This window comes from Enterococcus sp. DIV0175, from assembly GCF_050529075.1.
Lineage (GTDB): Bacteria > Bacillota > Bacilli > Lactobacillales > Enterococcaceae > Enterococcus_B > Enterococcus_B thailandicus.
Window position 1 is genome coordinate 2,191,517 of sequence record NZ_CP172880.1, and the last position, 57,671, is coordinate 2,249,187.

Below are 57,671 nucleotides of genomic sequence, written 5' to 3' on the forward strand. Positions count from 1 at the left end.
TCATTTTTTCTCTCCTTATGTGTCTTGACACATTGATGTTGTTTATTGTACTGATATTCCATGTATCTGTCAAGACACTTAAAGAAGTTGCCAACAATCTTCGACAAATTCTTTTTTTACTCACTTAGTTGGATCGTATAAATGTTTTTCAAATTGGATATGTCTGTCAGCTCATCAATTTTATTATAGAGCTATCAAGTCATTCTTCTTTTCCAATTAAAATAATTGTGTTGCTAACTTACTTCAAAAGCATCCTTTCGTCATTCGAAAGATGATTTAGAAAGTGACTTAGTTGTGCTGCTTTTTTCATCCTATCCCTATTATAAGTAGGCATTTTCCTCCAAATTTTATCCTACTTGATAAAAAAATCACAGAAAAACGCGAGCATCCTGCTCCGCTTTTCTGTGATAACTATTTTTTGAACAATACTTCTTACCCTTGTTTATTCGCCATCATCGCATTGCTTAATGCAGCAAATTCTTCTAATGACAGTGTTTCCCCACGACGTTTTGGATCAATTCCTGCATCAGCTAAACTTTGAGTCAACCACGCTTTGGTTGCTTCGTCTTTTCCATAAGCGTGTTGCAAATTGTTCCATAATGTTTTGCGACGCAATTGGAATGAGGCTTTCGTCAAACGGAAAAATTCTTTTTCATCCGTGACTTCAACAGCTGGTTCTTCTCTGCGTGTCAATTTTAAAATCGCTGAATCAACGTTTGGTTGTGGTACAAAAACTGTTTTAGGAACGATAAATGCTAAGGACGCATCCATATGATATTGCACGGCAATTGAAAGTGAGCCGTAAGCTTTGGTACCAGGCTTTGCAGAAATTCGATCTGCAACTTCTTTTTGCATCATAACAACCATTTCATCCACACGTACGTCCGATTCAAGAAAGTGCATCATGATTGGCGTTGTAATGTAATAGGGAAGATTTGCGACCACTTTTAATGGTAAATCTTCTGTAAAATATTCTTTGACAGCAGTAGCCAAGTCCGTTTTTAAAATATCTTGGTGAACAACCTTAACATTTTGATAACGGTGAAGTGTATCTGCTAATACTGGAATCAAACGATCATCGATTTCAAATGCGACGACTTGATTTCCATTCATGGCTAATTGTTCAGTCAGTGCGCCAATTCCTGGCCCTACTTCAATTACATTTGTTTCATGGTTGATCTCAGCTGTTTCAACGATTTTTCGTAGAATGTTAGGCTCTGTTAAAAAATTTTGTCCTAAACTTTTTTTAAATTGAAATCCATGTTCTTTCAAGATTTCTTTTGTTCGAGAGGGTGTTGCGATCTCACGATATTCAGTCATGTTTTGCCTCCACTTTTTTCATTGCTTGTGTCAATTCTTCTGGTGTAATGCGAAACATTTTCAAGCGTTTCGCTAATTGTTTGCCATTGGTGTAACCAATCCTAAGTTCATCCCCAAGTTTTTCTCTTTTTTCTTTGGCTTGTGCTCCCGCTATTAAACCATAGTCCAAAAGCATCTGTCTAGGGATTTCGTCAAACTCTTCCTCGCTAGGTGTCACAACTTTCTTCAATGCTTCAAGAATGGCTTCATTGCTTGCGTGTTCAACACCTAAGCTACCCTTTTTCTTTGGCTGAGCTTGCTTTCGAGGTAAGAAGGCATGTTTCGCTTGTGGTACGACTTCCATAATTGTTTTACGAATTTTTTCGCCTGAAAAATCTGGGTCTGTAAAAACAATCACCCCTCTTGTTTCTTGTGCATGCTCGATCTGCATCAAAATCGCTTCGTTAATTGCTGAACCAATTGTTTCAATCGTATCGACATTCACGACTTCTTGCAATCGTCTGGTATCGTCTTTTCCTTCAACGACTACAATTTCTTCAATAGTCAATTTACTCATTTTTCTGAAATCCCAAATAAGCGATGTGCATTGTGCCATGTGTGTGTAGCAATTTCTTCAAAAGGTACTTGGCGAAGTTCCGCAATTTTTTCAACCGTATAGCGAGTATACCCAGGTTCATTTCGCTTACCACGATAAGGTACCGGCGCAAGGTAAGGGGCATCCGTTTCTACCAACATCTTATCGAAAGGAACATTCGTTGCAGCTTCTTGGACGTCTAAAGCTTTTTTGAATGTCACAACACCACTAAAGGAAATATGCATACCCAGATCAAGAAAGCGCTGTGCCCACTCATAGTCACCACTAAAACTATGCATGATTCCACCAATATTGTGGACTTTTTCTTCTTTTAAAATCTGATACGTATCTTCTATCGCATCACGCGTATGGATGCTAATTGGTAAATTCATTTCTTTGGCAATCGCAATTTGACGACGAAAAATTTTTGCTTGAACTTCCTTTGGATCTTCCATCCAATAATAATCCAAACCAATTTCTCCTAATGCCACAACCTTAGGTAACGTCAATCGTTCTTGTAATTGTTGTTCAACTTCTTTGGTATAGCTACCAGCCTCAGTTGGATGCCAGCCAATGATACTATAAATATTTGGGTAGTCTTGACTAAGCTGTAAGGATTTTTCAATCGTTGGTTGATCAAAGCCAACCACAGCCATCTTTGTCACGCCCAGCTCTTTAGCACGCTCAATTGTTTCGGGAATGTCTTCATTAAATTGTTCCGCATTTAAGTGAGTATGAGAATCAAATATCATTCAAATCGCTCCTTTTCTTTCCTACTTTAGCACATAAACGGTTGAGACAGAAGTGGGACGGAAAAAAAGATTGTGAGAGTTTCAGAACTTCAAGTTTCTCATTCTAGCAAACAAGAAATTCTTTTTAGAAATCACTGCTTTTTATTTTATTTTTTCAGGAAACTACTTGATGAACAACAATTCATTTTCAAGTTATTTTGTTACGAATAAACTGAAGAAATGTGCTAAAAAAACCATCTTTAAGCTTAGCAATGCGTTAGACAAGTAAAAAAGAGATTGAGTAAGCCCCAATCTCTTTTTTATTTATTTCTTATTTTTATATAAGTAAACTGGGATTCCTAATAACGTCACACCAATCCCAATCATCGCAAGTGATGTCTGCGTTAAGATTGTCATTCCTAAGATAAAAATTGCGCCAATAATCGCAATTAGCGGAATCACCGGATAAAGCGGCACTTTGTAAGGACGATTCATCTCTGGCGCTTTCTTGCGTAAAACAAAAACAGCGATAAATATCAGTAAACTAAACAGCCACATCACAAAAATTAACATATCTGTCAGAAAATCAAATGAACCCATCGTCATCATGATACAGGCAATCACCAACTGAAACATTGCTGGCACGTAAGGAACTGTGAATTTCTTTGATAATTTTGTTAACTGATTACTGAATGGTAGTTCATTTTCTAAGGCCATCGCATAAGGAACACGAATTCCAGTCAACGTGTAGCCATTCAGCGCGCCATAAACAGAAATCAGAATACCAATCGTAACTAACTTTCCACCAAATGAACCAAAAATCACTGCTGAAGCATCCGATGCTGCGTTCAAGTTTCCAGCAATTCCTTCGATTGGTAAAGTCTTCAAGAAAACAAAGTTAATCAACAAATAGACCACTGTCACAAAACTTAATCCTAAAATAATTGCTTTAGGCAAATCTTTTTCTGGCTTTTTCATTTCACCAGCAATTGCGCCGACACCTAGCCAACCATCATACGCAAACAAAGTAGCCAGTAACGCACTACTCAATCCTTCCATAAAGGAAACATCTTTACCCGCTTCAATTGGAAAGAGCTGAACCGTACCAGATTCGGGAACCATTAACCCCCAAACAACAATTACTGCAATCGGGATCAATTTGATAATAAGTGTAGCAGATTGAACAGTTGCACCAACTTTTGTCCCCAATAAATTCAATCCAGTTACTGACAAAGCAGTCACAGCTGCAATCAATACCAGATAATCAGTGGATAACTGAAAGAGATTCGTCAACTGTGTTGCAAAAATAATTGAAAGAGCCGCAATGTTTGCTGGAAAATAAATCAGACTTTGCGCCCAACCTAATAAGAAACTTGGTAATTTTCCATACGCAGCCTCTATGTATTTAACTGCTCCACCTGTTTCTGGAATTGCTGTGGCTAATTCTGCAACAGTCAACCCGGCACAAATGGTCAAAAGGCCACCCAATAACCATACAAAAAGTGTTAAACTCGGTGATTGTGTGCTAGCAGTTACTGAAGCGGTCTTAAAAAAAACTCCTGCTCCAATAACAGTTCCCATAACTGTTGCTAATGCGCCAAACAAATTAATTTCACGTTTTAATTTATTTCCCATTCCTCATCCTCTTTCCTATTTTTATTAATATAATTGCTAGTATAACCGAGTTTTTTCCCCTTGGCTACGCACAAATCTAATAAAGGGTTTTCAAAAACATCCCCCTTAAGTCGGATGTTTTTTCTTTCCTTTTTGATTACAATTTAGCCAGTTTCTATTTAAAGGAGGTTTTGCTTTTGGACTTTCAACGTTCACATCCAAAATTAGCAAATTTTCTCACAGATCATGTTTCAGTTACACGAAAAGAACAACGACAGTCGCGCTGGCATTGGGCCACGCTGATTCTTTTTGGTCTTTTGACCATCGCTTCGTTTAGTCAACAGCTCCTTTTACTCACTGGTCTAGTAATTTTAGTCGCGTTATTCAGAGGACCCGGTTTGATTCTATGGAGCATCGTCTATTCTTTTTTAGTTAGTCTTTTCCCACCGCTAGGAATTATTTTATCTGCAATTTTCTTTTTGCTTAACATTGGAACCTTTACTAAAAATTGGCGTGTCACCTTGGTTGGCATCTATTTTTACCTTTATCCTGTTTTTGTCATGAGCTTACGTTATTTCAAATGGGATAATCAATGGTTTCTCGCCGGTTCGTTAATTATTGGTTTGTGCTTACTTCACTTGATGTTAAGGAGCCTCTACCAACGATATGGCATTGGACGAACAATTTCTTGGTACATCTTTGCGATTCCTTTCACCGTTTTAAGTGCGTTGCTACCTACTCGCTTGAAAAAACGATTGAAAAGATTTCCTTCATTAAAGTGATACAAAATCATTTATATGTAAATAAAAAGGAATCCAATCATTACGATTGGATTCCTTTTTTATTTACGCAATTTCTGAACCATTTGGCATGCCTTTTGGCGCTTCAACTACTTGCAATGAGCCATCCGGTGCTTCTGCTGAGAGAATCATTCCTTGGCTGATTTGACCACGCATCTTACGTGGTTTTAAGTTTGCCACGATCACAAGCTTTTTGCCGATTAACTCACTTGGATCAGGATAATATTCTGCGATTCCAGATAAAATTTGACGGTCCTGACTATCCCCTGCGGCTAAACGGAATTGCAGTAATTTATCTGCACCTTCCACTTTTTGACAGCTGATTACTTCAGCAACTTTTAATTCAACTTTATCGAATACATCAAATTTGATTTGTTTTTCTTTTGAAGAAACAAATTCTGTTTCTTCTGGGTCCCACTTCACTGTGTCCTCTGTACTTTGGGTTCCTTCAGACATTTTCATTTGGATATAAGCAACTTCTTCGTCCATATCTAAACGTGGGAAAATTGGTGTACCTTTAGCAATAACTTTTGTTCCAGAAGGAAACTCACCAAAGTGTAAGCCTTCCAAGTTCATGGATTCCGCATCCAATCCCAATTGTTTGAAGATTTTGACTGGTGTTTCAGTCATGATTGGTTGCAACAGAATGGCTGCAATTCGTAATGTTTCAGCTAAATGAACCATTACGCTATCCAATTCATTTTTCTTTTCTTCGTCTTTTGCTAATACCCAAGGTTCTGTTTCATCAATGTATTTATTCGCACGAGAAATCAATACCCAAACCTCAGCTAAAGCTGTATTAAATTCCATTTTTTCCATGGCATCATGGTAACGTCCAACTACGTTTGCAGCAGTTGTTGACAGTTCACTATCAAAAGGCGTTACTAATGAAGCATAATCAGGAACAACACCCTCACAATATTTGTTGATCATCGCAACAGTGCGGTTCAATAGATTACCTAAGTCATTGGCTAAATCGTAATTTACACGAGAAATAAAATCTTCTGGTGTGAAGACACCATCAGAGCCAAATGGAACTGCACGCAATAAGTAATAACGTAATGCGTCTAAGCCATAACGTTCAACTAACATTTCAGGATAAACAACGTTTCCTTTTGATTTGGACATTTTGCCGTCTTTCATCAATAACCAACCATGTCCAAAAACTTTTTTAGGTAATGGCAAGTCTAGCGCCATTAACATAATTGGCCAATAAATTGTGTGGAAACGAACGATTTCTTTCCCAACCATATGGACATCAGCAGGCCAATATTTTTCAAACAAACTATCATCATCTGAACCATAACCTAACGCTGTAATATAGTTTGATAATGCATCAATCCAAACATATACAACGTGCTTTGGATCACGTGTCACAGGGATTCCCCAGCTAAATGTCGTTCTTGAAACAGCCAAGTCTTCTAAACCAGGTTTGATAAAGTTGTTAATCATTTCTTTCTTGCGTGATTCTGGTTGGATAAATTCAGGATGTGCTTCATAGTACTCAAGCAAACGATCCGCGTATTTACTCATGCGGAAGAAATAAGATTCTTCTTTGACTAATTCAACTTCATGTCCGCTTGGGGCTTTCCCACCAATCACGTTGCCTTCATCGTCTTTGTAAACTTCAGCTAGTTGTGTTTCTGTAAAGAATTCTTCATCAGAAACTGAATACCAGCCTTCGTATTCACCTAAATAAATATCGCCTTGTTCTAGTAAACGATCAAAGATTTTTTGAACAGCTACTTTGTGATAATCATCCGTTGTTCGAATAAATTTATCGTAACTGATATCAAGTGTTTTCCATAATTTTTTCACGTCTGCAGCCATTTTATCCACATATTCCTGTGGTTCAACACCTAGTTCTGCTGCTTTTGTTTCGATTTTTTGACCGTGCTCATCCACTCCAGTAAGATAAAACACATCAAAGCCCATCAACCGTTTGTAACGTGCAACAGCATCGCAGGCAATCGTTGTGTACGAGTTACCGATGTGCAGTTTGCCACTTGGATAATAGATTGGCGTAGTAATATAAAAAGTTTCCTTTTCTGCCACGGGGCTCCTCCTCCTTTATCGCATGATGCGAATTCGTTTCCTTGCTAGTATACCACAAAATAATCTTAATGTTAGCGAATTTTTGAAAAGGGAATTCGGTAGGATTACTCGTCTTCCTAGTTGAAAAAAAGGAAAAACTTAGAATTCTTTGTACGTTTATTAAGTTACGTTTTTTGGGAAAATTTTCCCCGCTATTTTTCCAAAAATGAATCATGTATAATAGAAGGGGAAAAACCAATGAACAAAGGTAGGAATGATTATGCAGAAAAAACACACGATTTTTATGATTAGTATCGCAGTACTGACAATTGCTCACTTATTTTTTAGTTATTTTTATATAAGGATGTATGGTTACTTTAACTTAAATGGTAACTTGAATAGTTTCCTTCTTGTTTCGAATCTCTTTCGTATCGCATTCGATTTATTTATCATTATTTGCGGGTTCTTTGCACTTCGTGAAGAAAAAATGAAGTTTTTACCTTTTTATCTACTGTTCTTTTTAGTCAATTTAGTTTTACCATTCATTTTTCATCTTTGATAACCACGAAATTTTGCGGGAAGTCCTTGGTTTTTTCCAAGAGTCTGCTACAATAAAGTAAAATGTACTTTTATCGGCAGTGGAGGTGTCAGAATGAAAGAATTTGCTTCTAAAGAAGAAGAAAAACTATATTATGAACAAGAAGCCAGCGAAGAAGATTTTTTAACTTGGTATCAAGCACAAGAACGCCCTGAATACGACAAACCTTCTTTGACTGTCGACATCGTTTTGATGTGTTACAACAAAGAAGAAGATCAGTTAAAAATTCTTTTGATTCAAAGAAAAGGGCATCCTTATCGAAACTCTTGGGCATTGCCTGGTGGCTTTGTCCAACGAGATGAGTCAACTGGTGAAAGTGTCTTACGCGAAACACAAGAAGAAACTGGAGTTATTATTTCTAAGGAAAATATCGAACAGCTTCATACATTCAGCACACCTGATCGTGATCCACGTGGCTGGGTCGTGACGGTCAGCTATCTTGCCTTTATTGGTGAAGAACCTTTGATTGCCGGAGATGACGCCAAAGAGGTTCGCTGGTTCACTTTAGAACGACAAATGAATCAAATCCACTTGACCAGTGGCGATGTCTCAATCGCACTTGATTTAGCAACTGGCCAATCAACTGGAAAAGATAAGTTAGCATTTGACCACAGTTTCATCGTGTTAAAAGCCTTTAACCGTATCGTCAATAAAATGGAACATGAGCCACAAGTCCTTCAAGTATTAGGCAAGGATTTTACAATTACTGAAGCTCGCAAAGTGTTTGCAAAATTTTTAGGAATTGATTTTAAAACAATCGACCACTCAAATTTTAAAAAGGCAATGTTGCAATATTTTGACGAAATCGGTGAACGCCCCGTTGGAATCGGTCGTCCATCAAAAATCTATCAATTAAAACCTGAACACCATCCAAAAATGGAAAATTAATCGGTAAAAACCAAGGACTGTAACACAAAATCATTGCTGATTTATGTTACAGTCCTTGGTTTTTGGTTTCTCATAATTAGTGAGCTTTCTCTTTAAGCGAAAAGAAAATTCCTAGAAACAAAAGTTTTAAAAACTTTTTATTAGCAAGGCGAACTCTGGCGCTCCTACCAGTTTAGACATCAAAAAGTAATTGTTTCCCAATTCGTTCCAACAGCCGACTCTTTTCTTGTGCAGAATGACTGTGGATATCTTGTGTATTAATCAAAATAAAAGTTTTTTGATACCATTCTGCTTTATACCTCAATTTGGTCAACAGTTTGTGCCAGTCTTGCACTGAAAAATCAGAAGCAAGCTTTTCATCTGGTAATGATTCAATAAACAAATAATCAAATTTATTCACCAGAATAGCAGAAAGCTGTTCTAAGTAGTCTTCCCGTTGATATTTTTGTTTTTGATACAGATTCAGCACTTTTCTTTTTTGTTTTTGATAATTTTTTGCTCGTTCTAAAGCCTTTTTTCGTTGTTGAGCTGCTTTTGCTCGAATACTCAATTTTCTTTCTGCTACAGCGATTTTTTGATTTGTCACCAAAAGTTTAGGTGCAACAACCTCAATTTTCTGCGAAGTTTCGACTAAGCCTTTGGGGCAATACGCGATTCCCACCCATTCATTGGTTTTCTGTCTTTTATTCAGCGGAACTTCACATAAAAATGAAACATAAAACTCTTCATTATATCGTGAAGAAATCGTAGCTGAACGAATTGTTCCTTCGATTGGCCGGTGGACATGCACGTTGAACAACTTTTTTTGCTTTGGTAATTTTAATTGATTTCCTTCTAAATAAATGGTGTGTCCTTGGTTATTTGTGGTATAAGATTGCCACATACTCTTCTTACTTTTCAACTTTGGAAAGCTGGCTCGTCCTTTAAAATAATTGCGAAACGCACGATCCAAATTCAACTGAGCATTGGCTAATGCCAAACTATCCGCCTCTTTTAAAAACGAATAACGTTTTTTCAAAGCAGCTGGTGTCAACGAATAATCAATCACACCTAGTTGCTTGTAAGTTTCTTGTCGTGAAAGTAATAAATGATTATAGGTGAACCGAACACAACCAAAATTTTGAATTAACCACTTTTTTTGTTCATCGGTGGGATACATCCGGAATTTAAAGGCTTTGAGCATTAGCACTTACCCCCTAGTTTGCTACGAGTAAGTTTTCTTTTTTTCGTTGCAATTTTTTCGCATAGTAGGCAACTTCTTGTTCTGTTGCGTACACAAAATGTTCTGGTGCAATTTCTCTTAATGTACGTACTTGATTATCATCTGGTTCTGGCTGGTATTTGATTCGACGGCGCTGTCTCTCATGGTCTGGATCTGGTAATGGAATAGCAGACAACAAACTTTCGGTGTATGGATGAACACCAAAGTTATAAATTTCGTCACTTGTTCCCATCTCTAACAACAAGCCATTGTGCATAACGCCAATGCGATCGCTAATGTGTTTCACCATTGATAAATCATGGGCAATAAATAAGTAAGTTAAATTCTGTTCTTCTTGTAAGTCTTGTAATAAATTTACTACTTGAGCCTGAATGGACACATCTAGTGCAGAAATAGGCTCATCACAAATAACAAAACGTGGATTGACTGCTAACGCTCGAGCAATGCCAATCCGTTGACGTTGTCCACCTGAAAATTCATGAGGATAGCGCGTTCCGTGACTCGGGTTTAACCCAACTGTTTTTAATAAATCATCGACTTTTTGCGCACGCTCCTGTGGCGACTTCGCTAAGCCGTTCACATCAATACCTTCTGCAATAATGTCACGAACTTTCATTCTCGGATTTAAGGATGCGTATGGATCTTGAAAAATCATTTGGACTTCATGACGAAATTTCGTCATTTCTTTTTTTCCTTTGATTTTTGTCACATCTTGTCCATCAAATAAAATTTCGCCACCAGTTGGCTCATTTAAACGAATGATTGTCCGACCGGTCGTCGACTTTCCACTCCCAGATTCACCAACTAATCCAAACGTTTCCCCTTCATAAATGTGAAAACTGATGTCATTAACCGCATGCACTTCATTTTTTTTGCCAATGTTGAAATATTGTTTTAGACCTTTAACCTCGAGTAGCTTTTTTTTCATCCACTATTCCCCCTTGGCTCCCTTGTTTTTCTTTAAAAATTGCCCAACGACGTTGAATTTCTTCTGGCGGCAGAACTTTTGGTGCTTGTGGTGCTAATAACCAAGTTGCTGCTTTGTGTGTTGCAGATAATTCAAAAAATGGTGGCTCTTGCTCTGCATCGATTTTCAAAGCATATTCATTACGTGGATAAAATGCGTCTCCTTTTGGTGGATTCAACAAATCTGGAGGTGAACCAGGAATCGCATAAAGCTGTTTGCTTGTACTTTCCAACGTCGGCATTGAACCAAGTAATCCCCAAGTATAAGGATGTTGTGGATTATAAAAAATTTCTTCCGAAGTTCCTACTTCGATGATTTTCCCACCATACATAACAGCCACTCGGTCAGCGACATTTGCCACTACACCAAGGTCATGGGTAATAAAAATAATTGATGTATCAATTTTTGTTTGAATTTCTTTGAGTAATTCTAAAATTTGTGCTTGGATTGTTACGTCTAACGCGGTTGTTGGTTCATCTGCAATCAAGATTTCTGGATAACAAATCAAAGCAATCGCAATCACGATCCGTTGACGCTGCCCACCTGAAAACTGATGTGGGTAGCTTTTGATTCGTTTTTCAGCTTCTGGAATCCCAACTAAATTTAGTAGGTCTAGCGCTGCTTTTTCGCCATCTTTTTTTGATACTTTATTATGTTTGCGTAAAGATTCCGCTACTTGCTTTCCAATCGTCATCGTTGGATCTAACGATGTCATTGGATCTTGGAAAATCATCGCAATTTCTTTTCCGCGAATTTTTTGCATTTCTTTTTCGGATTTGTTAACAATGTCTTCTCCTTTAAATAGGATCTGACCAGCGTCAATGTTGGCATTACTTGACAGAAGTCGCATGATACTCCGAGTTGTAACAGATTTTCCACTCCCAGATTCACCAACGATTGCCAAAGTTTCTCCTTTATTCAAGTGAAAATTAACACCGCGAATTGCTCGAACTTTACCAGCATAAGTGTCAAAAGAAATTTCTAAATCTTTCACTTCTAAAATTTTCGTCATAATTCTCACTCTTTCATTTTAGGATCGAAGGCATCACGTAATCCATCAGCTAATAAGTTAAAGCCAATCATGATAACCGATAAAGTTGCTGCCGGAATCCATAACAGATATGGCAGATATAAGAACGTTTTGTAGCCATCACTTAGCATTGTTCCTAATGAAGCAGACGGTGGTGTTAAACCTAGCCCGATGAAACTTAGGAATGCTTCGAAGAAAATAGCTGATGGGATACTAAACATCATTTGAATAATAATCACACTTGAGATATTCGGTAAGATATGTTTGAACGCGATTTTCAACTTTGATTCACCCAAAGTCAAACCAGCTAAAACATATTCTTGATCTTTCAATTTCAATGTCTGTGCACGAACAATCCGTGCCATTGGAATCCAGTTCGTGATTGCCATCGCTGCTACGATTGAAAAAATTCCTGGCTCAAATACAACCAGCATCAAAATCATTACAACTAAGTTAGGAATCCCAGATAAGATTTCCAAAAAGCGTTGCATTGCATTATCTACACGTCCACCTAAAAGACCAGAAACCAATCCATAAGCAACACCAATCGTCACGTCTAGAATAGCTGCGATAAATGCAATCAATAGAGAGATTCTCGTCCCCATAAACAAGCGACTCAGCACATCACGACCTAGGCCATCTGTTCCTAAAAGAAAGTTCACATTTGCTGGAACATTTGCCTGTGCATATTTATCGACTAACTCGCCACCAACCATCGCTTTTCCGTTTAGACCATCAATACTGATACCAGGAATACGTGGCGGTAAGTTGATATAATCAACATTTTGTGCAGTCGGATTATGCGGTGAAACAAAAATTGTCACGATTGAAATCAAAATAATCGTCGTTAGTAAGACCATTGAAACCACTGCCGCTTTATTTTTCTTCAATCGACGCCAAGAATCTTGTAAGAAATTCAGCGAAGGAGCAGAAATCTGTTCACGCTCAGCTTCGGTATTTTTTTGTAAAGGAAGAAACTCGTCTGCAGGAATCTCCGCAACTGTTTCATAGCGTTTTGGTACCATTTCCATCTATCCTCGACTCCCTTCAGAAACACGAATTCTTGGATCAACTAATCCATACAATAAATCAACGACTAAGATGACAAAAATCAACATAAATGAATAAAGAATTGTCACAGCCATGATTGTCGGATAGTCATTTGTGGTAATTGATTTAACAAATTGTTCCCCGATTCCAGGAATGGCAAAAATATTTTCAACCACTAATGAACCAGTCATCAAAGCAACTGCCAGTGGTCCTAATAAAGTCATCAATGGAATCAAACTATTTCTTAAGCCATGTTTAAAGGCAATTTCCCAACGACTTAGCCCTTTTGCTCTAGCTAATTCAACATAATCACTATGAAGAACTTCAACCATTTCGGTTCGAATAAAGCGGGCGGAATCGGCAAGCGGGGACATCGCTAAAGCGATTGTCGGTAAAATGGTATAAGCGAATCCATCCCATTTTGCGATTGGTAAAATGTGTAATTTCATTGCAAACACATATTGAAGCAATACCGCAAACACAAAGTTAGGAATCGAACGTCCTAAGATTGCAATCAAGGTTGACGAACTGTCGACCCAAGTGTTTTGCTTCATTGCGGAAATCGTTCCTAAAATCGTTCCAACAAATGTCCCAACAATAATTGCTTGTAAACCTAACTGTAAAGAAGGTCCAATTCTGCCTGCTAATAAATTAGCCACAGGTTGGTTTTTAAATTGGAAAGAAATACCAAAGTCACCTTGAAGTAGATTAGAAAGATAAATGCCATATTGAACAAGTACCGGCTTATCTAAACCTACTTGTTTATTCAACATTTCAATCGTTTCAGGACTCAAGCGTTCCTGATTGGTATAAGGTGTTCCTGGTAATAACTGCATTAAGAAAAAAGTGATGGTGGCAATCAGCCACAGCGTGATCATCATGAAGAAGACACGTTTTAAAACATATTTTATATAACTATTCACAGATGTTTCCCCCTAGCTTTTGACTTCTGACAAATGTTTCGCTACATTATTAAGTAATGAACCCACTGATAAAGGAGCAAAAAAATGAACAAAAAGTATCTTCCCTATGCCATTTCCATTTTGTTGATGGTCCTCATTTTGATAAAAAATTTTTTAACCAATCAATTAACTTTTCTACAATTATCAAATGATTCTTTCTTATGCGCGTTGCCGTTTTTGATTATCGGCGGATTTTTATGGGTTTTTTCCTCGGGTTTCTTTGATCATTTTCAACGATCGATTCACCTAGCTCGAACAAGAAACCGGAAGAAAAAACCAGAGTTCTCGCTGCTTTCATCTGCCAGCCATGGTATGTACAGCTTTTGGCTGATTATTGCCGGGATTTTACTTATTTTTTCAATTCTCTTCATGCTATTCGCTCTTTTATAATTGTTGATGAGAACAGGGTGTGTCGTTGGATCAATGACCTACCCTGTTTTTTCTCATCTTCAATTGTTAACGAATAAAAGTGGTTATTCTTCGATATATGTCCACTTGTAATCCCATGAAGCCCCAGCTGCGTGATGCACGATTCCTTTAACTTTTTCATTAACTAAATGACCTTCAGCCTTTTGGTAAACTGGTGCTACACCCATATCATCAGCAATGATTTTGTTTGCTTCTTGCAAATCATCCCAACGCGCTTTTTCATCGCCGGCATCAGTTGAAGAAGATGCTTTCACTACTTTGTCATACTCTTCATTACTCCATTGTCCACGGTTATAAGAGTTTCCTGTTACGAACAGATCAGTAAAGCTACTTGGATCTGCGTAGTCAGCACCCCAACCACCTAATACTGTGTCAAAATCACCTGATGATGAACGATCCAAACGAACAGAGAACGGTACTGGAACTGGTTTAACTTTCACACCATCTAAATTTTCTTGAATTGAGTTTTGGATATATTCAATTACTTTTTTCGTTGAGTCATCATCTGATGCCATCAACTCAAATTCGAGTGAATCAATCCCTAGCTCTTTCTTCGCTTTTTCCCAATGTTCTTTTGCTTTGTCTTTATCATAAGAAACTAAATCACCAGCTTCTTTGGCAAAGTCTTCGTTTGTATCAGGATTTTTTGTCATGTCTGCTGGAATTAAGCCAGTTGATGCAACCGAGCCATCCCCCATAACTTGTTTTACTAATGCATCGCGATTGATTGAGTAAGAAATCGCTTTTCGCAAATCAGCATTGTTGAATGGAGAGTCTTCTTCACGTTGGTTAAACTCGATATAACTTGTACGAGCTTCTTTCACAGATGTATACGCTGGATCATTTGCATTTTGTTGTGCTAACTCACCTGATAAAATAACATCATCTGCTTGACCATCTTTAAAGAGATTCAATGAAGTAGAAGATTCTTTTACTACACTGACTTTGACTTCTGATAACTTCACTTCGTCCTTATCCCAGTATTCATCATTTTTCTTGTATGTCCATTCTGTATCCGTTCCTGGACCATCAAAGTCTTCTAATGTGAATGGACCATTGTATACTGCTTTGTCACTTGCTGAAGCATAAGCATCACCGTTTTCTTCAACAACAGCTTGACTTTGCGGGAAGAAAGATGGGAAAGCGAGTAAATATTGGAAATAAGGTGTTTGTTTTGTTAGCGTGATTTCTAATTCGTGATCACCATTCGCTTTGATGCCTAACTCTGATTTATCTTTTTTACCAGCTGTGATGTCTGCTGCATTAGCAACTGGTTCAAATAGATACGCATATTCAGATGCTGTTTTTGGATCAACCGTACGTTGCCAGCCATAAACATAATCTGCTGCTGTTACCGGTTCACCGTTCGACCATTTTGCATCTTCACGTAATTTGATTTTATAAGTTAAACCATCTTCGCTGACGTCTGCCAACTCACTTGCACCTGCAGGTTGTGGTTTACTATCTTTATCAAGACGATAAATTCCTTCATATACGTTGTTCAACGCTGTAAAACTAATTGTATCTGTCGCAACAGATAAATCAGCTGTTGGCATTTCTTGAGGTACAACTAAATTAAATACGCCGCCTCCACTAGCAGAACCACTGCTTTTTGTATTACTGCTCCCTGTATCTGAGCTGCCACCATAACAGCCAGCAAGGACAAGGCCACAAACCGCAACAAAACCAAAAGTTACTTTCTTTTTCATCTTTCGTACCCCTTTTATCGGAATTTTCAGAATAATTAAATATTTCTGAAGTTGTTTAAGAGTTTAATGAATAATTATTAAAAAAGCAACTACTTTTTTCTCTTTTTTCTTAAAATAATCTCTTTAATCAGTATTTTTCGTTAGATTTTTCAGAAAATTCCCTTTATTTATAAAGAAAATAACAATTTTTTATTTTCAATAAAATAATACGCAAAAAAGATTTGATTTCTTAAAAAAAGGTTTTAATGTTCGGTTTTTGCTCAAAAAAAGAGCCGTACAAGTCATTTTCTTGCACGGCTCTTTCTCATTTTTTTCTTCTTTTTATGTGGTTGGTCTTGGCACAAGACCTTTTGCCATCCAAATATCAGGTTTATTCCAGCCATTTGCATCTGGAATCACGCCAACAATTTGATACCCCATTTTCTCATAAAACTCATAAGGATGACTTTTCAAATTTTGAATGGCTTTTGCTTTATCAAAAGTATGCTCAAATAAATTCTCATAACTTAACGTTGTTCCATGATCCAGATCATCTGTACCTAAGTACATCGTGATTCCACCTTTTGATGTTACTTCTTTTTCTAGGTATGTCACAAGTCTGGTACCAATTTGATTTCTCCTTCGAGTGCTCTCTACTACTAAGGGATGCAATTCCCAGCCTGTCAATCGGTATTGAGGAATCGCTCCAACAAAACCAATCAGCGTATCTCCATCTAAGGCAGAAACAGCAATGCGATCTGGTTCCATCAACTGGTCAACTTCTTTTGTCGCATCGGTACCATATTCTTCTGGCCAAGTTAATCTCAATAAATCTGCAAGTTGGTCTCGCAGATCGAGATCGTCACGATCGAATTCAGTAATAATCATTTGTTTCCCCCCGTTCCAACTTATTTTAGCAATGATTATGGAAAAACCCAAAGATTTCTTCTTGACGTTTAAAAAATGATCGATCATTTTAGATAAAAAAGAAGACGTGAACAAGTCACGTCTTCTAATAATAAACAGCAGTTTCTTACTTACCTGCTACTTTTTTCTCTTTCTTCATCTGCTTGCTACGCAATTGACCACAAGCTGCATCAATATCTGTCCCGTGTTCTTTACGAACGACACAGTTGACCCCATTTTTCTTCAAGACATCATAAAATTTCAAAACATCTGCCTTAGGGCTACGTGAATACTGGTCATGTTCACTTACTGGGTTGTATGGAATCAGATTGACATATGCTAATTTTTTCTTATCCTGTAACAAATCTGCTAACTGCTGTGCGTGTTCTGGCCGATCATTCACGTTGTTCAACATAATGTATTCAAACGTGATTCGACGATTCGTTTTCTCAAGGTATTCATCAACTGCTTCCATCAATTTTTCGATTGGAAAGCTTCGATTGATTCGCATGATTGACGTACGAACTTCATTATTGGGTGCATGTAAGGAGATTGCTAAGTTTACTTGCAGCCCATTATCGGCAAATTCTTTGATTTTATTTGCTAAGCCACTCGTTGACACAGTGATGTGACGTGCCCCGATTGCTAGACCTTTCGCATCGTTGATAATATGCAAGAAATCCATCACGTTATCATAGTTATCAAATGGTTCACCAATCCCCATTACAACAACGTGAGATACTCGTTCACCTTCTCCGCGTTCATCAAAATAATGTTGAACCATCATGATTTGAGCAACGATTTCTCCTGCAGTTAAATCACGATTTTTTTTCAGTAATCCGCTAGCACAGAAGGTACAGCCAATATTACAGCCAACCTGAGTTGTAACACAAACGGACAGACCATACTCTTGACGCATCAAGACAGTCTCAATCATATTCTTATCCGGTAATTCAAATAAATATTTGACTGTTCCGTCAGCTGCTTCTTGCACAACCATTTGTTTTAATGGATTAATCACAAAGTTTTCTGTTAGTTTTTCAATCAAATTTTTTGATAAATTGGTCATTTCTGAAAACGCTGTCACCCGTTTTTGATAAAGCCATTCCCAAACTTGGGCTGCACGGAATTTCTTTTCGCCATTGTTGATAAACCAATTTGTTAGTTCTTCATTCGTCAAGCCATAAATGGACGTTTTTTCCAAAATTATTTCCCTCTTTTTCTCAAAGTTTCGCTACATACTATAACTGATTCTATCTGGGAATGCAAGAAAGTTTGCGAGATCCTTCACTTGTTCTTTCGTAGTGAAGTCCAACTAAAAAAACCAGCCAGCACGGAGTATTCTCTGTGTTGGCTGGTTTTTTTTACACACATATAATTTTTTGTTTCTATTAATTATAGATGATCCTCTGGCTGTCCTTCTGGTAAATCATTCATTGAATCTTCTAATTGCTCAATAAAGACTTTTCTTGGCTTGCTTCCTTCTGAGGGGCCTACCACACCATGCGTTTCTAGTTCATCTACTAGACGTGCTGCACGATTGTAGCCAATTCTAAATCTTCTTTGCAATAAAGAAATACTTGCCGTTTGCATCTCAACAACCAAAGCTTTCGCTTCTTCATATAACTCATCTTGTGGTTGTTCTGGAGTACCAGTGGTCTCGACCTCATCTGTTGGCATCATTTTTTCTTCATAACGTGCTTCTTGTTGTGCTGTTACAAAACTTACGACGCGTTCGACTTCATGATCAGAGATGAAGGCGCCTTGAACACGGATTGGTTTATTTTCTCCCATTGGTAAGAAGAGCATATCACCACGTCCAAGTAATTTTTCTGCCCCATTTGAATCAATGATCGTACGAGAGTCAGTCCCACTAGAAACTGCAAAAGCCATTCGCGAAGGAACATTAGCTTTGATAATCCCCGTGATAACATCCACACTAGGGCGTTGTGTTGCTAGAATCATATGGATCCCAGCAGCCCGAGCCATTTGTGCCAAACGAATGATTGCATCCTCAACTTCATTACTGGCAACCATCATCAAGTCTGCTAATTCATCAACGATTACCACAATAAACGGTAATGTCGGATGCTTCGTGCCATCTTCTAAATTCTTTTGTTGTACAAATTCATTGTACCCAGAAATATTTCTGACTCCTGTAGCGGCAAATTTTTCGTAACGTTCTTCCATTTCTTGAACAACTTTTTGTAAAGCTTGTGCTGCTTTTCTTGGATTTGTTACAACGGGCGTTAAAAGATGCGGAATCCCATTGTACATATTCAACTCAACCATTTTCGGATCAATCATCATTAATTTGACCTCATGTGGTTTTGCCTGCATCAAGATACTTGTGATAATGCCATTGATTGCAACAGACTTCCCACTACCGGTGGAACCTGCCACAAGTAAGTGAGGCATTTTGCTTAAATCAGCTGTTTGTACGCGACCAGAAACATCACGACCTAATGGTACTTCCAAAAGTTTATCCGGATGTTTTGGCTGTGCTTCAATTACTTCTCTAAACGAAACCATACTGATTTTGCCATTAGGAACCTCAATCCCAATCAAAGATTTACCTGGAATTGGCGCTTCCATCCGCACATCTTTTGCTGCCAAAGCTAAGGCAATATCATCAGTTAAGTTAACAATTTTGCTTACCTTTACACCAACGGCAGGCTGTACTTCGAATTTCGTAACGGAAGGACCAAGACTCGCTTTCACTACTTTGGCATCTACGCCAAAACTTTGGAAAGTTTGTTCTAGCACACCAATATTTTTTTCGATTTTCTTATACTCGTCACTTTGGTCCACTGCTGGAATCGAATCGAGCAAATCAACAGACGGTAATTCATACGCATGATTTTCTTCTTCAGCGGCAATCTCAAACTCTAAAACAGAGCCGTCATCTTCAGGAACTTCTTCTTCAAGCCCCTCATGCGCATCAATCGGCAACGTTGTTTGTGTAGGTGTATGTTCAATCGGTGGCTTCGTCTGCATTTGTTCTTGGAAGCTATTGATTGGCACAAAACTCGGTTCGTTTGTTTCTGTCGCTGGTAATTCATCTGGTTCGTCGTTTCTTGTTTGTTGACGTTCCCGATTTTTTTCCATTTCGGCAATTTCTGCCTCAGCTGCTTCTTGAGCAGCCAAACGTTTTGCTTCTCTTGCTTGTGCTCGTTGTTCTTTTCTCTCTGCTTTTTCAGCTTGTTTTTTTGCTTGTTTTGCTGGGTCACCTTCCAACAATCCTTGCAGTCTCTCCCCTAATGTTTGGATGCCCTCTAGTAATTGATACCCTTCAAGATTGCTAAATAAAAACGCGCCGACAATCAATAGTAAAACAGCGACCAGATAGCTACCTGGTTGAGCAATCAAAAAGTAAGTGAAATGATACAACAGTGCTCCAACCATCCCACCACCTACATTACTACTGACTTGACTTTGCTTAATATCACTTGCTAATAAATCCCAAGTAGTGCCAAGAATATTCGGTTCTCCACTGTGGAGCTTCCCAAATAAATGAGCGTGGAAGAAAAGTAATATTCCTAAATAAAAGAAAATACCTCCTACCAAACGTCGAGGTTTGCCAATCTTTAATTCCGTATTCTTGATAATGATCCAGAATCCTGTGATGGCTAATAACAAACAAAGAATTGGATAAGTGTTACCTGCAAAGATTCGAAAACCATTAGCAACTAAAGTTCCTAAGAACCCTAATCTTAAAAAACCAAATGCAGCAAATAAAATCAGTGCAAAACCGACAAAAATCGTCAAGAGTTGCTCTTGTTGCTGCTTTTGCTTTTTCGTCTTTTTCTTTTTCTTTGCAGGACGTTTTTTCTGCGCCATTATTTATCCCTCATTTCATTCCCCATTATACAAAAAAAAAGAAGGGAACTAAAGTTTTGTTTCAAAGAACTCGTCTCTTTCTTTTCATTTCGTCATTTTTTCATAAAAATGCGAAAGAAATTTGATTATAACAATGGAAGAAGTGAATGCTTTATTTTTTTATTATCAAGAATGAATTTTTCAGTTAAACTTTTGCTCGCAAAAAAGTTGAAACAACAGCTACGTAGCTATCGTTTCAACTTTTCGACTTCATTTTTTATTATTCTTATTATTCGATTGATTCGCCATTTTCTTTAATGACTGATTGATACCAATAATAGCTGTCTTTTTTGTAACGTTCAAGCGATCCTTCTTGTGTTTCATCTTGATCCACATAAACAAAGCCATAACGTTTTTGGTAGCCATTCAACCAACTTAACAAATCTGTATAGGACCATGTGCAGTAACCTAAAACCGTCGCACCATCAGAGATTGCTTCTTTGATGGCTTTCACATGATTCGCCAAATAATTAATTCGATACTCATCATGGATTTTTTTGTCGTCAGTTAACTTATCATATTCACCTAATCCATTTTCGGTAATCAAAATAGGTGTTCGATAACGGCTGGTAATTCGACGAAGAGCAATTCTTAACCCTTCTGGATCGATTTCCCAGTCCCAATTTGTGCGTTCCACAAAAGGATTTTCAACTTTTTTGTACATTCCCGGTACACCGGTTTCTTCAGAAGAACCTTTTTTACCAGTTGTGTTCATTTTACCTGCGCCAACGCCATCTAAGGGGTTAAATGCATTCGTTGCTGTCTGATAATAATTGATACCTAAAAAGTCAGGCTTTGCTGATTCTAGCAGTTCTTCATCGCCCGCTTCAATCGTTGGTGCCCAACCTTGCTCCTCTAAAAACTTCATTGCAGCAATTGGATACTTGCCCCACATGTAGACGTCCATCCAATAATTTGCCATTAAATCTTCGGCATTTTCAGCAGCCAAAATATTTTTTGGATCGCTATTGATTGGATAATTTGGCGTATACGCAAAACTTGGACCAATTTTTCCTGGCATTTTTAATTCATGGAATTTATTGATTACAGAAGCATTCGCTAAATTCGCGATGTGATTTACTGCATACATTCTTTTTGGATCGGTTACACCTGGTGGATGAACAGCCAGTAAGTAGCCTAATGAAGTGAAGACATTTTGCTCATTTAAACTAATCCAATAATGAACTTTTCCACGAAAAGCTTCAAATAAAGTTTCAGCATACTTCGTAAAGTCTTCAATAATTTGGCGTGATTCCCACCCATTGTATTCATCTTGCAATGCTTGTGGCAAGTCCCAATGATACAAAGTAACCATTGGTTCAATGTCGTTTTTAATCAACTCGTCTACTAGTTCCTGATAAAAGGCTAACCCAGCTTGATTGACTTCCCCGCGACCTGTTGGGAAAATTCGAGTCCAGGCAATTGAAAAACGATAAGCTTTCAATCCCTGTTCCTTCATTAAAGCAATATCTTCTTGAAAGCGATGATAATGATCGACCGCTAAATCACCATTGGTACCTTTAAATGTTTTACCCGGAATTCGGACAAACCGATCCCAGACAGATTCTCCTTTACCATCTTCTTGCCAAGCACCTTCGACTTGGTAAGCAGCTGAGGCAGATCCCCATAAAAAATCATTTGGAAATGAAGTTAATGTTTGATGTTCCATTGTCTACTTCCTCTCTTCCTTCATTCAATCCTTACAACCTTAGAATAACACGAAACCCCTTTCAGTTCAAAGAGTTTTATCGAAAAAGACTAGACATTTTAAAATAAGGATAGTGTTTCAGTTTTATTGGCATTAAGGCTGATTCAAACAAATAATTTGTGTAGTAATAAAATATCCCTAGTAAAAATTCAATTTCAGGAATAATCAAATCAATGAGCTTCAGTGTGAAAATAGCCATTATTTGCTTGTTTTCATTGCTTACCATAATAGGTTATTTTAAATCGATTGAAAAAAATTCAAAACTATTTTTCAACTTCTTTCATAAATAAAATACTTCTTCAGCAATCACAGCTTTACTTACTCAGGAAAGAATATTCTGACCATGGCTAGGCTTTCGAATTCTTTCAAAAATAAACCTAGTCTAACGCACTCCATTTTTTTGGGGTATATAATTCGACATGCCTGATCTCGTCATAATTCACTTTATTTGAATGAATGTAAATCCCTAATTCATCATGACCATCAATCTGTCCGATAAGTTCATCAGAATAGTGACCTTCCACATCCATTTCTTCTTTTTGGATCGCGACTGCTTTATTTTTGATGATTGCTTTGTTTAAGACTCGAGCGATTTCTTCGTTTGTCATTTTCACCTTTGCCAAATTGATTGTCCTTTTTTCTTTCGCTTGGCAAGCAATTTTTTCAGTATGGTCAGACAAATACATCCCTTGCCACTTGATTATTCCACGATCTTCATAATCAACCATGATTGATTCCTCCATTTCCACCAGCGTGTCCACCAACCAAATGACTTCGGTCAATACTTCTTGCACCTTCAAGATAAGAAGATGCATGAACAATTGAGCTAAAACCATATTTTTCTCGAATTTTATCAATAATTCGATCCAAATTTTCCTCTTTGATTTGTTTTTCTGGATTGCTAAACAAATCCAATTGCATCGACTCTGTATAAACTAACTTGCTATAGGAGATGGAGACTTTGCGAACTTCTTGACCATTATAAAATTTATTAAATAAATACACGCAATACATTTGTAGCTGTTTCGTATTATCAGTCAAAGGTATTTTCATTTGGCGAGAAAAGCCTTCTTTCTCTTCTAATATAGATGTGCCAATACCTACATGAATACAACTTGTCTTACAGCCGTGCTTTCGAATTCTAATGGCTACTTGCTCAGCCATTTCTTTCACGACAATCTCAATCTCATTTCTTCTAGTATAATCTCTTGGTAATATTTGAGAATTGCCATAGCTTTTTTCTTTGGTTGGTGGTGGCGCAACTGCAATATCGGTTCGATCTATACCATTTGCATGAAAATATAATTGCAGACCTATCACACCAAATTTATTCTTAAGTGAATCAGGTTTCCAATTAGCTAAATTTTCGATGGACATAATGCCCATCTGATGTAATCTTTTTTTCGTTCGTGAACCAATCCCCCAAAAATCGGTCATTTCTGCTATGTTCCAAACTTTCTTAGAGATATCTTGATATGTCCATTCAGCGATAAACCCGTTATTTTTTTTGGCTTCGTTGTCTAATGCCAGTTTCGCAAGCAAGGGATTGTCCCCAATTCCAACAGTTGCGATCAAACCCATTTTCTGATAAACATGCCGTTGAATTTTTCTAGCTAATTGCTTTCGCTGCTTACTCCGACTTTTTCCTTCTGTCGTAAATAACTTCATCGACTTAGTGACTTTCAAAATAGATTCATCAATTGAATAGATTAACAAATCTTCATCAGTTACATACTGCCTAAAAATATCATTCACTTCCATGTTTCTCTTGATGTATAAATTCATTCTAGGTGCGGCAATAACTAGGCTATCAGGAAAAGGCGAAGGCAGATCTCTTGGACGACTTACATTGGAGATTCCGTAATGTTTCTTAGCCATCGGTGATGAAGCCAAAATAAGTCCTGAACCAGTATTGTCAGCTTGGCTCATTACAACCAGTTCTGTTGCTAAGGGATCCAGTCCACGTTCAACACATTCAACTGAGGCATAGAAACTCTTTATATCAATCATGAAATAGCCATTCACTGGTTCATTTGAATAGTCTAACACGTCGTTACACCTCACTTCACGCCCTCATTATACAAACATACGTTCCCTTTGTAAACTGATTGTCCCAAGTTTTTCAAAAAAAGAACACAGGAAAGAAAGGGTTCCAGATTGATTTTTCTTTTTTGTGTATAGTCTTTGCCAAACAAAAAATCCTTTTTTAGTTTCGAAAATAAAATGACAAAATTTCTAACGAATCAAAACTTTTCTTCACACTTTGCTTCCAAGACCCTCTTTTTTTCAAAAAGTATAGCTAAATGTGTTACCGAAATGCTTGAAACTGGTTTATGCATATCAGTTGGTGCTTTTGGTGGATGTGTTCGTTTTATCCAAGAAGCTAATCAAAAGCCAAAAATTCGTATCTTTTCCAAAAATTAGGTATGGTAATCATACATACTTGGAGGTGCAAAAATGGAAACTTTGTTAAAAAACGTGCGTGTTGAAACAAATTACTTAACAGCTGGAGACTATACGTATGGAACGGAAACGAGAACAGTCGATATTTTATTCAACCAAGACACCATCGTTTCTGTTCGAACTGCTGGCGAAACACCCGACAAAAATCGACAGGTTATTGATGGCAAAAATGCACTTTTTCTGCCCCAATTAAGAGAAATGCACTGTCATTTTGATAAAAGTAAACTGGGTATTCCTTGGACACCCATCGAGCCGGCAGCAACTATTGTCGAGCGGTTTACTCGAGAGTATGACTATTTAGAATCCGCACCACTTTCTTTTGACGAACGAATGAAAAATTTACTCAATTTGGAATTGCTTCATGGCGCCACGCATTTTCGTTCGCATATTGATGTTCATCCCTTAGTCGGTCAACGTTATTTAGAAGGGGCACAAAAAGTTTTAACTGAGTATACAGATAAACTGGCGTACGAATTAGTTGCCTTTCCTCAACATGGATTACTTCGTTCAAATGCTTACGACGAAATGAAAAAAGCTTTGCAAAATGGTGCAAGCTTGGTCGGCGGAGTTGATCCACTCAGTCTTGATGGTAACTTGGAGAAATCATTAACAACCACATTTGATTTGGCTACACAATTTGATGCGCCCATCGACCTTCATCTGCACGAACGTGGTGATAACGTTCGCCAAACTTTTGCAAAGATCATTGCATTAACTGAAGAAAGTGGCTGGGCTGGCAAAGTAACTGTCAGTCATGCTTATGGGCTGAAAGAATTATCTGCTAGTGAACGAAAAGAACTGTTTCCACGTTTAGCAGAAAATAACATCACGATTATCTCAAGCATTCCACTGAACCCTGTGATCCCACCCCTAACAGAATTAAGGACTGCTGGGGTAAAAACATTCATTGGCTGTGACAATATTTATGATTGCTGGTCTCCTTTCGGTAATGGTGACGTGCTAGATAAACTAAATCGTTATGCCGAAATTTTTAATTTGACGAGTCAGCAAGCACTTACTGAAAGTCTCGAATTAGTGACGAATCAGCCGCTAATTGAGCCAGATGGTTGGGTAAAAATCGGCATGCCCGCAAATTTCACATTAGTTGATGCAACTTCCACTGCTGAATTTGTAGCACGAAAAATCCCTATTTCAGCTAGCTATTTTAAAGGAAAGAAAGTAACAATCGATTAACAGAAAGAGTCTGGGACATAAGCCCCAGACTCTTTATTTTGAAAATATTTAACACAATTTATAAACGTAAACAATCCTAATTGTTCTAACTAATTCAGCTAGCTGATTTCACTTTTACTGGTATTTTTTAAAAAAAGTTTTCCTTTAAAAAATAGCGCTACTAAAATACTAAGTCTTATCACGCTATCTACCAAATTAAAATGAATACTTACTTCAGGATGTTTATACGTATAAATAAGGAAGATCAATAATGTTATCGCCAGTAAGAGGTTCTTCCAATTTTTTTTAATCATTCCCATGATAAGCATCTGTATACCTATCACAAGAAAAAAGAGAGGAAAAACAAAAAAATTCATTATTGTTAGCAAGAAACTGGTAGTTATCGTCTGCTGAAACATTGCTAAAAATTGACTAAAAAAGAAGCTATTCCAAGTTAATATGCCTATGAACAAAAAAATCGTTCTTATCCATGGATTAATTACCATAAAAAATACGGTTGAAAATAGTATTAATGCATAACTAAGTTCCATCATTCTCTGTTCATCTCCGCTTCTTTGGTTTCTACTGTGGTCACATTTCTTCTTTTGCTAAAGCCAAAAGTTTGTCTTTAAACGCTTTACAGATATCTTTCTTCGCTTCTACTGATTCTTCGCCCTGTTCAATACCAAGGGCTGCATCTGAACCCCCAAACAGGGTAAGTAATCCGATTCTAAATCCATAAATAATTGGATGTTCTACGGCTGAACTTAACAGTGCTTCTTTTGCACTTTCTAACATATAATCTTCAGTGGCACCATATCTTGTAGCAATAAAATTCGTATAACGATAACCATATAAACTAGGTTCTCCTAAGTAATCTGTAAAAGCACTAGCAAGTGATCGTTCATTTTTAAGTACTTGGTAAGCCATATTCCATGCATCAACATCAGAAATCAAGTCTTCTCTTGAAAAGAAGCTCTTGGCATTTTCACCCGTACCACCAATCCAATCATAGCTAAAGTTATAAACAGATTCAATTATATCTTTTTTATTCCAATAATCAATTAGGAAAGTATCTAAATCACCCAACCAGCCACAGCCATCGCCAAGGTTTGCTCCGTTAATATCAGGTAACCCATGCTGTAAATAACCTGCAATAGCGGCGAAACAATGTGCGCCACCAATAGTATCGCCACTGCTAGGATCAATATAATCAAAATATCGTTCATTTTCAGGTACTTTCGAATGAACAAGTGCTACAAAGTTATCATCAATTGTACCAACACCTGTATCTAAGTAAAAGTTGCTGAATGAAGATAAAAATAAAACTTAGTAATATCGATGAACTCAGATTCTTCTATTTTTATATGTATCCATTGATTTGTAATACACATGTAAATATTATAAAGATAAAATAACCGAAGATATGTATAATGGAAGATAAAAGATACAAAAATCAGAAAATCTAGTAATAGTGCTGTCGCCGCAATTCCAGCTGAAGCCAAAGAGCATTTTGGAATAAAACAGGTGAAGCGATTAGCTACATTTTTTCAGATAACGGTACAGTGAAAATTATTAAGGCAGGAGAGAAGGTCGATATCAATTCCATTGTTGCTGCTATGGCGGAGCAATAGCAGCTATGATTAAGGTCTTAGTCTAACTAAAAAATGTGAATAAAGGAGAGATAAGATTGCTATTTTATATTGCGTCAGCATTGTTAGGAGTTTCATATATTACAATCTTTATCAACAGAATCAGAAATGATAACTATTTGAAGACAAAATCCAAGCTGATAAAAAACAATTTGAATAATGGTGAAACGAAACTATCTTATTTGGTAAATGATGATCGCCTTAATTTATATAAGAAATATAACAGAATTGCGAATATTAGTGCTATGATTGCGTTGTTGCTATTAATACCAATGAGTATTTTTGCATTAAATGGATATTATTTAGTCAGCTATATTGCGTTTATTATAGCCATCGCTGGATTTTTAGCGGGGTTTAAAAAGTTTGTTTATACCTATCATTTAATAAAAGAAAATTTTGTTGTAGCTAAGCTTGAGAAACAAAATATTTTGATTGAAATTGACGACACCGAAAAAGAATATATACGAAAAGTATATCTAAAATATATCTGTGGAATTTTATTCGGGATTATATGTTTGGTCACAGCTTTCTCTTTTATCCTTTCACTATGAAAAGAAGCGCCGCCCAAATGAAAAATAGGACGGCGCATTTATTTTAACCTGCTATTTTTGCAAAAATTCCCATTATTGAATTTCCTATTACTAATAATGCTTCAACGACAGTTACGATGACAGCAGTAATTCCAATAATTATTGTTCCAACAAAAGTTATAATCTCAGAACCAAAGAAGATTAAAGCCAATGTTGCTACTCCAACCATGCCAATGCCGAGAATCTGTATTACTGTCGGCTTGAACTCTCCAGAAGTGATATCCTCAACTAGTTGATTATAAGCTGGGTCTGGAATAGGAGAGCCAGCAAACGGTCGATTATAAAGCTCAATTTCTAATTGGAATTTTGATTCTATTTCGACTCCAGAATCTTCAACGGTTTTACTGAATGTTAATAGAATTTTTGTTCCAATTAAACCATCTCTTGTGGAAATACCGACTGCGATAGCTCCATCTCCAACTGTAGGAGCGAACTTATTTAATATATCTTCGAAATTTTTCGAATCACCTCTCAAGTATTTACTATATTCCAATATTGAACTATCCAGCTCATGATAGTAAGGTGTGAGATCCGCTTTATTATTTGATACTTTCACAGACAATCCATAATTTTCACCTGAAATATTCCATTCCATATGAGGCGTTACATACAAAATAGTATTGGTTGCTGGTTCTGTCCTTACAGTTTTTTCCCATTCGAATCCAGCAGAGTTTATATTTAAGGCTTTATATGTTTTAAGCAGCTCTTCTTTGGCAATAGTTTCCTTATTTACTAAAGAATTAGTTGTAACCAACGTATCAACGATTGCGGAATTTCTACTTGGCATTGGTGCAAAGTCTTCGAAATTTCTTCCATAACCTAATCTAATTTGTTGTGGCTTGGAAAGACCCAAAATTTCTAAGCTGACCGTAATTTCTACAAATCCATTAGTTTTTATCATTTTTGCATTACCAATTTCATCCCAATTGAAATCGCTGCCAGTGCCAGCATATTTATATACTTTATCATTTTGAATCATATAATTCATTTTAGCGTCTGGCCATGACCAGATATTGGCACCAGTATCCATTCCTGTATCAAGATAGAAATTACTAGATGTATTCATATTTGAACCACGAGCATATAGATATAAATTCTCTGCATCTTCTGCTGCACTCAAATCAAAAATTTCACCTGAACCAATTGCAAGAGATTTAATATTTACCCAATCGGAAAAACTTCCTGTTGAAGTGATTTTATCAGGCAATTCTTTAGCCATAGGAATTGTATATGAGAAAATGACACTTTCAGAAATAAAACCGCCGTCTACATATGCGATACGAATGTCTGTTGTCTTATCAATTTCAATAGGACTACTATAGATTTGACCAGTCTCCATTGTCGGATCTAAGCCGTTTAGCGTATAAATTAGTTGATCCGAATCACATGAGAAGCTAACCTTGAATGGTTGTGTATAATTCCCTCCTCTATGTGATGAGTAGATAACTTTAGGCTGTTTCCAGTTATCTCGCTTAACTTGAGCATAAGCCCAAATATATACTTCCGCAAAAGATTCATTAAAACCATCAACTAGAGCCTGATGGATATTTTTCCATACAAATGAATGCTCTTCATCTAAAACAAAACCAGAAAAATAATGAATTTTTTCCGAAGGATAGCCCAAATTATTTTGAATGAATTCTAATACATCTTGATGTTCACGCATCTGATTCTTAATCAAGTAATCATAATCTTCCAGCATAAAGAAATCAAGATTTGGATATGCCCACTCTACTTTAGGAAAATTTACCATTCCCATCATCATCGGTGTTCGAGTCTTATCCATAACAGAAGGTGGGAAGAATAATACTGTGAACTGTGCATTTGAATAATTTACTTTGACTGCGTCACGCAACATTAATGTAAAGGAACCAATTTTTGTTTGCAACCATGAAAGCATTGATTCATGACCAACGATTGATTCGTTAACTGTATGAAATTCATGCATATCTAATCCAGTTTCTGCTTTATAAAGATTTCTAGTGGCTTGGTCATAAAAACAAGGAGTTAATTCATCTTGATGCCACCACCAAGGTTCTCCTAATTGCACGATAGGCGTTAAGCCAAATTGATTGGAAATGTCAGCTAGGCCAACTGCTAGTCGTTGATAAAATGCTTGAACTTCTGCATTTGTGAAACTTAAAAAATGCGGGGTAGGTGTCCAACCACTTGTCCCTGGTGTTCCATCATATGTTCGTTGCCACCATTCTTCTTTCGCATCTACATTTTCCATGGAAATTGAATGAATAATAGCCATTTGGTTATCAGCTAATCGTCTTACATAGTCTTTATACCAAGCTTCAAATGCCTGATTGAACAATTTATCTTCGAGTAAAATCCCAGTACCATCTACAATTTTTTTATCATAGTAATGGGAGGCACCAATGTAAAAGTTCACAATTTTGGTATAACCTAATTGGAGATAGCTATCAATAATCCGCTCAGGTGTTAAATTATAACTATCATCATAATCATCACACATTCTGATTACTCCAGGAGAAGCGGCTACTGTTTCATTGCCAAGAAAGGTGTCCCCTGTAACTTTCCAGTTCGTCATACTCATAGCAAAAGGATAAGAATCATCTAAATATTGAGTAGTTCCTCCACCATTTCCAGTATAGCCAATTGGTGTGAACGCCCACATGATCGTTTTGATATTCGTTACATCAATTTTTTTCCATTCAGGATTTTTGTTCCATTTTCCATTTGCATCAAACGTATATGGACTCCAACCTTCATAAAGATTATCAAAATCTAATTGGATTGTCCCCAAATTTCCTGTTCCATTACCTGGTGTTCTTCCTTCTGGAAAGACAATTCCTTCTTGTTTCTCCCATTCGTCTTCTGGTCGATTAGTCACATAATTCCATAGTCGAATATAATGAATTTTTCCATCAACGGTTTGAATCGTTAAAGCTGATGCTTTATCAGAATCTAAGGCTTCTGTATACCCACTTAAAGCATAGTCATAGCTTAACGATACATTTTTAAAATTCGGATTTGTTGGATATTTTAAAGATTCATGGCTGTGAGTATCTTCCGTCTCCCAAATAAGTCCAGCCAAATCGTCTGTTGTTCGAAAATGTCCTTGTACGGAAAACGAATTTTCATTTTGTGTCACAACTGAAGCTGTCATTTCAAAATTGAAATTAATAGTTAAATACTTTGCTTGTAATTTGTACATACTCAAGATCACTTCTTTCCTGTTGAATCATCAACATAATTTTCATTTGATTATTTACATCTAAACTAACAGCACAAAATTGCAAAACACTTTTATAATATTTTATAATAAAAAATTGTGCGAACATCTCTGCAGACGCTGATAAATCACCTCCTCGAAAACAATTATACGAACATAAGTTCTTTTTAGCAAGCGTTAATCTCGGATTTTCACAATAAACTATAAAAATAAAATAAAAAAATAACTTAATATTTTTTTATTTCGTTATATTGTAAGTTAGCTAATTAAAATAACGTTTTTTAGATAGACTTTATTTAAAATTTTTTTCTTATTCATAACTGTGCACAAAAAAACTGTAAACAAAATTCCAAACTTGGATGGTTTACAGTTTTATTATTTTATTCAATTTTTTATCTGCGATTAGCTGTTGAAAAAGTTAATTGGCTATTTTGGTTACATTGGCTATGACATATTCTCTGATTTTTTCAGTATCATTCGTAAAGTACAGATTATAAGGAATGCTGAATCCTTTTTTCTTGGTTTCTTCATCAAGATATTTTTCATCTACATCTGTATAAATAATTAAATCTGCATCTAACACCTTAGGCTCTCTTATATCATAACTAATAAATTCTAAATCAACTTCTGGCATTAATTCCGCTTTGAGTTCCTTTTGAAATTTCATGCCATTTCCGAAAAGGTATTGCCCAGCTTTCGTTCCCATGTATCCTAATGGAGGTACTCCGTCAGCGTTGACAGAAAAGATCCATTTAGCTTTTTTCATGATATCCACCTCAATGTTTTGAAATTTTATGATAATCAATCCGGTATTTCCAAACGATTGACTAACCAAGTTGCTCTTAAAAAAAATAGGTATGAAACTTTTTTCAGTTAAGTTATTCTCTTACTCCACTCCATCATACTCCTTATTGCAGAAATGTAAAAGGATAAGCAGAATCAGATAAATTCGTTATTTGATAGTCCTGAGTAGGTTTTTTTATGATAGATACAAAACATAGCAATAATCTTTATGTAAGTGTATACTTTCTCTATAAGGAGATGATTACGTGCGTTATTTGTTCGGATTTATTTTTTTATTCTTAAGTGTTTGGCAATTCATTATGTTTAAGCGAGCATTCACGAATCTGAAAGAAAAAGGAAACCAGAATACTTCCCCTTTCATTATGTTAGGTCTGTGGAGTGGCTTGGTCTTTGCCATCATATTCTTAATTGTTGCCATCAATTGTTTTTTCGCTGATTTTTCAACTTTTTTGTAAAAGAATTCATGTAAATGATTGATTAAATCTTAGTAACACTTTATTTGTTTTGTTCATATAAATCTTCCAGACTTTAGTGACAAATAAAATGCTTTCCTTTTGTGTTATCCAAAGATGTTTCTTACGTGAACATCTTTGGATAACATTTTTTTACAATTATGTTTATATATTTTTCACCAAAAATTTTGATCAACTTGGTTTGCTTGATTCCAAAAAATCCCTTATAAATGATCTCTAACGGCTTTTGCCCACTATTACTATTCATGGAACAAAACAAGTTAGAAACAGATTAGTTTTACTAATTTTATTGAATTGGGTAGAGCAAATAAAAAAAAGGAAGCCTACAAAGAAGCTTTCCTTTTTATAGCATTAACGAAAATTAGAGTTGCTTACATAACTTCATATCCATTTACCTTTGCTTCACAGCAAAGGAATGAACAACTCACTCAACCGCTCTTTGATAATTGTCCATGTTGACCGCGTTTGATAGTAATGGTCCACGCTTATCGACTGTTCCAGATCTGTTGCAAACTGTCGATTTAATTCGTCAATCGTTTTTGAGGGACCATAAATAAACGCAGATACTTCGTGATTTAAGTGAAAGCTACGAATATCAAAATTCGTTGAACCAATCGTCGCAATTTCATCGTCCACAATCATTAATTTACAATGGATAAACGACTCTGGATCGTAGAAAAAGACCTCGATTCCTACTGCTAACAAACGGTTAATGAATGAATTCGAACCATGAAAAGAAATCCCTCGATCCCCTTTTCCAGGAATAATCAGTTGGATTTTGATGCCACAACGTGCTGCCCTTCGTAAAGCAGACAACGCTTCTTCATCTGGTACAAAATAAGGCATGGCCAACTTGATGGATTTCGTTGCTTTCCCAATGATGTCAATGAATGCATCCTTGATGACTCTTTCTGAATCATAAGGTCCTCCATATAAAATCTGAACTGCTTCTCCCGCCGAATATTGTTCTGTCAACAAAGGAAAATAACGATCTGTCTGTTTCAATAATTTATCTACCACTGTCTGATTGTCGTCTAGAAACAACCAATCATAGATAAAAATTTCTTGCACTTCAAGAACTGAAGGCCCTTTGATTCGCAGATTCGTATCACGCCAATAGTGAAACTTTTCTGTTTTGCTTAGGTATTCATCTCCGATATTCATGCCACCCATATGCGCAAGTTTTCCATCAACAACCACCATTTTTCGATGGTTTCGCCAATTGATACGTGTACTCAACAAAGGGGAATTAACGAGATCATATGCTCGCACTTCTCCACCAGCTTCTTCCACGAGATGGATCAATTCATAAGGAAGTTTGATTGAGCCCAAGCTATCATACATCAGGCGAACAGTCACTCCCTGTCGCGCTTTTTCAGCTAAAAGATGCAACAACTTTTCACCTGTAGCATCCCCTTTAATAATAAAATAAAATACATGAATGTGATCTTGCGCAACCCGAATATCTTCGAGGAGTTCAGCGAAAGCTTGCTTTCCATCATGAAACAGATCAACTTTGTTCCCAATCAACGCACGCTTACCTGATAATTGAAATAATTCTCTTGATAAAGGATGGTCTAAATCAGGAAAGCGGCTTTCATCACTGATTATTTTTGATACATGTTGTTGCAAAGTACGTTCGTTTCTTTTTTGTTGTTCAGAGAATTTTCTTGATTTTGGATTTTTTCCAATCAAAAGGAAACACAAAAGTCCAATATACGGAATAAGAATGATTGTTAAGATCCAAGCAAATTTTGATGTCGTATTTCTTTGGTCAAAAAAGACTAAATACCCACAAGTCAAAAAGGCAAACAGTTCAACAATCATTGTCACATAAATAAATTGTGGCACATACCAATAGAAAAGGATTAGTACACCTATCGTAATTATCGTTAACAATGCAAATTGTTGGAATTTATTCTTCATGGGCAGAGTCCTTAAGAACCGTTTTGCTTTCCGCTTTTCTGATTCGATAAACCTTGATTCCATAATCAATAATCACTTTCAGCGCGGCTACCAACGGCAAGACAATAATCATCCCTAAAATACCAAAAACTTGTCCCGTAATCAGCAAAATAATAATCACTGCTAATGGATGCATTTTTAATTCCTTACTCATGATATAAGGAGAAACCAGGTAAGACTCGCCTAATTGGACAATTAAAATACCAATAATAATAATAAAGATATTGACTTCATTGGACACCAAGGCTGACAAAATTGCTGGCAATGTACCAATCCAAGGTCCAAAATAAGGAACAATATCCATCAATCCGGCAATTACGGCAAAAACTAACGCACCTTTTAACCCCGCAAAGTAGAACGTCGCCCAAGCACCAAAAAAAACATAGAGACAAACCAGTGACTTTCCACCAATATAATCGGAAAGCGTCTTTTCAAGATCGTAGAAAAACTGTTTGGAAACACTTCGATATGATTTTGGAATCCACGCCGGAACTTCTTTTGGTTTATTTGTCTTTTTCAACATAAACAGCACCATGATCGGCACTAAGCTTACAACCAAAAATGAACTAGCAATGATTGCCATAATAATTTGGATACCATTTTGCAAGCCAAGAAAAATCAGATCAATCAGGTCTTCTATCGAGGTGTTAATCAATGAAAGATAGTATTGAACATTTCCTTCACCTAATAACTGGGACTGAATAAGCCACTTGTCAAATTCTTCGATCCATCTCGGAAACTCAGTGAGAATGGTATCTATTTGTACAAATAGTACCGGAATGACTTCTCTGATTAAAAAATAAATCAGCAAAGATAACACCGCAAAGGTTCCGATCAAACTAATGGTTTCGTTCTTCCCAACTTTCAAAAGGAAGAGATATAAAGGCCGTAACATGTAATACAAAAAAATTGAAATAATCACTGGAATTAATAACGTACTGAAAGTAACCCCCACTATCCTTGATAGAAAGTCACTATTTTTAATTTCCGACCAAACAAGCAAGCTGCTAAAAAGCAACACAAGAATATAAAAATATTTTGATTTTTTTAGATAATCCATTCTCGTTCCACCTTCTTTTTATTCTAATTAGAACTCTTTTTCTCAATTTATTGAGCATTTAAGGAGGTGTGACAAAAGTTTTGTCACACCTCCTTTTTCCGAATAAACGGTGTTCCCAAAGCAACTCCTACAGATAGCTTACATCCGCTTCAAAACACGGAAAGCTATTTTGAGCGTCTGCTCGCTATCTTGTCGAAGCTAAACGCTTTGCACCACAACCTCTATTCACGGTGTTCCCAAAGCAACTTCTTCGGTAATAAGTCCTCTTTTTATAAAAATATGAGAAGCTATTTTTATAAAAGATTCCTTATTACTTGAAGCTAACCACTTTGTGCCACAACCTTTCATTATGATGAAAAACGAAGTCCTTGTACTAGTTGAACAATCCCAAATAAGATGGCAAACCAGCCAACTAAAATTGGTAACGCCAATGTCACCACTAATGGGTTTAAAATAAGCATGACTGCAATGACTAAACAAACAATGTCTAAAATCAGAATGCCGATTTTGGCAATCCCTGATCTTTTAGAAAAACGCGCGGTCAAAAATAGATTTCCGATACTTTCAACAAAGAACCAAACGGCAAAAAAGATTCCCAGCCAAAAAGCACCCTTTGCTAAATTTGCGACAAAAATAAATCCAATAAGGATATCCACGATTCCGATAAACAGTCGCACACCTCGTGACTTGCCATCACCGTAAGCACCCATTCCAGTAAGTGTGGCAATTCCTCTGATAATCGAAAATACACCAAACCAGATAACTAACGCACCCAACGTTGCAATTGGGCGGTTTAATGAAAAGATACCTAACCCAATAAAAACAATTCCTAAGATAATCTCGACAATTCTACTTCTCTGACTTCTATCCATACATATTCCTCATCTCTTTTCTTTTTATTGACTCATTTCGTTGTTGGATGTTATTTTTACTAACAAATAACCTATTTTACCTAACCAAACATCAAACCAACAATCAAGCCACCGGTAATCACCGAAGTAATCGTAATCGTTGAAAAACCTGCGGTAACCATGATTGGTAAAATATTTTGTTCAATCACGGCAATTTCTTCGTCTGATTCGCCAACAGCTGCTGCTGCTTCTTTCGTTAACACCATCGTCCCCGGAAATCCGAAGAACGTCGTCATACCAATTGCTAGTGAAAGTGGTCCTGAGTACCCCACTCTTTTCCCAATTACGTAGGAAATGGCCAAAATAATTACGACTCCTGCCACTAAATAAAACAGAATTGGCCAAACTAACGTCAACAAATCGGCTGGGACGATATCAGCCAATGGACCAAATGCAATGACCATGATTGAAATCATTAATAACCCAAAGGAATCTGTCGTTGACAACGCATTAGGTTTCAACACTTTAAAGTGACGTAATAAAATACCAAGTAGTAAAGCAATCACAAACGTATTCACATAGCCATCTGTTAAACTACTCAGCAAACGAGCAACATAAACCGCTACCCCTAACATGAAGAGCGTTCCATAAGGCGTTTGTAAAAATTCTGGCAATACACTTTCATGTTCTGTTTTCGTATTTTCTTCTACTTCTTTTTCATAAAAAGTCAGATTTCCTTTACGGTATTCGCCTCGCACACGTAACGCTTCTTTTTTCAAAATATTGGCAGTAACTAAGAAACCAACTAAATTTTTCAAATTAAGAATCAATAATGGAAAAACCGCTAATAGGTAGCTGGATAACATACCTAAATTACCACCGGCAGAATTAATTTCATTTACCTTATCTTGGACCATCAAGATGGATAAAGTTCCTCCTGTGATTGAGGCAGTTCCTGCAATTGCAACATTTCGATCAAAGATTAATTCACCCGCAAAAATCAAGATGACCGTCATCAGAACAACTGTTAACGAGCCAATGACAAATGTCCGCCACTGTGCTTTTAAATCCTCAAGACTCATCATCGTTCCTAAATGAACGATAATGATACCAATTACTGCATTTCCGAGTCCTAATAGTCCAGAATCTTGAATCAAATCATGTGGCAGAAAATCTCCGGCAAACCCAATTAAAAAAATCATTGATGCCACGAGCATCATGGAGACAAGTGCTTTCGTTTTAGTTGAAACAAATTCACCAATCGTCCAAATCAACATAACAATCGTAAACGCTAAAATTGGTTCCATCTTTTTGCCCTCCTATTTTACTGTATTGGATGATACGTAAATCCTGCCCCATGAACTTCAGCAACATTGTACGTCATCATAAAACTTTTTGGATCAATCTCATCAACAATTCTTTTCACCTCTGGGTATTCTTGATTTGAAACAACAATCAACAACATTTCACGCGCTTGTTCCTGTCTACCACCTCGAATATCTAAAATCGTCAACCCTCTATTCACGTTTTCCATGAGACTAGCTCGTAAAACTGCAGCTTCTGTTTGACTAATAATCATAATAGCTTTACGTCGCTTCATCCCTGTTTCAATGTACGTCATCACAATGGATGTAATTCCGATTGATAAAATAGCAAACAAAAACTCTTCAAAGCCAAAAACGTATAAACTCATGGAAACAATAATAAAGTCGGTCACAAACAAACCTACGGACGTATTCAGATTAAAATACTTTTCAAAGATCAACGGCGGAATCGTCGTTCCACCACTGGACGCTTGGATTGTGTATAGAATGGAGACCCCCACCGCAAAAATCAAACTCCCAAAAATAACCGATAATAGCCGGTCACTCGTCAACATCACTTCCGGAACAATTCGTAAAAACAATGGAAAAACAACACTACCAACCACTGTATTTAAAAAGACGGTCTTGCCAAGAAAAATGGCTGCTAAGACCAAAACCAGAATATTTAATGACAAAACGACCCATGATCGCCCAATACCCAAAGCTGTTTCGGCTAAGATACCAATTCCACTGACACCACCGGCAGCAATGTGATGAGGACCCAAAAACATGTTGATACTAACGGCCAAAATGAGCACAGCCAAGACGATTTTCATAAAATGTTTCACTTGTGCTACCATAGTTGATCACTCTGCCTTATTTGGTGAATTTTTGACTAATTCGATGACCAATTGAACAGCCTTTTCCATTTCTTCCACAGGAATGTATTCATCTGTCGTGTGAATTTTTTCATATCCTATAGACAAATTGACGACCGTCTTGCCTTTTTCATTAAAGACATTGGCATCACTACCGCCACCACTGACTTCACGAATTGCCTCAAACCCAAGATTTTTTGTAGCCTCTAAGAATAACTGCATTACTTGTTCCTCGTCACTAATATGAAAACCAGTTGCCATTTTTTTCGTGTCAATTGTTACCGAACCATTGTGTTTTTCTGCTGATTGTTGGAAAGCATCTGTCATTTCTTGAATCAATTTGTCCGCTTTTTGAGGATCTACAGCACGAACTTCTCCTTTCACTAACAGATGGTCCAGCACAACGTTTGTGGCTTCCCCACCTTGAATTACCCCAATATTAGTCGTCGTCGTTTCATCTAACCGACCAATCTTGATAGTTGGTAAAGCATCTGCCAAAATGGCGACCGCCGAAACACCTTTTTCAGGTTCGATTCCTGCATGTGCAGCGACACCTGTGATTGTTACGTCATACATGTATAACGTTGGGCTGGCAATTGTCACTTTGCCTACTGCTCCGCCACTATCTAATACATAGCCATTCGCAGCTTCGATTAAATTCATATCCAAAGCCGAAGACCCAATCAAACCAATCTCTTCTCCTGGAGATAACACGAATTCCAACGTGCCATGGGGGATAGCTTGTTCGTTGATTTGTTGGATTGTTTCAATCATGATCGCAATTCCTGCTTTATCATCTGCCCCTAATATGGTATCTCCTTTAGAGAATAGTTTTCCATCTTTCTCAATTACCTCGATGCCTTCTCCAGGAGGAACTGTATCCGTGTGGCTCGAGAAAAATAGAGGCTCGATTTCACTACTTCCAGCTAAGGTAGCAATAATATTGTTTCCGCCTAATCCAGTCTCTTTTTTACTATCGTCTTCTCTTACCGTTAAACCCAACTCTTTGAATCTCTGAATCAAATATTCATGGACTTTTGCTTCATTTTTGGAAACAGAATCAATTTCAACAAGTGTGGAGAATGTGTTAATCAATCGTTCACGTGTCATTTTTTATTCCCTCATTTCGTCAAATTATTGTTCAATATCGTCCTACTTTTTTATGATTCTAGGATTATCAGAATGTCTTCGCGCATTTATATGAATTTCGTTGGAAAACGAAAGAATTTTTTGAAATTTTTGATTGTAGAAAAAATCACACTCGATATAACTTTTCTACAAGAGCTTCCCATTCTTTTTCATTGGGGTTATCTGACAAACGAATCAGTTCACATCTTTTCCGATCCACTTGACGCTGGTCGATAATGACATTGGTAACGATAATATCAATATCTAGCGCTTGCAGTAACTCATTTGACACTGGCTTATTAAATAAGAAATGTGCACTAGCTTCATGTGGTAATAATCGATGGATAATCCCCTTATAATAAGGGATAAGTACGGGTTCACCGGTTAAAACGAATAAAACATTTTTGTAATTATAATCCCTTTGCATCAGTGATGTACAAGTCAAATAACTTAGACTTGTTGCCACATCATGTTTAAATTTCCAGTCAGAATTTTCCAACAATTCTTCCCACAAATTATATATTGGTGCATACGTTTCAGGAAAATGAGCCTCTACACCAAGCCGTTGATGTAATACAGTCGTATCTGTCAAAAAAGATAAATTCGTTAAAAAAGCTTTCAATTTGAATTCTAGTTCAGAATAGACGACACGATTCAATTGGTATTGGGAAAAAAACTCCGAGACAATTCCATGGTATTTTTCTAATTCTTCTATATATTCATCTACAAAATAGACTTTTCCATCTTCATAAACAACTGTACTTAACCTTGTTATATAGGCATAAACCAACTCAGACTTTGAACTATTTTTCCAAATTTCATTTGTCGAAAAAAAGAGTTGAAATGCTTTCATATACTGCTGAAAGTAAGGTGTGTTCCAATATTGAGTAATGATCTTCTCATCGATTATCACTGTGTTTCCTTGTGACAATCGAGTTTCGATTACAAACATCCACAGCAACACTCGCGAGTAATCAACATATAAAGGAATTTGATATTCTAAAGCAAGATAGTCCAAATAATCGTATAAGCCTTTGGCGTTTATTTGATATTGTGGGCTTTCAGTAGCTAATTCGCCTGAATAATGAAAAAAATGAAAATAAAAATAACGAACATCAGCCTCCTTTCCTATCAAAATAACCACTGGTGATAGCTTCAAGGTCAGGTTATACTCCTCCACTATGTTTTCTAATAGTTTTAGATATGTTCTAATCGATGATTCAGACAAAAAAAGTTGATCCGCATATTCCGTGATTGTTAGTTTTTCGCTATAGAAAAGTGCTTCAACGACATTGAACAGTGGACTATCTCCTGCCCAAGATTTCATTAGCGACGAAAAGACAAAATAATCCGAGACCTGTAAGATTAGAACAGATGATCTTAAAATTTCTACTTTAATCTCACTTGGTAACTCATCTTCTAAAATAGCTAATAATCGCCGAACTGTTTTTTCTGAAGCATGAATGTGTTTTGCAGTATCCTGAATGGTCTTTGGTCCTGCTAATAAGTAATTCAGCATAGCTATTTTTCTTTTTGACGTCTTACTTAAAACTAATCGACGACCAATTTTGTACACATCTTTTCCCCTCCTTACTTAATACCTTTTTATGTATTTCAGCTCTCTCAGCACATTATTTGTGGGCGTTTACAGTATTTATAAAATTATCATACCATGAATTAGAAAATTCTCCTTTTTTGAGCTACTTATCGTTCACCTTAGCGAATCAAATGTTTATTTAATAAGTCTGTACTTATAAATAAAGTCTTATGCTAAATACTTTGATAACAGATAATCAAAGTATTTAGCTACGACTTCATATATAGATTGCATTGTTCATGACTATTCATTGATATTTTCGTCAGTGTCTCGACTTTTTTCATTTTACTGTTTCATCAACTCAGTCATTTTCTTAATATTAGACAATAGTCTCCTGTGTTTTTCATTGTGTTAAACCAACTAAAAAAATGTTATGGTCCTGTCACTAACTGCCAATGAACGTTCGTTTCATAGCTACCTATTCCAGTTTTTCCGGGCACTCTGAGACGCATTGGCTTCCCTTCACTCTCCATTCCCATCGAAACAATACCAAATGGATTTGATTGGTTAGTGGTGGTTCCTGCGAATCGTTGAGGTGCATCATTTAAAACTAACTCTGAAGACGGGTCTATGAGTAAGTTGTCTTGATTGGCTTGATGAATAAATGGATTCATCACGATTTCTGCACCATTCATAAACGATGTATCTTGACTCACCAACAATTCCCAGCCAGAACGTTCTGATTTTGGTCGCATATCTTGGATCGTTACCATTGGTTGATTTTCTTGAGTATCTAAAAATAAATCTTGGTCAGATACGCTAAATGGTGCTGACTTGAAGTGAATGTCACTTGCATAGCGAATCGATAATCCGGCAACATCTGGATTCACATTTTCTGGTGATGCAGGAGGCTCACTTGGATCAATCGCTGGAATTTCCGGTTCTATTTCTGGAATAACTTCTAGCTGTAAATCAGGAAACGGCGTTCCATCCACAATTGCTTTATAGATTCCACTGTCTGATTCTTGAACATTTAAAAGCTCTAGGAATGGAGAAGTCGCTCCCTCAATAGCTGATTCATTTTTTTCCCATTGTACTTCTGGTAGATGCGCATCCCATACGGGAGTGTCCACTGATCGAAGTCGATACTGTTGCGAAATTGCATAATCAATCGTTTGGCCAACTAAAACAGATCTTTCTTTCTTCGTTCCGATTTCGTACTCAAGTGCACGAAGAACCGTTCTGTCAATAACGCCATTCATAACCGTTAAAGTTAGTAGGTTCTTTAATGTATCAATGTTTTCTAAACTGGTTTCGATATATTGTAGCGGACTTCCTTGAAATACGCCTGCCCCAAAACTTGTTACAGATTCAGGAATATAAATATCTGTTAACTCATTCAAGGCAAAGGCATTATTTCCTATACTTATAATGCCCTCTGGAAGGGTTACATTTGTGAGATTATTTCCTAGAAACACGTGATCTTCTAACACTGTTAGATTCTTTGGGATATTTACATGGGTAATTCTATTATTGGCAAAAGCATAAGATCCCATATTCGTTATAGTATCTGGCAATTCCACATTTGTAAGCTGATTATCATAGAACGCAAAGACACCTAAGCTCGTCACGCCATCTGGTACGTTCACGTTGGTAAGTTGCTTACCGTAAAACGCATTGCTTCCAATTACAGTAACTGGTGAAGGCTCATCCCAGCCTGCTTCTGTATTCACAGTTTCTGATGGAATCACTACATCTCCACCTGCACCGTTATAACCAATAAGAGTTGCAGTCGAATTTCCATCTGTACCACTAAACTCGAACTCAAATTCGTTCTGTTCTTCTACTTTTAAAGTGAGTTCAGGAAATATCACGCTATCAACTACCGCATGATACACACCACTGTCGTTTGCAGTTACTGAATCAAGGGCTAGTAGTGGATTGGTTTCACCAGATAAGGTAGCTCCGTTTTTCATCCACTGAACTGTTGGTGTATACTCTTTCCAAATTCCATTGAATGTTGATTCAACCTGATATTGTTGGGAGATTTCATAGCCGACATCTTCACCAAGTCCCACCTCAAGTGCCTTTTCAGTCCCGGATTTATAGTCAATTGCACGTAGAATTGTTCTCGCATTCCCATAGTACATTGCCGATGGATTGAGCACTTCTAACAATTTGTTTACACTTTCTACCTCAGTTTCTATATACTGTACCGGACTATTAGCAAAGACACCGCTATCGAAACTTAATTCATCATGGGGATTGAGAATTTTTACATTTGCCAAGGTACTATTATTCGAAAACGCATTGGTTCCGATACTTGTTATACTAGCTGGGATTTCTATACTAGTAAGTTTATTAAACGAAAATGCAGCCGTTTGGATCTCTTCTATTCCGCTGGATAGATTTATGCTTGTTAGGTTATTACTTTGAAACGCGTTGTTCAAAATCACCTTCACGCTAGCTGGAATTTCTAAACTAGTAAGGTCATTTGCTCTAAATGCACCAGATCCAATCATTTCTATACTATTGGGTATTTTTACACTCGTTAATCCTTTATTTCGGAGCGCATTAAATCCGATTCCTGTAACTGGCGAAGGCATCGTCCAACCATCAGCACTGTTTACAACCTCCGATGGAATTACTACGTCACCTCCGTCACCATGATAACCTACAAGCTCTGCAAATGAATTTCCCTCGCTCCCCCCAAAACTAAATTCCATATCGTTCACGATTACATTAGTTGATGTAATCTCCAGCTTCGGTTCAACTTGTTCACTTTCAGACTCTTCCGTATTTACGGTTTCCTCTTTTATAAACTCATTTTTATTTCCTGTTCCCGGATCTGGTGACTCATTTTCATTTGAGTGATTATCTGTTTTTAAATCAGCAGAAGCATCCCCTTCAACAATGTATTCTGCTTCGCTATCTTTGTTCACCAGTTCCTCATCGAAAATTTCTATCTCCTCTTCAGTTTCAGAAGTTTCTTCTGCCATTTTATCAGTGCTTACTTCCGCCTCACTTGTGGCGACGATTTCTGTTGCTTGCACGATACTTGGCATCATCAAAGCTAAAACCATACACAGAACGGAAAACTTCTGCCAAATTTTCTGTTTCATGTTTTCACCTACTTCTTTTTTCGTTTTGAGTACACTAACCAAGCAATCACTAATAATAATAACACGACCACACCACTAGCAATTGCCAAGTAAAGACCGGTTCGATTCGTTTCTAAATTCACCGCTTGTTCATTTAGTTCTCTGGCTTCTTTTGCGGTGATGGTAAAATTTTTTTCGAATTGCCACTCTTCCTCGCCAGAAGCAACAACCATTTTTAGTCGATAGTCGCCAGCCTGTAATGGTTTCGTCCCTGTACTAATCCCAAAAGGTAAAGTCGAATTAGGTGCCATGCGCATATCGCCTCGTGCCTCTGTATAAATCGGTGTCTCGTTTCCTTTTTCAAACACTTGTGCTTCTACCTGTACGTCATTCAAAATCATTGCTGCTTGATTTTGAATCGAACCAATCACAAAACTTCGACGGTTTCGTTGGTCTACGTTTACTTGTGTTAGGTCTACCACAGGTGAAATTTCTTGATCCGTTTGGTTAATGACCACAGCTAAGGAATAGGAAAAGCGGTTTGTGATTTGGCTCTCATTTTCCGGTACTTGTTCAGAAACCGTGATTCCCCCCAGTAAGATGCCATCAAAAGATTGTTCTGGCATCTTTACTTTCGCTTCAACCGTGCGCGTTTCGCTTGCAGCTAGTGTGATTGATTGGTCTTCAAGTTCAACGATTTCAGCAAAATTAATCGGCAAGGTATCGTCTGGTTCTGCCTCACTAAATCCATAGTTGATCACACCATTACTATTGGTTGTTGCAGTATTCACACCTATGTCAAAGGTCATTTCTTCTTCCGAATTGTTTGTAACTTGAACTGCCAACATCTCTTCCTGTTTTGGTTCTAAGTTGATATCAAAATACGAAACGCCTTCATTCGTTTGGCTTTCGGGCAACACTGCTTGTACACTAAAATCAGGTGAACTTGCTTCTACTACACTGCCTCCCGTAAAAAACAAACCTACTACAGAGGCAACGCAAATCAATCCCACTACTACTCGTCGCACGTATGCATCTTCCTTTCTTTTTTGACTGTTTTTTAGTTATGAACAAGAAAAGGGAATAAGTACCCTTTTCTGTTGTTCATTCTTTTTTGCTTTTTTGTCTTGACTTACTCAGGTCCGTTTGTCAAATTCCACATCAAACTTGTTTCGTATGCCCCTACACCTGCACGTGCGGGTACATCTAGTGTGACATTCCCCATCCCCATGGAAATCACACCAGCATCGGCCTCTTGATTATCCGCTTGTGCAAAAACTTCATCTTCTGTATTGACAATTAGCGCACCCGAAGTAATTGTTACGCCATAGTCATTGTTTGCCACATGTGGATTCAGCGTCATAACAGAGCCGTCCATGAATGCTGTTGCTTGACGAACGGTCAATGTCCAGCCATCTCGTTCCCCACGAATATCTTCTACCGTGACCATGTTTTCAAATTCTTGTACTTCTGACTCTTCATTAAGCCCAGAGTCTAGGCTTGCCGTCAAACGTTGAGCCTCTGTTGAGAATTCCGCACTTCCAAAGTCTAATGAAGAAACATAACGAATCGATAACCCATCTCCACGATCTGGGTTAATCACTTCTGGATCAATCGGTGGTTCCGGATTTTCTGGATCGATTGGCGGAATCTCTGGATTTTCTGGATCAATCGGTGGAATCGTAATTTCCGCTGTAACTGAAGAGTTTGCATCAAGCGGTCCATTATATGTCGTTGCAGAAACTTGAATACCTGTCCCTACTAGCATTGCCATTAAGGCAGCTGTGCTCATTAATTTGATTGATTTCATCTTTTTCCTGCTTTCTAATCTTTGTTTTTCTAAGTTTGTTGTTGTTATTTTAAATACTTTTTTCATAAGGAGTTTTAGTTTGAGTTACCCAATGTTTAGCCCAACGGACCGTCTGTTAATTCCCAGATAATCGTCGTTGTATACTCACCTGAAGCATAATCTTCTCCAGGAATAACTAATTGAACAGCTTGATCTGGTTGTGCCATTCCCATGGAAACCGTGTGACGTGCATATGGTACTTGACCAGCTTCCGCAAAGGTTGTTGCATTAGTGCTTAATGAAATTTCTCCGCCAGTTTCAATCCCAAATTCTTCTTGGTTACTACTATGAACATATGGATTCATTTTGATTTCTGCACCATCTAAGAAATCAGCTTCGTACCGAACCGTTAAAGCCCAGCCTTGACGTTGCGCATCTGCGCGTCGATCTTGAACGGAAACCATTGGTGAAAAAACTTGTCCTGCTTTATCTACATCATCTGCAGCATCAATCACTTGTTCTTCACCATTCAACACAACTGTGCCAAAATCTAAAGGAGATACATACAAAACATCTAGTAAACCAGGTTCTGGATTTGGATTTTCTGGGTCAATTGGTGGTTCTGGCACCTCCGGATCAATCGGTGGAATGACAATTTCTCCATCATCTTCAATCAATACTCGTACAGAACTCTCTGCTTTTCCTGCTTCTGGAAACTCGGTTGTAGCTTGTGCAACAACACTACCTCCTGTAATAGCTAAAATACCGACAGCTGTTAATCCAATTTTTTTCATTATTCCTGTTCCTTCTTTCTTTTTCTAGTTTTGATTAAATATGCTCCACTCAACAGTAGTAATACACCGCTAAAGAAGAACTTGTTATTTGCAATGCTCCCTGTTTTGGGAAGCAAATTGTTCTCGTTATTGACCAACTTACTATCTTGCGGATTGATGATTCTCACACGTACTTCAGATTCTCTTTGGACCGTTGTTCTGGCATTTACCTCCGAGGTATAACCCAAGGTCAGCGTACAAAGAAGTACTAGAAAACATGAACGAATAAATTTACACACTGTTTTCCTCCCATCTTCTTTTTAGCAACTTAATTACCAACATATGACATCTCGCTCAATTTCATCAATATATTCAATCGATAAAATTCTTCCCATACGAGCAGACAAAACTTTTTTGATTTCTGCTTCAGTCATCTCTGGCTTAAATGCAAAAGCTCGGTCTACTATGTAACATCCCACCATTTTTTCTTTGACTACAAAATCCCACACGATAAACATTAATATTTTTCATTTCCATACTGCCCATATTATCCCCCCTTTCGCATTATGGTGGTGGCTGGCGAATCAAGTACTTCAACTCTATAATTTATGTTAGCAAGCGCTCGAAATTTCCGCATTTTTCTTTTGTCCGAAATTGTCCATTTTTCTGTAGCAAGGAGGAAATTTGCTTTTTTAACGACCAAAACCAGCCATTTATTCCTAAATAGCTGGCCAAATGATTTTAAATGAAATTTATTCAGTCAGGACTAGTACGATAAGCCATTTTGTTTTTCTATAAAACAAAAACCTCTTTTGCTCACACAAAAGAGGTTCCAGACTATAAATAAAGTCCCAAAAAAGGGGTGACATCTACAGTTTTTTTATTTTACACTCAATACACGAAAGCGCTTTAAATAAATACGGAAGAAACCTGTCAAAACTCTCAATGAATGAAATAAATCAATACATGATGGTTTCCTTGTTGGAAAAAGTCACAGTGCATACGAGGATAATTTTTGCTCACATGAATTTAAAGAAGTTGGCCCTATGGGGCTAAAAGAAAAGCCTTCATCTTTCTTTTTTTTTACTTTGATACTAAGACAAAGAATACGTTCAACTCTCTATTTTCTAAATGTTGAACGTATTTGTCTACAGTCTGAGGGACTATCTATTGAAGGTAGTCCCTTTTATCACGTAATAAATAAAGAGCTTAGCATCTAAATCAGCTAAGCACTTTCAACACCATCTATTCTTGCAAACTTACCTTTAAAGCTTTAACCTCAGTAAGTGTCATCAAAACCAGCAAACTAACTAGATAAATACTACTTAAAAAAATGATAACTGCGGTCAAATCATAATGATCCATCAAAAAACCAATAATAATAGAAGAAAAACCACCAACTGCACGTCCTAAGTTCATAATGAAATTATTCGCAGTTGCCCTAATTTCAGTTGGATATAAACTACTAATAATTGCACCGTACCCGCCATACATACCGTTGATAAAATAGCCAACGACAACTGCAGCTGCGATTAAACTCCACTGACTGTGAGCCATTACCAGTAGGAATACTGACAATGAAGAACAAATCAAAAATAACGTAAATGCAGTTCTAGGTCCTAATTTGTCCATAATGATACCAAAAGTCAACATTCCTAGTGACATCCCTGCAATCGTACTAACCATCCATATTGAAGAACCTGAGACAGATAAACCTAATTGTTTCTGCATAATGGAAGGTAACCAATTCATCAAACCAAAGTAACCAGCAATTTGCACTGTCACCATGATACTTAGACCAATTGTTTGCCAGGCTAGTTTCTTTGTTTCAAATAGATTAATCAGTTTCGTTGGTTTACCAGTCACTCGCTTTTTCTGGAATTCCTCTGGTTCCTTCAATCCTCGACGTATAAATAAAACCATTAGTACTGGCAGTACCCCAATAACATACAACATTTTCCAACCTAGCAAAGGAATAACGAGAGCTGCTAAAATAGCTGCTAAAGCAGCCCCTACCTGAGCGCCAATTCCTGCAATCGAAGAAGCTCTTCCAATTTGTTTTTTCGAAAAGCTTTCAGAAATTAAGGACATACATGCGCCATATTCTCCTCCTGCACCAATCCCTGCGATAAAACGAAAAAGATAAACGAGATAGATATTTGAAGCAAAAAACATCAATAATGAAGCAATTGAGAATAAAATGACTGTTTGTGAGAATACTTTTACTCGTCCATATTTATCTGCCATGAGCCCAAAAAAAATACCTCCAACGAGCATCCCCAAATTAGTGATTGTAGCGATCATTCCCGCCTGTGTTCCACTAATATGAAAAGTTGCAATCATTGAAGATAAAGAAAAAGCTAAAAACATGATATCCATATTTTCTAATGCGATTCCCGCTGATGTTGACAATAAAACTTTCCGTTGATACTTTGACATTTCACCTTACCCCTTTTCCTGAAAAATAACCCTAAATTATCGAAATTATACATATAAACGAAAGAAAATGCAAGTACTTTTGAATTTTAAAATGAGTATAATTTCAGCAATCCAAGTATTATGAATAAACGACTCACTCATAACTGTCGCTAATTAGTGCTTTAACTGACTAAATGGTCAATGAATTGTTGCAAACTTGTCGGTATAGTGATTTCAAATAAAAAAAGCTTTTTCACTTGAAAGTTCCTCCTCTCCTAACTGATTATTCTATTAAATAGAAAAACGCCCAAAATTCGTTTTGAAAACGATAATTTTAGGCGTTTTTTAAATTGGAAAATGTGTTAAGAACGGCTGGATTTTAATTTTGTCCCTGTCTTGTCTTTTACTTATTTTACAACTACTGCATATTTTCTTGCATTGTAAATATTCTCAAATGTTGTTCGGCTTAGCCAATATGAGCCACTGATTGGATCAGAAACATGAACTTGATTACTGCCCTTGTTGTAGCCATCGAGTGTTACTGCGTGATTATTATTGGCTGCTACCCCAAAATTCCAGTTACCCCAGCGTATCGGTTGGAAATTAATCGTTACCCAAGCAACAACTGGGTTCCCGCTTTTCACTTCATTTAAAAGAATATTCATCGAACTTCCAGAAATGTTTTGAACATTGCCATACTTTTGTCCCCAAGTTGTTAATGGTGCAGGATAGATTGCGGAATAGGTCCAAGAATTTTCTACAAAAGGACTGCCAACAAAACCAGTATTTGGATTTCCATTTGTAGATTTAGGAATCGTATTTAAAAATTGAGTTAAGCTCCAGTTAGTGATTTTTCCTTTGTATTGTAAAGCTTGCAGTAATGAAGCACCCTCACAACCGCTTGGTGCACCTAAAGCGTATTGGTTGTAATTTTTTACACCAAGAAGCTTATAGTCATCATTCGTTTGTTGGCCATTCCCTACCGCATACCAACCTACACCTTCATAGTTCCAGCCTTGTTTACTAATCACATTTTTCTCGTTTTCGTCTAGCGTGTAATGATGCCAGTTGACCCGTTTACTATACAGACGGCTAACGGGGATTCCATTTGTGCCAGTGTAAGAGTACCAACCAATGCCTTCATACTTCCAACCATATTTAGTGATATTGTCGCGCTCTTTCGCATTTAGCGTGTAAAAATGTTCCCCATTGTAACGGTTGTACAAACGATAAACAGGTGCACCAGTTGTTGGCGCTTGCCAGCCGACTCCTTCATAGTTCCAGCCAATTTTTCTCAGTTTATCACGCTCACCAGTATCTCTTGTGTAAAAATGTTCCCCACTATAGGGATTGAATAAACGATACATCGGAAATGTTTGAACAGAACTTTGAATCGCACTTCGCGCATAAAGACTTGATCCACCTTCTTGCAACTCTTCTTTTGGTGCCTCCGTTGCCTCTGCCTCAGCTTGACCTTCTTTGACTGGTGGCTCAACAGTTACTTGTTCCCCATTGACAATAGTTGTCTGTACTTCTTCATTCACTTGGTCTTCCTCTGTAACTGTACTACTTTTCGTTTGTTCCTCCGTATAAGTAGACATTATCGTCTGCTTATTCATTGTTGTATTCGTCGTTGTATCAATTGTTTCTTCAGCAAGAACACTTGTCGTTGCTAACATCATTGTTGACAGCAACGTCACACATACTAAATACCCTACACCCTTTTTCATTAAACTGTTCCTCCGTAAAAATATGTCTCATTTATGATAACATTCTTTTTTACATTTATAAAAAAAACATGAGTGATCCAAACGGACGCATACCTGCTCTTATCTTCACATACCAGTGTTCCTTTTTTATAGGGTAACCTTCTCTTCTGTTTCTTTATATTTACTTACTTAAATAAAAAATAGCTCAAGAAACCCCGTTACTGATTTCTTAAACTATCTTTCATTTAGTCATTTTGGCGTCACATCTTCCCCAAACCATCGCTGTGACAGTTTCTGAAACTCACCTGAGGCTTCTAGTTGATCAAACGCCTGATTGATTTTTGTCACTAATGTCTGATCTGATTTTCTCGCCCCTACTGCAAAATCCTCGCTTGCATAATCTCCAGTTAAAATGTGATAATCTTGCAATTGATTTTTTTGTTTCAAATAATAATTTGCATACACACGATCCATTAATAAACCATCAATTCGACCACTTCTCAAATCAATCAATGCTTCATTAAAGCTATCATATAGAACAGCTTCCTTGTTTTTAACATAATCTTTTAGGACTTCCGGTTGCTTCGTAAAGACATCGTAACCTGATGAACCATTTTGAGCACCTAGAATCTTCCCCTTCATGTCTGCAAAACTTGTGATTTTAGAACTTTTAGGCGTTATTAAAACTTGCATGTTTTCCATGTAAGGTTGTGTAAACTGTACTTTTTTTTCACGTGCAGGGGTTTTGGAATAGCCATTCCAAATCAGATCAATCGTTCCATTAGTCAACTCAAACTCCTTCATTGACCAGTCAATCGGTTGAAAGTTGACCTTGATTCCATATTCTTTAAACACAGCTTTAGCTAACTCGATATCAAAGCCAGTTAACTTACCATCTTTATCACGAAACCCCATCGGAACAAACGTATCGTCTAAGCCAATCGTTATTTCTTTTTCTTGATTGATTGTCGCCCAACTGTCTTCTGTTGGCTTTCGTCCACAACCAGAAAGTCCGAGTAAAATAAAAAGAACTAAAAATAATGCCTGAGTAAATTTTTTCATCTATTTTTTCTCCCTTTCTTTTACTGGTTTGGTGTTACTTTTAATAACTGATCGCTCACATTTTCTGCAAAAACTAAATCATGGGTCACGATAATTTGAGTTACACCTTCTTCTTTCAGAGATACAATCAACTTTTCAACTTGTTGACGTAACTCAGGGTCTAGTGCACTTGTTGGCTCATCGTAAGCTAACACTCTGGGATTCATAGCTAACGCGCGTGCGATTGCAACACGTTGCTTTTGCCCACCTGACAATTGGAAAGGATAGCTGTCTAATAAATCACTGATACCTAAAGACTCTGCCAGCTCTTTTGCCTTTTTGGTATACACTTCTTTTGGCTGTTTTAACACATTCTTAGGTGCTAAAGTGATGTTATCGAAAATACTTAAATGTGGGAATAATTGAAAATCTTGGAATACAACGCCTACCACTTGTTCCCGATTTTTTAGTTCCGCTGGGTTAAATGGTTCTTGATCTAAATAAAACTCACCACTATCTGCTTTTTCAAGCCCAGCTAATACACGAAGGAGGGTTGTCTTCCCACCACCAGAAGGACCAACGATAGCTAATGTCTTACCATCAGGAATGACTAAATCTAACTCTTTGATTACTTGTTTTTTACCAAATGTTTTACTTACTTTTTTTAATTCGATCATCTTTTTTCCTCCTAGCGATAATAGTTCAACTTCTCTTCTACTTGTTTCATAATCAATGTCAAGATTCCTGTCAGTGCAAGATAAATTCCTGCCACACCTAGTAATGGTAATAAACTAGCATCCCGTTCCATGGCAATTTTTCCTGCACGCATAACGTCCCCTAAACCTAAAATATAAACTAATGAAGAATCTTTCACCAAGTTGATGACTTCATTTCCTACAGAAGGAAGAACAATTTTTATTACCTGTGGGATCACGATTTTCGTCACTGTTTGAAAAGGACTAAATTGTAAAACTTGTGCTGCTTCATACTGTCCTTGTGGAATAGATTGGATTCCCCCGCGAAAGATTTCGGCAAAGTATGCCGCATAATTTAATACAAAAGCGAGTAAAGCTGCTTCAAAACGATCGAAGACAATCCCAATCGTTGGTAACCCATAAAAAACAAAAATCAATTGTAAAAGTAATGGTGTTCCTCGCATAACCCAGACATACGTTTGAAGAAGATAACGAATTGGCTTAAAGTTGAGCGATAATCCTAACGCCAAAATCAATCCGAGTGGTAGTGAGCCGACTAATGTCAAACAAAATAATTTCAAGGTTGTCAGTGCTCCAACTAATAATTGCGGCATAACTTCAATTAAATCTTTCATTGTTTTTCCTCCTTTAAATAAAAAAAGCCCTCTTGGCTTGATGCCAAGAGGACGTTTACACGTGGTTCCACCTCTGTTTGCTTTTTCCTTGCAGAAAAAACCTCTAGCGGTCTTGTTTCCAGAAATTGGTGAAAAAAAAAAGCCTTTGGTCGTTATGACCAAAGGACGAATAAACGTGGTTCCACCTTTTTTTGTTGGCACTTCACAGTCAGCCAACCTCATCTGGTCATCAAACAATGACCGCAGCTATAACGGGCTACCCGGGTTCTCCTACTTCTCAATTTCAAAAAACCGACTCCAAGATGTGTTTCACAATTAGTTGCTATCTCTTCGCACCAACCAGAGACTCTCTAAAAACTGCTAATGGCTACTCTTCTTTTCGATGTCATTTCATTTACTTACGTGTAATTTACAGGATTAATTTTCATTTGTCAAATTTTTTTTACCTGTTAAAATAAAAATAAATGAAGGAGGTCGAATGAAATATGCCACAAGCAACTGAACAAGAAGCGTACGAGCTACTTTCTCACCTAGGAATTTCTTATCAAAAAGTGGACCATCCAGCAATTACATCTGTTAAAAATTTGACATTTGATTTACCTGGTCCTCAAGTTAAAAATTTATTGTTGAAATCAAAAAAAGGCAAGCACATTTATCTTGTTATCTTGCCTGATGAAAAACATGCTGATTTAAAAAAGTTAGCCGATGAATTAGCCGAGAAGCGTCTTTCTTTTCTATCAGAAGAACAAATGACCCAATTATTAGGCGTTCCTGCTGGCACCCTCACGCCTTTAGCCCTTATGCACGATACCGAAAATCAAATTCAAGTAGTTATTGATGCGGCAATCGACCAAAAAGACACAGTTGGCTTTCACCCAAACATAAATACAACAACATTAATTATCGATTTTGTAGATTTCCAAAAAATTCTAAAGTATTTAAATCATCCGCCAATTTTTGAAAGTTTATAGGCATTTGAAATTAAGTAAATAAGTCTGGTTCAAATTTTCTTTATTCATATCAAACAATCTGCTGAAAAATAGCAGAAATCTTATAAAAAGCCACGTAGCTTCTCATGTAGAAGTTTGCGTGGCTTTTTTGATTTTCTTTTATTCTTTAGTTGTTTAACTAATTTTGAGCTATTATTTTTAGAAAAGTGTTCTTACTTGTTTGAAGCAAGACGTTTTGTGCCACAACCTCTATTCACGGTGTTCCCAAAACAACTCCTCCAGATAGTTTGCATCCACGGCAAAATATGAAAAGCTATTTTGCGTGCTTGCTCACTATCTTGTCGGAGCTAAGCGTTTTGCGCCACATCCTTTTTCTACTACTCTTTCATCGCAGCTTTTAAAGCAGCTGCCAAAGGACTTTCTTCCGGCTCTTCCGCCTGTGAATATTTTTTCATCAGACGACGCTCTTCATGCTTCGTCATCTTTTTCTTTTGCTCTTTTTTCCCTAACATTTTTTCTGTCGTTCCATCATATTTACAACGGAAATAAGCGCCATTTTTCCCCTCAATGATTTCCATTTTTCGATGACATTGTGGGCAACGATGGTTCGACACCTTAGGATCTTTTCGTCGACGATAACTACAGTCCGCATTCGTACAGACATAGATTTTACCGTCACGCGTATTTTTTTCTCGTAAATTTGAACCACATTCAGGACATTTCTTTTGTGTAATTGAAAAATCTTGATAAGATTGCTTGCTTGTTTTGATTTCTTGAACTAAACGTTTCGTTTCCTTTTCAATTCCTTGTAAAAATTGACCCGCCTGTTTTTTTCCTGCGGCAATGGCTTCCAGATCTTTTTCCCAACTTTCAGTCAATTCCGGTGTAACTAATGAAGGATTAACTAACTCAAGTAATTGCTTACCTTTCGGCGAAACTTGTAGACCAGCTGGTGTCCGCTCCATTAATTCTGATTTAATCAATTTTTCAATAATCTCCGCACGAGTCGCTGGTGTGCCCAAACTATACTTCTCCATAAATCCAAGTAAACTTGCTTCAGTTAATGGCTTTGGCGGTGCAGAAAGTTCTTTTTTGATAGTAAAGTTTGGCGTAATGCGCTGCCCTTTTTTCCATTCAACTTCGTTAACCGTTTCTTCCGCTGATTTCTTCCAGCCAGCTTGAACCACTCGATTTTGACGAAAAACAAATATTTCTTTTCCAAAATTTACGGTGATTTTTGTCTGGCTCACTTTATGTGGTTCAGCAAATAACGTTAAGAAACGTGTTACGATCATTTGATAAATTTTTTGTTCCTCGTTGCTCAATTTTTCATAACGTGGACGATTTTCCGTTGGTAACAGCGCATGATGATCAGTTACTTTGCTATCTTGAAAAACTTTTGTTTGTTTCACTACTGCGCCATTTTTCAAGTAAAGTTTCACTTCTGGTGCAAAATCACTAACAGCTTGTAGACGCTCTTTCATCGTGCTTTTCATATCATTTGTCAAATACTTACTATCTGTACGCGGATAAGTCACGATTTTGTGTGTTTCATACAAACTTTGAACTAAACTTAATGTTTTTTTCGCTGAATAACCATGTCGTTGGTTCGCTTCACGCTGGATTTCTGTCAAATCATAAGGCAACGGAGCAGGTTCAGTCTTTAGCTTTTCTTGAATCTCTGTTACCGTACCATTCGACTGACTTAATGTTTTCACAAGTGCTTGTGCTTCTTCTATTTTTTTCAACGCAAATTGATTTTTTTGAATCATTTTCGCTTGTTCGTTAGCAACCGCTAAATGGATTGTAAAATAAGTCTGTGGTCGAAATTGTTCAATCTTCTTTTCTTGATTACGTACTAAAGCTAAAGTTGGTGTTTGCACACGGCCTGCAGATAAATTATCCTGATATTTAACCGTCAATGCTCGTGTCACATTTAAACCGACTAACCAGTCTGCTTTTGCTCTTGCCAAAGCAGACGCATAAAGTGCATCGTATTCTTTGGCTGGCTTGAGGTGCTTAAATCCATCTTTGATTGCTTTATCTGTTTGAGAAGAAATCCATAAACGTTTTACTGGTTTATTAAAATGTACGTATTCTAAAATCCAGCGCGCGACTAACTCGCCTTCTCTTCCAGCATCCGTTGCAATGACAACTTCATCCACATCTTTTCGGGTTGCTAATTGCTTGATTGCCTTTAATTGATGGCCAGTTTTTGGTAGTGGTTTGATTCCTAGATTTTTGGGAATCATCGGTAATGTTTCCATCTGCCAACTCTGCCATTCTTTGTTCAAGTCTTCTGGCATTTTCAGTCCCAATAAATGACCAAGGGCCCAGGTCACAATCACCTTGGGTCCTTCGTAATAATTTTTATGTTTTTGATTAGCTCCAAGCACCTTGCTTAGGTCTTTGGCAACGCTTGGTTTTTCCGCTAGAATTAGTTGTTTCATAAAATTCCTTTCCACTTTCTACGCTGAGTGGTTGATTTTCTTTTAATAAAGCTAAACCTTTATATTGTTGGAGATCATCATCACATTCTTCACACCAGCGCTCTTCTCCTTCATTCCAAAAGGCGCTTAGAAAGTTGCTCTTCGCATTGATATATTCATATTTTTGATGGATTGCGATCCATTGTTTTTCATACTCAGCTTTGGCTTCTTCAAAAGAATCAAAGATTTTCTCATCTTGAATATCTTCTTCCCAATTCTCGAAAAACCACCATGGCTCATTATCACCAAACATGGTTATTACTTGATACATATTTGCGTTCCCTCTTTTCAACTTAGACGTAAGCATTTTGTTCTGCTCGTTTCACAATAGCTACATCTTAGTCACTTTTCAAAAAAGTTGCAAGAAATCACTCTTACGAAAATCAATCTATTTTAATTTTCATTTATCCAAACCTTTTTTAGATGACAATGTCGCAATAAAATCTTCAATCATCCAGCGATAGCTTTCTTCTGGATCCACTTGTGGTTCACGAGTAAAATAGCCTAAAAAACGTAAAGATAAATACCCATGGATCAGACTTCTTAGCTCACGGCTGCGATGAACTTTTTCTTCATTTGTTAATTCAAATA

At 37.1% G+C, this 57,671-nt stretch carries 50 protein-coding genes and 1 other annotated feature (2 of these 51 running past the window's edge); of the genes, 8 read left to right on the plus strand and 42 right to left on the minus strand.

Annotation, left to right across the window (positions count from 1 at the left end; genetic code table 11):
- The 5 genes from IGJ76_RS10355 to IGJ76_RS10375 form a co-directional block, all read right to left on the minus strand.
- Window positions 1-4 carry the beginning of a hypothetical protein gene (locus IGJ76_RS10355; RefSeq protein ID WP_067482563.1) on the minus strand. 605 nt of this gene lie to the left of the window's left edge, so only the first 4 of its 609 coding nucleotides appear in the window; the start codon lies at window positions 2-4; its stop codon lies beyond the left edge, outside the window.
- Window positions 5-432: 428 nt separating this feature from the next.
- Complete coding sequence (gene rsmA / locus IGJ76_RS10360; RefSeq protein WP_075491678.1) at window positions 433-1,320, minus strand: 16S rRNA (adenine(1518)-N(6)/adenine(1519)-N(6))-dimethyltransferase RsmA; 888 nt, start codon at window positions 1,318-1,320, stop codon at window positions 433-435.
- Window positions 1,313-1,876, minus strand: coding sequence for a ribonuclease M5 (gene rnmV / locus IGJ76_RS10365; RefSeq protein WP_067482567.1), 564 nt, complete (start codon window positions 1,874-1,876; stop codon window positions 1,313-1,315). The genes rsmA and rnmV overlap by 8 nt, the downstream gene beginning before the upstream one ends.
- Window positions 1,873-2,646, minus strand: coding sequence for a TatD family hydrolase (locus tag IGJ76_RS10370; RefSeq protein WP_086270735.1), 774 nt, complete (start codon window positions 2,644-2,646; stop codon window positions 1,873-1,875). Before IGJ76_RS10370 ends, rnmV begins: the two co-directional genes overlap by 4 nt.
- A gap of 303 nt (window positions 2,647-2,949) precedes the next feature.
- A complete protein-coding gene (locus tag IGJ76_RS10375) occupies window positions 2,950-4,260 on the minus strand; it encodes an APC family permease (protein WP_430596602.1) in 1,311 nt (436 codons plus the stop codon).
- Window positions 4,261-4,436: 176 nt separating this feature from the next.
- On the opposite strand from IGJ76_RS10375, the gene IGJ76_RS10380 reads away from it, so the two are divergent.
- On the plus strand, window positions 4,437-5,021 hold the full coding sequence (locus IGJ76_RS10380; RefSeq protein WP_368027095.1) for a hypothetical protein: 585 nt from the start codon (window positions 4,437-4,439) through the stop codon (window positions 5,019-5,021).
- Window positions 5,022-5,084: 63 nt separating this feature from the next.
- Here IGJ76_RS10380 and metG read toward each other — a convergent pair whose 3' ends face one another.
- A complete protein-coding gene (gene metG / locus IGJ76_RS10385; RefSeq protein WP_067482575.1) occupies window positions 5,085-7,094 on the minus strand; it encodes a methionine--tRNA ligase in 2,010 nt (669 codons plus the stop codon).
- A 259-nt stretch (window positions 7,095-7,353) separates the two neighbouring features.
- Between metG and IGJ76_RS10390 the strand changes: the two genes are divergently transcribed.
- Together IGJ76_RS10390 and IGJ76_RS10395 are read left to right on the plus strand one after the other, a co-directional pair.
- Window positions 7,354-7,632 carry a hypothetical protein gene (locus IGJ76_RS10390; protein ID WP_067482577.1) on the plus strand — a complete coding sequence of 93 codons (279 nt, stop codon included), beginning with the start codon at window positions 7,354-7,356 and terminating at the stop codon, window positions 7,630-7,632.
- Window positions 7,633-7,725: 93 nt separating this feature from the next.
- Complete coding sequence (locus IGJ76_RS10395) at window positions 7,726-8,559, plus strand: NUDIX domain-containing protein (protein ID WP_067482579.1); 834 nt, start codon at window positions 7,726-7,728, stop codon at window positions 8,557-8,559.
- 172 nt (window positions 8,560-8,731) lie between these two features.
- Here IGJ76_RS10395 and IGJ76_RS10400 read toward each other — a convergent pair whose 3' ends face one another.
- From IGJ76_RS10400 to opp3b, 5 genes are read right to left on the minus strand one after another with little or no spacing between them, the layout of a single operon-like run.
- A complete protein-coding gene (locus IGJ76_RS10400) occupies window positions 8,732-9,742 on the minus strand; it encodes an RNA-guided endonuclease TnpB family protein (RefSeq protein WP_067482581.1) in 1,011 nt (336 codons plus the stop codon).
- A 13-nt stretch (window positions 9,743-9,755) separates the two neighbouring features.
- Window positions 9,756-10,709 carry an ABC transporter ATP-binding protein gene (locus IGJ76_RS10405; protein ID WP_067482583.1) on the minus strand — a complete coding sequence of 318 codons (954 nt, stop codon included), beginning with the start codon at window positions 10,707-10,709 and terminating at the stop codon, window positions 9,756-9,758.
- On the minus strand, window positions 10,684-11,760 hold the full coding sequence (locus tag IGJ76_RS10410) for an ABC transporter ATP-binding protein (protein ID WP_067482585.1): 1,077 nt from the start codon (window positions 11,758-11,760) through the stop codon (window positions 10,684-10,686). The genes IGJ76_RS10405 and IGJ76_RS10410 overlap by 26 nt, the downstream gene beginning before the upstream one ends.
- Window positions 11,761-11,765: 5 nt before the next feature.
- The gene (locus IGJ76_RS10415; protein ID WP_067482587.1) at window positions 11,766-12,809 is read right to left on the minus strand and encodes an ABC transporter permease; all 1,044 of its coding nucleotides are present in this window, start codon (window positions 12,807-12,809) and stop codon (window positions 11,766-11,768) included.
- Entirely contained in the window at window positions 12,810-13,751 is a 942-nt protein-coding gene (opp3b, locus tag IGJ76_RS10420; RefSeq protein ID WP_067482589.1) for an oligopeptide ABC transporter permease, read from the minus strand.
- Window positions 13,752-13,835: 84 nt separating this feature from the next.
- On the opposite strand from opp3b, the gene IGJ76_RS10425 reads away from it, so the two are divergent.
- A complete protein-coding gene (locus IGJ76_RS10425; RefSeq protein ID WP_067482591.1) occupies window positions 13,836-14,180 on the plus strand; it encodes a DUF3899 domain-containing protein in 345 nt (114 codons plus the stop codon).
- Window positions 14,181-14,263: 83 nt separating this feature from the next.
- Here IGJ76_RS10425 and IGJ76_RS10430 read toward each other — a convergent pair whose 3' ends face one another.
- The 7 genes from IGJ76_RS10430 to IGJ76_RS10460 form a co-directional block, all read right to left on the minus strand.
- Window positions 14,264-15,928: a peptide ABC transporter substrate-binding protein gene (locus tag IGJ76_RS10430; protein WP_067482593.1), complete on the minus strand. Its 1,665-nt coding sequence runs from the start codon at window positions 15,926-15,928 to the stop codon at window positions 14,264-14,266.
- Between the two features lie 321 nt (window positions 15,929-16,249).
- On the minus strand, window positions 16,250-16,795 hold the full coding sequence (gene aac(6') / locus IGJ76_RS10435; RefSeq protein ID WP_067482595.1) for an aminoglycoside N-acetyltransferase AAC(6')-Ii: 546 nt from the start codon (window positions 16,793-16,795) through the stop codon (window positions 16,250-16,252).
- A gap of 145 nt (window positions 16,796-16,940) precedes the next feature.
- Window positions 16,941-18,017: a 23S rRNA (adenine(2503)-C(2))-methyltransferase RlmN gene (gene rlmN, locus IGJ76_RS10440; protein ID WP_067482596.1), complete on the minus strand. Its 1,077-nt coding sequence runs from the start codon at window positions 18,015-18,017 to the stop codon at window positions 16,941-16,943.
- 191 nt (window positions 18,018-18,208) lie between these two features.
- Window positions 18,209-20,653, minus strand: coding sequence for a DNA translocase FtsK (locus IGJ76_RS10445; protein WP_067482599.1), 2,445 nt, complete (start codon window positions 20,651-20,653; stop codon window positions 18,209-18,211).
- Between the two features lie 268 nt (window positions 20,654-20,921).
- The gene (locus IGJ76_RS10450; RefSeq protein ID WP_067482601.1) at window positions 20,922-22,361 is read right to left on the minus strand and encodes a glycoside hydrolase family 1 protein; all 1,440 of its coding nucleotides are present in this window, start codon (window positions 22,359-22,361) and stop codon (window positions 20,922-20,924) included.
- 416 nt (window positions 22,362-22,777) lie between these two features.
- The gene (locus IGJ76_RS10455) at window positions 22,778-23,128 is read right to left on the minus strand and encodes a hypothetical protein (RefSeq protein WP_067482603.1); all 351 of its coding nucleotides are present in this window, start codon (window positions 23,126-23,128) and stop codon (window positions 22,778-22,780) included.
- A complete protein-coding gene (locus IGJ76_RS10460) occupies window positions 23,121-24,449 on the minus strand; it encodes a Y-family DNA polymerase (protein ID WP_430596603.1) in 1,329 nt (442 codons plus the stop codon). Before IGJ76_RS10460 ends, IGJ76_RS10455 begins: the two co-directional genes overlap by 8 nt.
- Before the next feature lie 408 nt (window positions 24,450-24,857).
- On the opposite strand from IGJ76_RS10460, the gene IGJ76_RS10465 reads away from it, so the two are divergent.
- Window positions 24,858-26,057 carry an amidohydrolase family protein gene (locus IGJ76_RS10465; protein ID WP_067482606.1) on the plus strand — a complete coding sequence of 400 codons (1,200 nt, stop codon included), beginning with the start codon at window positions 24,858-24,860 and terminating at the stop codon, window positions 26,055-26,057.
- A gap of 570 nt (window positions 26,058-26,627) precedes the next feature.
- Here the strand turns inward: IGJ76_RS10465 and IGJ76_RS10470 are convergent.
- Window positions 26,628-27,125: a hypothetical protein gene (locus IGJ76_RS10470; protein WP_067482610.1), complete on the minus strand. Its 498-nt coding sequence runs from the start codon at window positions 27,123-27,125 to the stop codon at window positions 26,628-26,630.
- A gap of 601 nt (window positions 27,126-27,726) precedes the next feature.
- On the opposite strand from IGJ76_RS10470, the gene IGJ76_RS10475 reads away from it, so the two are divergent.
- Window positions 27,727-28,239: a hypothetical protein gene (locus IGJ76_RS10475; RefSeq protein ID WP_067482612.1), complete on the plus strand. Its 513-nt coding sequence runs from the start codon at window positions 27,727-27,729 to the stop codon at window positions 28,237-28,239.
- A gap of 43 nt (window positions 28,240-28,282) precedes the next feature.
- Here the strand turns inward: IGJ76_RS10475 and IGJ76_RS10480 are convergent, their stop codons facing one another.
- Both IGJ76_RS10480 and IGJ76_RS10485 read right to left on the minus strand, forming a co-directional pair.
- Entirely contained in the window at window positions 28,283-31,462 is a 3,180-nt protein-coding gene (locus IGJ76_RS10480; RefSeq protein WP_067482614.1) for a non-contractile tail sheath protein, read from the minus strand.
- Between the two features lie 436 nt (window positions 31,463-31,898).
- Window positions 31,899-32,246: a hypothetical protein gene (locus IGJ76_RS10485; RefSeq protein WP_067482616.1), complete on the minus strand. Its 348-nt coding sequence runs from the start codon at window positions 32,244-32,246 to the stop codon at window positions 31,899-31,901.
- A gap of 283 nt (window positions 32,247-32,529) precedes the next feature.
- Here IGJ76_RS10485 and IGJ76_RS10490 point away from each other — a divergent pair, with 283 nt between their 5' ends.
- The gene (locus IGJ76_RS10490; protein WP_067482618.1) at window positions 32,530-32,739 is read left to right on the plus strand and encodes a hypothetical protein; all 210 of its coding nucleotides are present in this window, start codon (window positions 32,530-32,532) and stop codon (window positions 32,737-32,739) included.
- Window positions 32,740-33,159: 420 nt separating this feature from the next.
- Here the strand turns inward: IGJ76_RS10490 and cls are convergent, their stop codons facing one another.
- From cls to IGJ76_RS10580, 18 genes are all read right to left on the minus strand, one after another.
- Window positions 33,160-34,683, minus strand: a complete 1,524-nt coding sequence (gene cls / locus IGJ76_RS10495; RefSeq protein ID WP_067482621.1) for a cardiolipin synthase — start codon at window positions 34,681-34,683, stop codon at window positions 33,160-33,162.
- Window positions 34,673-35,782 carry an AI-2E family transporter gene (locus IGJ76_RS10500; RefSeq protein WP_067482623.1) on the minus strand — a complete coding sequence of 370 codons (1,110 nt, stop codon included), beginning with the start codon at window positions 35,780-35,782 and terminating at the stop codon, window positions 34,673-34,675. Before IGJ76_RS10500 ends, cls begins: the two co-directional genes overlap by 11 nt.
- Window positions 35,783-36,129: 347 nt before the next feature.
- Window positions 36,130-36,654 carry an HdeD family acid-resistance protein gene (locus tag IGJ76_RS10505; protein WP_218657921.1) on the minus strand — a complete coding sequence of 175 codons (525 nt, stop codon included), beginning with the start codon at window positions 36,652-36,654 and terminating at the stop codon, window positions 36,130-36,132.
- Between the two features lie 80 nt (window positions 36,655-36,734).
- On the minus strand, window positions 36,735-37,940 hold the full coding sequence (locus IGJ76_RS10510) for a hypothetical protein (protein WP_067482627.1): 1,206 nt from the start codon (window positions 37,938-37,940) through the stop codon (window positions 36,735-36,737).
- Between the two features lie 17 nt (window positions 37,941-37,957).
- Window positions 37,958-38,797, minus strand: coding sequence for a YitT family protein (locus tag IGJ76_RS10515; RefSeq protein ID WP_067482629.1), 840 nt, complete (start codon window positions 38,795-38,797; stop codon window positions 37,958-37,960).
- A 6-nt stretch (window positions 38,798-38,803) separates the two neighbouring features.
- Window positions 38,804-39,925, minus strand: coding sequence for a M20/M25/M40 family metallo-hydrolase (locus IGJ76_RS10520; protein ID WP_172843732.1), 1,122 nt, complete (start codon window positions 39,923-39,925; stop codon window positions 38,804-38,806).
- A gap of 145 nt (window positions 39,926-40,070) precedes the next feature.
- On the minus strand, window positions 40,071-41,519 hold the full coding sequence (locus tag IGJ76_RS10525; protein WP_430596604.1) for a helix-turn-helix domain-containing protein: 1,449 nt from the start codon (window positions 41,517-41,519) through the stop codon (window positions 40,071-40,073).
- Window positions 41,520-41,911: 392 nt separating this feature from the next.
- A complete protein-coding gene (locus IGJ76_RS10530; RefSeq protein WP_430596605.1) occupies window positions 41,912-44,602 on the minus strand; it encodes a leucine-rich repeat protein in 2,691 nt (896 codons plus the stop codon).
- 8 nt (window positions 44,603-44,610) lie between these two features.
- A complete protein-coding gene (locus tag IGJ76_RS10535; RefSeq protein ID WP_430596606.1) occupies window positions 44,611-45,609 on the minus strand; it encodes a DUF916 and DUF3324 domain-containing protein in 999 nt (332 codons plus the stop codon).
- A 104-nt stretch (window positions 45,610-45,713) separates the two neighbouring features.
- Window positions 45,714-46,391 (minus strand): WxL domain-containing protein, encoded by a 678-nt coding sequence (locus IGJ76_RS10540; protein ID WP_067482639.1) that lies wholly within the window; start codon window positions 46,389-46,391, stop codon window positions 45,714-45,716.
- A 95-nt stretch (window positions 46,392-46,486) separates the two neighbouring features.
- On the minus strand, window positions 46,487-47,164 hold the full coding sequence (locus tag IGJ76_RS10545; protein ID WP_067482641.1) for a WxL domain-containing protein: 678 nt from the start codon (window positions 47,162-47,164) through the stop codon (window positions 46,487-46,489).
- A complete protein-coding gene (locus tag IGJ76_RS10550; protein WP_067482643.1) occupies window positions 47,164-47,442 on the minus strand; it encodes an LPXTG cell wall anchor domain-containing protein in 279 nt (92 codons plus the stop codon). Before IGJ76_RS10550 ends, IGJ76_RS10545 begins: the two co-directional genes overlap by 1 nt.
- A 33-nt stretch (window positions 47,443-47,475) precedes the next feature.
- Entirely contained in the window at window positions 47,476-47,661 is a 186-nt protein-coding gene (locus tag IGJ76_RS10555) for a hypothetical protein (protein ID WP_430596607.1), read from the minus strand.
- A 727-nt stretch (window positions 47,662-48,388) separates the two neighbouring features.
- A complete protein-coding gene (locus tag IGJ76_RS10560) occupies window positions 48,389-49,582 on the minus strand; it encodes an MFS transporter (protein WP_067482647.1) in 1,194 nt (397 codons plus the stop codon).
- 386 nt (window positions 49,583-49,968) lie between these two features.
- A complete protein-coding gene (locus IGJ76_RS10565) occupies window positions 49,969-51,291 on the minus strand; it encodes a C39 family peptidase (protein WP_311817900.1) in 1,323 nt (440 codons plus the stop codon).
- Between the two features lie 228 nt (window positions 51,292-51,519).
- Window positions 51,520-52,332 carry an amino acid ABC transporter substrate-binding protein gene (locus IGJ76_RS10570; RefSeq protein ID WP_067482651.1) on the minus strand — a complete coding sequence of 271 codons (813 nt, stop codon included), beginning with the start codon at window positions 52,330-52,332 and terminating at the stop codon, window positions 51,520-51,522.
- A 20-nt stretch (window positions 52,333-52,352) separates the two neighbouring features.
- Complete coding sequence (locus IGJ76_RS10575) at window positions 52,353-52,988, minus strand: amino acid ABC transporter ATP-binding protein (RefSeq protein ID WP_067482653.1); 636 nt, start codon at window positions 52,986-52,988, stop codon at window positions 52,353-52,355.
- Between the two features lie 11 nt (window positions 52,989-52,999).
- The gene (locus tag IGJ76_RS10580) at window positions 53,000-53,641 is read right to left on the minus strand and encodes an amino acid ABC transporter permease (protein ID WP_067482655.1); all 642 of its coding nucleotides are present in this window, start codon (window positions 53,639-53,641) and stop codon (window positions 53,000-53,002) included.
- 158 nt (window positions 53,642-53,799) lie between these two features.
- Window positions 53,800-54,033, minus strand: a binding site (T-box leader).
- A 93-nt stretch (window positions 54,034-54,126) separates the two neighbouring features.
- Here IGJ76_RS10580 and IGJ76_RS10585 point away from each other — a divergent pair.
- Window positions 54,127-54,612, plus strand: a complete 486-nt coding sequence (locus tag IGJ76_RS10585; protein WP_075491652.1) for a prolyl-tRNA synthetase associated domain-containing protein — start codon at window positions 54,127-54,129, stop codon at window positions 54,610-54,612.
- Between the two features lie 356 nt (window positions 54,613-54,968).
- Here the strand turns inward: IGJ76_RS10585 and IGJ76_RS10590 are convergent, their stop codons facing one another.
- From IGJ76_RS10590 to IGJ76_RS10600, 3 genes are all read right to left on the minus strand, one after another.
- Window positions 54,969-57,041, minus strand: a complete 2,073-nt coding sequence (locus IGJ76_RS10590; RefSeq protein WP_071868839.1) for a DNA topoisomerase III — start codon at window positions 57,039-57,041, stop codon at window positions 54,969-54,971.
- Window positions 56,974-57,351, minus strand: a complete 378-nt coding sequence (locus tag IGJ76_RS10595; RefSeq protein ID WP_067482663.1) for a DUF1033 family protein — start codon at window positions 57,349-57,351, stop codon at window positions 56,974-56,976. The genes IGJ76_RS10590 and IGJ76_RS10595 overlap by 68 nt, the downstream gene beginning before the upstream one ends.
- 129 nt (window positions 57,352-57,480) lie before the next feature.
- Window positions 57,481-57,671 carry the 3' portion of a TetR/AcrR family transcriptional regulator gene (locus IGJ76_RS10600; protein WP_071868838.1) on the minus strand. 391 nt of this gene lie beyond the right edge of the window, so 191 of the gene's 582 nt are visible here — the last part of the coding sequence; the start codon falls outside the window, past its right edge; the stop codon is at window positions 57,481-57,483.

Excerpts from the sequence above, each read along its gene's own strand:
- rsmA (WP_075491678.1), bottom strand. The coding sequence starts at position 1,320 with ATGACTGAATATCGTGAGATCGCAACACCCTCTCGAACAAAAGAAATC.
- rnmV (WP_067482567.1), bottom strand. The coding sequence starts at position 1,876 with ATGAGTAAATTGACTATTGAAGAAATTGTAGTCGTTGAAGGAAAAGAC.
- IGJ76_RS10370 (WP_086270735.1), bottom strand. The coding sequence starts at position 2,646 with ATGATATTTGATTCTCATACTCACTTAAATGCGGAACAATTTAATGAA.
- IGJ76_RS10375 (WP_430596602.1), bottom strand. The coding sequence starts at position 4,260 with ATGGGAAATAAATTAAAACGTGAAATTAATTTGTTTGGCGCATTAGCA.
- IGJ76_RS10390 (WP_067482577.1), top strand. The coding sequence starts at position 7,354 with ATGCAGAAAAAACACACGATTTTTATGATTAGTATCGCAGTACTGACA.
- IGJ76_RS10395 (WP_067482579.1), top strand. The coding sequence starts at position 7,726 with ATGAAAGAATTTGCTTCTAAAGAAGAAGAAAAACTATATTATGAACAA.
- IGJ76_RS10400 (WP_067482581.1), bottom strand. The coding sequence starts at position 9,742 with ATGCTCAAAGCCTTTAAATTCCGGATGTATCCCACCGATGAACAAAAA.
- IGJ76_RS10405 (WP_067482583.1), bottom strand. The coding sequence starts at position 10,709 with ATGAAAAAAAAGCTACTCGAGGTTAAAGGTCTAAAACAATATTTCAAC.
- IGJ76_RS10410 (WP_067482585.1), bottom strand. The coding sequence starts at position 11,760 with ATGACGAAAATTTTAGAAGTGAAAGATTTAGAAATTTCTTTTGACACT.
- IGJ76_RS10415 (WP_067482587.1), bottom strand. The coding sequence starts at position 12,809 with ATGGAAATGGTACCAAAACGCTATGAAACAGTTGCGGAGATTCCTGCA.
- IGJ76_RS10425 (WP_067482591.1), top strand. The coding sequence starts at position 13,836 with ATGAACAAAAAGTATCTTCCCTATGCCATTTCCATTTTGTTGATGGTC.
- IGJ76_RS10430 (WP_067482593.1), bottom strand. The coding sequence starts at position 15,928 with ATGAAAAAGAAAGTAACTTTTGGTTTTGTTGCGGTTTGTGGCCTTGTC.
- IGJ76_RS10445 (WP_067482599.1), bottom strand. The coding sequence starts at position 20,653 with ATGGCGCAGAAAAAACGTCCTGCAAAGAAAAAGAAAAAGACGAAAAAG.
- IGJ76_RS10450 (WP_067482601.1), bottom strand. The coding sequence starts at position 22,361 with ATGGAACATCAAACATTAACTTCATTTCCAAATGATTTTTTATGGGGA.
- IGJ76_RS10455 (WP_067482603.1), bottom strand. The coding sequence starts at position 23,128 with ATGGTTGATTATGAAGATCGTGGAATAATCAAGTGGCAAGGGATGTAT.
- IGJ76_RS10465 (WP_067482606.1), top strand. The coding sequence starts at position 24,858 with ATGGAAACTTTGTTAAAAAACGTGCGTGTTGAAACAAATTACTTAACA.
- IGJ76_RS10480 (WP_067482614.1), bottom strand. The coding sequence starts at position 31,462 with ATGTACAAATTACAAGCAAAGTATTTAACTATTAATTTCAATTTTGAA.
- IGJ76_RS10485 (WP_067482616.1), bottom strand. The coding sequence starts at position 32,246 with ATGAAAAAAGCTAAATGGATCTTTTCTGTCAACGCTGACGGAGTACCT.
- cls (WP_067482621.1), bottom strand. The coding sequence starts at position 34,683 with ATGAAGAATAAATTCCAACAATTTGCATTGTTAACGATAATTACGATA.
- IGJ76_RS10500 (WP_067482623.1), bottom strand. The coding sequence starts at position 35,782 with ATGGATTATCTAAAAAAATCAAAATATTTTTATATTCTTGTGTTGCTT.
- IGJ76_RS10505 (WP_218657921.1), bottom strand. The coding sequence starts at position 36,654 with ATGGATAGAAGTCAGAGAAGTAGAATTGTCGAGATTATCTTAGGAATT.
- IGJ76_RS10510 (WP_067482627.1), bottom strand. The coding sequence starts at position 37,940 with ATGGAACCAATTTTAGCGTTTACGATTGTTATGTTGATTTGGACGATT.
- IGJ76_RS10515 (WP_067482629.1), bottom strand. The coding sequence starts at position 38,797 with ATGGTAGCACAAGTGAAACATTTTATGAAAATCGTCTTGGCTGTGCTC.
- IGJ76_RS10520 (WP_172843732.1), bottom strand. The coding sequence starts at position 39,925 with ATGACACGTGAACGATTGATTAACACATTCTCCACACTTGTTGAAATT.
- IGJ76_RS10530 (WP_430596605.1), bottom strand. The coding sequence starts at position 44,602 with ATGAAACAGAAAATTTGGCAGAAGTTTTCCGTTCTGTGTATGGTTTTA.
- IGJ76_RS10540 (WP_067482639.1), bottom strand. The coding sequence starts at position 46,391 with ATGAAATCAATCAAATTAATGAGCACAGCTGCCTTAATGGCAATGCTA.
- IGJ76_RS10545 (WP_067482641.1), bottom strand. The coding sequence starts at position 47,164 with ATGAAAAAAATTGGATTAACAGCTGTCGGTATTTTAGCTATTACAGGA.
- IGJ76_RS10555 (WP_430596607.1), bottom strand. The coding sequence starts at position 47,661 with ATGTTTATCGTGTGGGATTTTGTAGTCAAAGAAAAAATGGTGGGATGT.
- IGJ76_RS10560 (WP_067482647.1), bottom strand. The coding sequence starts at position 49,582 with ATGTCAAAGTATCAACGGAAAGTTTTATTGTCAACATCAGCGGGAATC.
- IGJ76_RS10565 (WP_311817900.1), bottom strand. The coding sequence starts at position 51,291 with ATGAAAAAGGGTGTAGGGTATTTAGTATGTGTGACGTTGCTGTCAACA.
- IGJ76_RS10570 (WP_067482651.1), bottom strand. The coding sequence starts at position 52,332 with ATGAAAAAATTTACTCAGGCATTATTTTTAGTTCTTTTTATTTTACTC.
- IGJ76_RS10575 (WP_067482653.1), bottom strand. The coding sequence starts at position 52,988 with ATGATCGAATTAAAAAAAGTAAGTAAAACATTTGGTAAAAAACAAGTA.
- IGJ76_RS10580 (WP_067482655.1), bottom strand. The coding sequence starts at position 53,641 with ATGAAAGATTTAATTGAAGTTATGCCGCAATTATTAGTTGGAGCACTG.
- IGJ76_RS10585 (WP_075491652.1), top strand. The coding sequence starts at position 54,127 with ATGCCACAAGCAACTGAACAAGAAGCGTACGAGCTACTTTCTCACCTA.
- IGJ76_RS10590 (WP_071868839.1), bottom strand. The coding sequence starts at position 57,041 with ATGAAACAACTAATTCTAGCGGAAAAACCAAGCGTTGCCAAAGACCTA.
- IGJ76_RS10595 (WP_067482663.1), bottom strand. The coding sequence starts at position 57,351 with ATGTATCAAGTAATAACCATGTTTGGTGATAATGAGCCATGGTGGTTT.